Source organism: Eoetvoesiella caeni (genome assembly GCF_003315175.1).
Taxonomy (GTDB): Bacteria; Pseudomonadota; Gammaproteobacteria; order Burkholderiales; family Burkholderiaceae_B; genus Eoetvoesia; species Eoetvoesia caeni.
In genome coordinates, this window is record NZ_QNRQ01000012.1 from 92,848 (window position 1) to 139,185 (window position 46,338).

Annotated in this window: 47 protein-coding genes and 2 pseudogenes (1 of these 49 only partly in view); 22 read left to right on the forward strand and 27 right to left on the reverse strand. The window is 57.5% G+C overall.

The annotated features are described in order from the left end of the window. Nucleotides 1–1,684, reverse strand: partial view of a conjugal transfer protein TraG gene (locus tag DFR37_RS17970; protein ID WP_113934563.1) — the 5' portion only. 332 nt of this gene lie to the left of the window's left edge; only the first 1,684 of its 2,016 coding nucleotides appear in the window; it begins with the start codon at nucleotides 1,682–1,684; its stop codon lies off the left edge, out of view. A 66-nt stretch (nucleotides 1,685–1,750) separates the two neighbouring features. Between DFR37_RS17970 and DFR37_RS23065 the strand changes: the two genes are divergently transcribed. Beyond that, nucleotides 1,751–1,903, forward strand: coding sequence for a hypothetical protein (locus DFR37_RS23065; protein ID WP_170139949.1), 153 nt, complete (start codon nucleotides 1,751–1,753; stop codon nucleotides 1,901–1,903). Between the two features lie 15 nt (nucleotides 1,904–1,918). On the opposite strand, the gene DFR37_RS17975 is transcribed toward DFR37_RS23065, so the two are convergent. Together DFR37_RS17975 and DFR37_RS17980 are read right to left on the reverse strand one after the other, a co-directional pair. Beyond that, nucleotides 1,919–2,188, reverse strand: a complete 270-nt coding sequence (locus DFR37_RS17975; protein WP_113934564.1) for an EexN family lipoprotein — start codon at nucleotides 2,186–2,188, stop codon at nucleotides 1,919–1,921. Beyond that, nucleotides 2,188–3,120 carry a LysR family transcriptional regulator gene (locus tag DFR37_RS17980; RefSeq protein WP_113934565.1) on the reverse strand — a complete coding sequence of 311 codons (933 nt, stop codon included), beginning with the start codon at nucleotides 3,118–3,120 and terminating at the stop codon, nucleotides 2,188–2,190. The genes DFR37_RS17975 and DFR37_RS17980 overlap by 1 nt, the downstream gene beginning before the upstream one ends. Before the next feature lie 363 nt (nucleotides 3,121–3,483). Here DFR37_RS17980 and DFR37_RS17985 point away from each other — a divergent pair, with 363 nt between their 5' ends. From DFR37_RS17985 to DFR37_RS17995, 3 genes are all read left to right on the forward strand, one after another. Continuing rightward, the gene (locus tag DFR37_RS17985) at nucleotides 3,484–5,829 is read left to right on the forward strand and encodes a heavy metal translocating P-type ATPase (protein ID WP_113934566.1); all 2,346 of its coding nucleotides are present in this window, start codon (nucleotides 3,484–3,486) and stop codon (nucleotides 5,827–5,829) included. Nucleotides 5,830–5,983: 154 nt separating this feature from the next. Next, on the forward strand, nucleotides 5,984–6,469 hold the full coding sequence (locus tag DFR37_RS17990; RefSeq protein WP_113934567.1) for a hypothetical protein: 486 nt from the start codon (nucleotides 5,984–5,986) through the stop codon (nucleotides 6,467–6,469). Between the two features lie 49 nt (nucleotides 6,470–6,518). Beyond that, a complete protein-coding gene (locus DFR37_RS17995; RefSeq protein WP_108621405.1) occupies nucleotides 6,519–8,744 on the forward strand; it encodes a DUF3141 domain-containing protein in 2,226 nt (741 codons plus the stop codon). Nucleotides 8,745–8,973: 229 nt separating this feature from the next. On the opposite strand, the gene DFR37_RS18000 is transcribed toward DFR37_RS17995, so the two are convergent. From DFR37_RS18000 to dsbD, 7 genes are all read right to left on the reverse strand, one after another. Continuing rightward, nucleotides 8,974–9,690 carry a M23 family metallopeptidase gene (locus DFR37_RS18000; RefSeq protein WP_113934568.1) on the reverse strand — a complete coding sequence of 239 codons (717 nt, stop codon included), beginning with the start codon at nucleotides 9,688–9,690 and terminating at the stop codon, nucleotides 8,974–8,976. Nucleotides 9,691–9,822: 132 nt separating this feature from the next. Further along, nucleotides 9,823–10,239, reverse strand: a complete 417-nt coding sequence (locus tag DFR37_RS18005; RefSeq protein WP_113934569.1) for a DUF411 domain-containing protein — start codon at nucleotides 10,237–10,239, stop codon at nucleotides 9,823–9,825. Nucleotides 10,240–10,290: 51 nt separating this feature from the next. Continuing rightward, nucleotides 10,291–10,764, reverse strand: coding sequence for a c-type cytochrome (locus tag DFR37_RS18010; RefSeq protein ID WP_113934570.1), 474 nt, complete (start codon nucleotides 10,762–10,764; stop codon nucleotides 10,291–10,293). A 12-nt stretch (nucleotides 10,765–10,776) separates the two neighbouring features. Next, nucleotides 10,777–11,286 carry a cupredoxin domain-containing protein gene (locus DFR37_RS18015; RefSeq protein WP_108621409.1) on the reverse strand — a complete coding sequence of 170 codons (510 nt, stop codon included), beginning with the start codon at nucleotides 11,284–11,286 and terminating at the stop codon, nucleotides 10,777–10,779. Between the two features lie 66 nt (nucleotides 11,287–11,352). Then, nucleotides 11,353–12,489: a copper resistance protein B gene (locus DFR37_RS18020; RefSeq protein ID WP_170139950.1), complete on the reverse strand. Its 1,137-nt coding sequence runs from the start codon at nucleotides 12,487–12,489 to the stop codon at nucleotides 11,353–11,355. Beyond that, nucleotides 12,486–14,330 (reverse strand): copper resistance system multicopper oxidase, encoded by a 1,845-nt coding sequence (locus DFR37_RS18025; protein ID WP_113934608.1) that lies wholly within the window; start codon nucleotides 14,328–14,330, stop codon nucleotides 12,486–12,488. The genes DFR37_RS18020 and DFR37_RS18025 overlap by 4 nt, the downstream gene beginning before the upstream one ends. Nucleotides 14,331–14,526: 196 nt before the next feature. Then, complete coding sequence (dsbD, locus tag DFR37_RS18030) at nucleotides 14,527–16,485, reverse strand: protein-disulfide reductase DsbD (RefSeq protein WP_242341905.1); 1,959 nt, start codon at nucleotides 16,483–16,485, stop codon at nucleotides 14,527–14,529. 743 nt (nucleotides 16,486–17,228) lie between these two features. Here dsbD and ccmA point away from each other — a divergent pair. Genes ccmA through ccmI form a run of 9 tightly spaced genes read left to right on the forward strand, consistent with a single transcriptional unit; the run spans nucleotide 17,229 to nucleotide 23,690 of the window. Further along, on the forward strand, nucleotides 17,229–17,843 hold the full coding sequence (ccmA, locus tag DFR37_RS18040; RefSeq protein WP_113934573.1) for a cytochrome c biogenesis heme-transporting ATPase CcmA: 615 nt from the start codon (nucleotides 17,229–17,231) through the stop codon (nucleotides 17,841–17,843). Then, nucleotides 17,840–18,526 (forward strand): heme exporter protein CcmB, encoded by a 687-nt coding sequence (gene ccmB / locus DFR37_RS18045; protein WP_211317277.1) that lies wholly within the window; start codon nucleotides 17,840–17,842, stop codon nucleotides 18,524–18,526. Before ccmA ends, ccmB begins: the two co-directional genes overlap by 4 nt. 8 nt (nucleotides 18,527–18,534) lie before the next feature. Further along, a complete protein-coding gene (ccmC, locus tag DFR37_RS18050) occupies nucleotides 18,535–19,272 on the forward strand; it encodes a heme ABC transporter permease CcmC (protein ID WP_113934574.1) in 738 nt (245 codons plus the stop codon). Between the two features lie 29 nt (nucleotides 19,273–19,301). Next, complete coding sequence (gene ccmD / locus DFR37_RS18055) at nucleotides 19,302–19,463, forward strand: heme exporter protein CcmD (protein WP_242341909.1); 162 nt, start codon at nucleotides 19,302–19,304, stop codon at nucleotides 19,461–19,463. After that, nucleotides 19,447–19,890: a cytochrome c maturation protein CcmE gene (ccmE, locus tag DFR37_RS18060; RefSeq protein WP_113934576.1), complete on the forward strand. Its 444-nt coding sequence runs from the start codon at nucleotides 19,447–19,449 to the stop codon at nucleotides 19,888–19,890. Before ccmD ends, ccmE begins: the two co-directional genes overlap by 17 nt. A gap of 5 nt (nucleotides 19,891–19,895) precedes the next feature. Further along, nucleotides 19,896–21,857, forward strand: coding sequence for a heme lyase CcmF/NrfE family subunit (locus DFR37_RS18065; protein WP_113934610.1), 1,962 nt, complete (start codon nucleotides 19,896–19,898; stop codon nucleotides 21,855–21,857). After that, nucleotides 21,854–22,372, forward strand: coding sequence for a DsbE family thiol:disulfide interchange protein (locus tag DFR37_RS18070; protein ID WP_113934577.1), 519 nt, complete (start codon nucleotides 21,854–21,856; stop codon nucleotides 22,370–22,372). Before DFR37_RS18065 ends, DFR37_RS18070 begins: the two co-directional genes overlap by 4 nt. Further along, nucleotides 22,369–22,815, forward strand: coding sequence for a cytochrome c-type biogenesis protein (locus DFR37_RS18075; RefSeq protein WP_108621420.1), 447 nt, complete (start codon nucleotides 22,369–22,371; stop codon nucleotides 22,813–22,815). Before DFR37_RS18070 ends, DFR37_RS18075 begins: the two co-directional genes overlap by 4 nt. 2 nt (nucleotides 22,816–22,817) lie before the next feature. Next, the gene (ccmI, locus tag DFR37_RS18080; RefSeq protein WP_113934578.1) at nucleotides 22,818–23,690 is read left to right on the forward strand and encodes a c-type cytochrome biogenesis protein CcmI; all 873 of its coding nucleotides are present in this window, start codon (nucleotides 22,818–22,820) and stop codon (nucleotides 23,688–23,690) included. Between the two features lie 22 nt (nucleotides 23,691–23,712). Here ccmI and DFR37_RS18085 read toward each other — a convergent pair whose 3' ends face one another. Together DFR37_RS18085 and DFR37_RS18090 are read right to left on the reverse strand one after the other, a co-directional pair. Further along, complete coding sequence (locus DFR37_RS18085) at nucleotides 23,713–24,768, reverse strand: YVTN family beta-propeller repeat protein (protein WP_113934579.1); 1,056 nt, start codon at nucleotides 24,766–24,768, stop codon at nucleotides 23,713–23,715. A gap of 96 nt (nucleotides 24,769–24,864) precedes the next feature. Next, nucleotides 24,865–25,125 (reverse strand): DUF2933 domain-containing protein, encoded by a 261-nt coding sequence (locus tag DFR37_RS18090; RefSeq protein WP_211317279.1) that lies wholly within the window; start codon nucleotides 25,123–25,125, stop codon nucleotides 24,865–24,867. Nucleotides 25,126–25,450: 325 nt separating this feature from the next. On the opposite strand from DFR37_RS18090, the gene DFR37_RS18095 reads away from it, so the two are divergent. Further along, entirely contained in the window at nucleotides 25,451–25,651 is a 201-nt protein-coding gene (locus DFR37_RS18095) for a heavy-metal-associated domain-containing protein (protein ID WP_113934612.1), read from the forward strand. A gap of 85 nt (nucleotides 25,652–25,736) precedes the next feature. Here the strand turns inward: DFR37_RS18095 and DFR37_RS18100 are convergent, their stop codons facing one another. After that, complete coding sequence (locus tag DFR37_RS18100) at nucleotides 25,737–26,072, reverse strand: four-helix bundle copper-binding protein (RefSeq protein WP_113934580.1); 336 nt, start codon at nucleotides 26,070–26,072, stop codon at nucleotides 25,737–25,739. Nucleotides 26,073–26,305: 233 nt separating this feature from the next. Between DFR37_RS18100 and DFR37_RS18105 the strand changes: the two genes are divergently transcribed. From DFR37_RS18105 to DFR37_RS18115, 3 genes are read left to right on the forward strand one after another with little or no spacing between them, the layout of a single operon-like run. Continuing rightward, a complete protein-coding gene (locus DFR37_RS18105) occupies nucleotides 26,306–27,121 on the forward strand; it encodes a class I SAM-dependent methyltransferase (RefSeq protein ID WP_113934581.1) in 816 nt (271 codons plus the stop codon). 54 nt (nucleotides 27,122–27,175) lie between these two features. Further along, the gene (locus tag DFR37_RS18110; protein ID WP_113934582.1) at nucleotides 27,176–27,859 is read left to right on the forward strand and encodes a heavy metal response regulator transcription factor; all 684 of its coding nucleotides are present in this window, start codon (nucleotides 27,176–27,178) and stop codon (nucleotides 27,857–27,859) included. 2 nt (nucleotides 27,860–27,861) lie between these two features. After that, a complete protein-coding gene (locus DFR37_RS18115; RefSeq protein ID WP_113934583.1) occupies nucleotides 27,862–29,268 on the forward strand; it encodes a heavy metal sensor histidine kinase in 1,407 nt (468 codons plus the stop codon). Between the two features lie 72 nt (nucleotides 29,269–29,340). Here the strand turns inward: DFR37_RS18115 and DFR37_RS18120 are convergent, their stop codons facing one another. Together DFR37_RS18120 and cadR are read right to left on the reverse strand one after the other, a co-directional pair. Beyond that, complete coding sequence (locus DFR37_RS18120) at nucleotides 29,341–30,831, reverse strand: multicopper oxidase family protein (protein WP_113934584.1); 1,491 nt, start codon at nucleotides 30,829–30,831, stop codon at nucleotides 29,341–29,343. Nucleotides 30,832–31,015: 184 nt separating this feature from the next. After that, complete coding sequence (cadR, locus tag DFR37_RS18125; RefSeq protein WP_004364961.1) at nucleotides 31,016–31,423, reverse strand: Cd(II)/Pb(II)-responsive transcriptional regulator; 408 nt, start codon at nucleotides 31,421–31,423, stop codon at nucleotides 31,016–31,018. A gap of 95 nt (nucleotides 31,424–31,518) precedes the next feature. On the opposite strand from cadR, the gene DFR37_RS18130 reads away from it, so the two are divergent. The 4 genes and pseudogenes from DFR37_RS18130 (at nucleotide 31,519) to gcvA (ending at nucleotide 35,228) form a co-directional block, all read left to right on the forward strand. Beyond that, a complete protein-coding gene (locus DFR37_RS18130; RefSeq protein WP_004574643.1) occupies nucleotides 31,519–32,415 on the forward strand; it encodes a cation efflux transmembrane domain-containing protein in 897 nt (298 codons plus the stop codon). A gap of 3 nt (nucleotides 32,416–32,418) precedes the next feature. Further along, nucleotides 32,419–32,931, forward strand: coding sequence for a signal peptidase II (lspA, locus tag DFR37_RS18135; protein WP_004863699.1), 513 nt, complete (start codon nucleotides 32,419–32,421; stop codon nucleotides 32,929–32,931). Between the two features lie 21 nt (nucleotides 32,932–32,952). Next, nucleotides 32,953–34,242 (forward strand): annotated as a pseudogene (locus DFR37_RS18140) (ISL3-like element ISPpu12 family transposase). A gap of 71 nt (nucleotides 34,243–34,313) precedes the next feature. Further along, nucleotides 34,314–35,228: a transcriptional regulator GcvA gene (gene gcvA, locus DFR37_RS18150; RefSeq protein ID WP_108621430.1), complete on the forward strand. Its 915-nt coding sequence runs from the start codon at nucleotides 34,314–34,316 to the stop codon at nucleotides 35,226–35,228. Between the two features lie 14 nt (nucleotides 35,229–35,242). On the opposite strand, the gene DFR37_RS18155 is transcribed toward gcvA, so the two are convergent. From DFR37_RS18155 to DFR37_RS18205, 9 genes are all read right to left on the reverse strand, one after another. Beyond that, on the reverse strand, nucleotides 35,243–37,246 hold the full coding sequence (locus DFR37_RS18155; protein WP_113934585.1) for a relaxase/mobilization nuclease domain-containing protein: 2,004 nt from the start codon (nucleotides 37,244–37,246) through the stop codon (nucleotides 35,243–35,245). Between the two features lie 484 nt (nucleotides 37,247–37,730). Then, on the reverse strand, nucleotides 37,731–38,330 hold the full coding sequence (locus tag DFR37_RS18165; RefSeq protein ID WP_113934587.1) for a S26 family signal peptidase: 600 nt from the start codon (nucleotides 38,328–38,330) through the stop codon (nucleotides 37,731–37,733). Further along, complete coding sequence (locus DFR37_RS18170; RefSeq protein ID WP_113934588.1) at nucleotides 38,327–38,869, reverse strand: DUF2840 domain-containing protein; 543 nt, start codon at nucleotides 38,867–38,869, stop codon at nucleotides 38,327–38,329. Before DFR37_RS18170 ends, DFR37_RS18165 begins: the two co-directional genes overlap by 4 nt. Further along, a complete protein-coding gene (locus DFR37_RS18175) occupies nucleotides 38,866–39,135 on the reverse strand; it encodes a chromosome partitioning protein ParB (protein ID WP_113934613.1) in 270 nt (89 codons plus the stop codon). Before DFR37_RS18175 ends, DFR37_RS18170 begins: the two co-directional genes overlap by 4 nt. Then, nucleotides 39,132–39,770, reverse strand: a complete 639-nt coding sequence (gene parA / locus DFR37_RS18180; protein ID WP_113934589.1) for a ParA family partition ATPase — start codon at nucleotides 39,768–39,770, stop codon at nucleotides 39,132–39,134. Before parA ends, DFR37_RS18175 begins: the two co-directional genes overlap by 4 nt. Nucleotides 39,771–40,083: 313 nt before the next feature. Next, nucleotides 40,084–40,932 carry a replication initiator protein A gene (locus DFR37_RS18190; protein ID WP_113934591.1) on the reverse strand — a complete coding sequence of 283 codons (849 nt, stop codon included), beginning with the start codon at nucleotides 40,930–40,932 and terminating at the stop codon, nucleotides 40,084–40,086. Nucleotides 40,933–40,958: 26 nt separating this feature from the next. After that, nucleotides 40,959–41,243 (reverse strand): helix-turn-helix transcriptional regulator, encoded by a 285-nt coding sequence (locus DFR37_RS18195; RefSeq protein ID WP_113934592.1) that lies wholly within the window; start codon nucleotides 41,241–41,243, stop codon nucleotides 40,959–40,961. 83 nt (nucleotides 41,244–41,326) lie between these two features. Continuing rightward, on the reverse strand, nucleotides 41,327–42,121 hold the full coding sequence (locus DFR37_RS18200) for a DUF7011 domain-containing protein (protein ID WP_113934593.1): 795 nt from the start codon (nucleotides 42,119–42,121) through the stop codon (nucleotides 41,327–41,329). Between the two features lie 359 nt (nucleotides 42,122–42,480). After that, complete coding sequence (locus DFR37_RS18205) at nucleotides 42,481–42,831, reverse strand: DUF2958 domain-containing protein (RefSeq protein ID WP_113934614.1); 351 nt, start codon at nucleotides 42,829–42,831, stop codon at nucleotides 42,481–42,483. A 263-nt stretch (nucleotides 42,832–43,094) separates the two neighbouring features. Between DFR37_RS18205 and DFR37_RS18210 the strand changes: the two genes are divergently transcribed. Continuing rightward, a complete protein-coding gene (locus tag DFR37_RS18210) occupies nucleotides 43,095–43,385 on the forward strand; it encodes a helix-turn-helix domain-containing protein (RefSeq protein WP_113934594.1) in 291 nt (96 codons plus the stop codon). 75 nt (nucleotides 43,386–43,460) lie between these two features. Here DFR37_RS18210 and DFR37_RS18215 read toward each other — a convergent pair whose 3' ends face one another. From DFR37_RS18215 to dmeF, 3 genes and pseudogenes are all read right to left on the reverse strand, one after another. Further along, nucleotides 43,461–43,775, reverse strand: coding sequence for a DUF736 domain-containing protein (locus tag DFR37_RS18215; RefSeq protein WP_113934595.1), 315 nt, complete (start codon nucleotides 43,773–43,775; stop codon nucleotides 43,461–43,463). Between the two features lie 636 nt (nucleotides 43,776–44,411). Beyond that, nucleotides 44,412–44,939 carry a JAB domain-containing protein gene (locus DFR37_RS18220; RefSeq protein WP_211317281.1) on the reverse strand — a complete coding sequence of 176 codons (528 nt, stop codon included), beginning with the start codon at nucleotides 44,937–44,939 and terminating at the stop codon, nucleotides 44,412–44,414. Between the two features lie 554 nt (nucleotides 44,940–45,493). Then, nucleotides 45,494–46,234, reverse strand: a pseudogene (gene dmeF, locus DFR37_RS18225) (CDF family Co(II)/Ni(II) efflux transporter DmeF); the annotation flags it as partial. Nucleotides 46,235–46,338: the final 104 nt, after the last annotated feature.

The window sequence follows — 46,338 nt, forward strand, 5'->3', positions numbered from 1 at the left end:
GCAACACCCGTTGCGAGAAATTGACATCGGCGTAATAGCGCAGTTTCTTCGCCTTGATCGGCGCCACGCTGGACACCATCACCACGGCTTCATCCGGTGGAAGCTGCATCACTTCGCCGGGGGTCAAGAGTGGCCGCGCCGTTTCCTGGCGCGACACCATGAGGTGTCCCAGCCAGGGCGCAAGGCGATGGCCGGCATAATTGCGCTGGGCGCGCAGCTCGGTAGCGGTTCCAAGGGTTTCGGAAATACGCTTGGCCGTGCGTTCGTCATTGGTGGCGAAGGTCACACGGACATGGCAGTTATCCAGAATCGAATGGTTCTGTCCGTAGGCTTTGTCGATCTGATTGAGCGACTGCGAGATCAGAAAGCTGCGAATACCGTAGCCCGCCATGAAGGCCAGCGCCGTCTCGAAGAAGTCCAGACGGCCCAGCGCCGGAAACTCATCAAGCATCAGCAGCAGCTTGTGGCGACGCTCAATGCCATCGGAACCGTCGAGCGATTCAGTGAGCCGCCGCCCGATCTGATTGAGAATCAGGCGAATCAGCGGTTTGGTTCGTGAAATATCCGAGGGCGGCACCACCAGATACAGCGATACTGGATGCTCTGACGCAATCAGGTCGGCGATACGCCAGTCGCAGCGCGAGGTGACTTCGGCCACCGTCGGGTCGCGGTATAGGCCCAGGAACGACATGGCGGTGGACAACACACCGGAACGTTCGTTATCCGATTTATTCAGCACTTCGCGAGCGGCAGACGCCACCACGGGATGCGGCCTGCCTTCTTCCCTATCCGCGCCAAGGTGGGCGGTCGTCATCATGCGATGCAGCGTCAATTCGAATGGGCAGGCGGGGTCTGACAGAAAATTCGCCACGCCGCGCAGCGTCTTGTCCTCGCCCGCATAAAGCACATGCAAGATGGCACCCACTAGCAGTGCGTGCGACGTCTTTTCCCAATGATTGCGCTTTTCCAACGCGCCTTCTGGATCAACCAGGATATCGGCGATATTCTGCACATCACGCACTTCGTGCTCGCCCCTGCGCACTTCCAGTAGCGGGTTGTAGCCGGCCGAGCGGCTATCCGTGGGATTGAACAGCAGGCAGTGCGAGAAACGCGAACGCCAGCCGGCAGTGATCTGCCAGTTCTCACCCTTAATGTCATGGATGACGGTCGAGGCCGGCCAGGATAGCAGCGTCGGCACCACCAGCCCCACGCCCTTGCCCGAGCGCGTGGGAGCGAAGGCCAAGACGTGTTCTGGCCCTTCGTGGCGCAGATACTGTTCGTCATGCAGACCAAGGAGGATACCGGTCGGCTGGGTCAATCCGGCCTTACGGATGTCGCCACTATCGGCCCAGCGGGCCGAACCATAAGTGGTGACCAGCTGCGCCTGACGCGAACGCCAGATCGACATGCCGATGGCGACCACCACGGCAACCAGGCCGCTGCCACCAGCGATCATGCCTCCGATGTTGAAGACCTCCGGCGCGTAGGCATCGAAAAAGAACCACCACTCAAAGAGACGCCAAGGGTAATAAACCGGCGTACCGTGGAAATCGAACCAGGGCGCACCCAGGCGCAGCTGATAACCCAAGGCGGCGGCTGTCCATTGTGTAGCGCCCCACACTCCGGCGATCACGATGCCGAATACGACGGCAATCTGCCCGAACAGTACGTTCGTCCCTTGCATGGCCTAGCCTCCGACTTCTTCTGCCTGATTTCCTCGTTCAATAGCGGCACACGGATGTGCCTGCCTATGAGCATCGGTGCCAGGTCAGTGCCGGTCAAAGACCGTTATCAGGACAATGCTGATGAAAAAAACATCAATTCATGGAGGGGCGCACACGAAGAAAACGCCGCAGGCGCGGGCGCGTTGCGGCGTGTCAATAAAGAAAAACAGGATTTGTAGGGAAATGCCGACGAATCAGAACTTGGGTGGCGTATCCGATGGGGTGTAAGGCACGGTGCCGTCACCGTAGAAGCGTTTGCGCGTGGCTTCAGCTACGCGGTCGCACAGCACATCGCCAAGATTGGCCCGATCCGTTTTACATTGCGCACGCAACTCTTTGAGCCGTTCGGGGGCAGCGGCCAGTTCCTCGACAGTAGGGATGTCTGGCTTGGGAGCAGGCGCTTCAGATGGACCGCAACCGGCCAACCCGGCTACCAAAACCAATAACAGCGATATTTTGCGCATCATACCTCCGAGGGATCGGGTTGACGGTAATCGGGTGAGTCTGTACCCGTCCACTTCAATGTTTCCACACGTCCGATGAATCGTTCCATAGCTTCGGACAGATTTTCATTGCGATGCACCAGATAAGTTGTAAGCGTGGCCGCTTTGCCAGCCAGGGGACGCGCCACGACGCCACGGTCACCGCATACAAGCATATGCGAAGCGCCAGCCAATCCCAGGGCATACCCTGCCGCCACCAGCGTCACCATCATGTCGAACGAGCTTACCCGCTCCAGTATTAGCGGCTCCTGATCGGTCTGGTGCAAAATACGATCTATCTGCCGCGTAAAACCCTCACATATCGTCGTGTGCCCTAGAACCAAGGGATAACGCAGTAACTCCCGCAAAGGCACCCGGCTATGGTTCAACAGAGGGTGGCGCTCAGGCAGGACAACCCGCAGCGGGTCATGCCAGACGGGGCGTGCCAACAGTACATCACCCACGTCGCCCACTTGATTAAGGCCCACGTCATACAGGTCATCGTGCAAACCCCGGAACTGTTCCGAGAACGGCATCTCAAACATGCGCACCTCAACCTCCGGTTCCTGCTCCCGGCAACGGGCCAGCAATGCCGGCAGGCACGGGGACGGCAAGGCGTCCGACAAGGCAATACGCAACTGACGATGATAGCCGTTTGCTACCGCCTGTGTACTGTCCCTGGCCTGCTGCACCATTGGCAGAATGCGTCGCACATGCAGCAGAAACTCATGGCCGGCACGGGTTAAGCGCGTACTGCGGGTTGTACGCACAAACAGTTTCGCCCCAAGATCTTCCTCTAGCTCCTTAATCGTCCGCGACAACGGCGACTGTTCAATATGTAGTCGCTCGGCGGCACGTGCGAAATGCAGTTCTTCTGCAACTGCAAGAAAACAACGAAGGTGGCGGAGTTCCATCGAGCCTCGCTTCAGAACTTAGGCGCCTAAGGACGGCATTTAGCGAAAACGCTAGTATTAGAAACAAAAAATGCTGCCGTGTACCATTAGCACATCCTCTAACAGGAAAAGTCACAGTCGCCCCCTCTCGCATTTATCGGCAAAACCGCTTCCGATATAGATGACGAGTACTACTGATTGATGTGATTTCCTTGCAAATTACCAGAAGATAATTCCTTTACATAAAGATTACACAAATGTAATGGACTAGTAATCAGAATGTCAGGGGAAAGAGACCCGACTATGGCATGATGAAATTGCATAAGCTTGATCCCTGGACGCTGCGTTCCATAATTTCATCTCGCAACAGAAGGCATTGGCATCATGAGCAATAAAAATCTGTCTCCCGAACACGAGCACAACGATGCGCATCCGCCCAGTCACAACGCTGCCCTTACAGATCCCGTGTGTGGTATGCAAGTGTCAAAAGACTCGCCCTATCACGTCGAATACAAGCGAAGGCACTTTCATTTTTGTAGTGCCAAATGCATGGGCACATTCAATAAAGCACCAGAACAGTTTCTGACGCCCGCATCGGGCCGAGACGATAAAGACCTTGAACAGAGCGTTGCACCGGGAACTATATATACATGTCCCATGCATCCTGAAATTCGCCAGAATCGTCCGGGCAGTTGCCCCAAATGCGGCATGGCGCTTGAGCCGTTACTGCCTAGTCTCGATGACGATAACCCGGAGCTCAGGGATTTCTCGCGTAGATTCTGGTGGACGTTGCCCTTCACCATTATCGTTACGGTTCTCGCCATGTTCGGACCACAACTCGGGTGGTTCAGCATGTCGGCACAAACATGGATCGAACTGGTGCTATCGACACCCGTTGTGCTCTGGGCCGGCCAACCTTTCTTCATTCGCGGTTGGCAGTCGGTTATCAACCGCAGCCCCAACATGTGGACGCTCATTGGCCTCGGAACGGCAGCTGCATACGTCTATAGCGTTGTGGCCACGGTGACACCCGACGTCTTCCCAGACACCTTCATGTCCATGGGACGGATTGCCGTCTACTTTGAAGCGGCGGTCGTCATCATCTCGTTGACGCTGTTTGGTCAGATTCTTGAGCTGCGGGCGCGCTCGCAAACGTCGGCGGCCATCAAGTCGCTGCTTGGCCTGGCACCCAAGACGGCACGGCGCATCAACGCCGATGGCTCCGAAGAAGATGTGCCGTTGACCCATGTCCACGAGGGTGATCGCCTTCGCGTGCGGCCCGGCGAGAAAGTACCGGTTGACGGCACTGTCGAAGAGGGCAGCAGCTCGCTGGACGAGTCGATGCTGACGGGTGAACCGCTGCCCGTAAGCAAACGCCCCGGTGACAAGGTGATCGGCGCGACAATGAACACTTCCGGCTCACTCGTGATCCGCGCCGAAAAAGTGGGCTCGGCGACGGTTCTTTCGCAAATCGTTCAACTTGTGGCACAAGCCCAGCGCTCGCGGGCGCCTATGCAACGGATGGCCGACGTCGTTGCCGGCTACTTCGTGGTAGCGGTGGTCATCATCGCAGTCGCCACATTGATCACTTGGGGCCTGATCGGGCCGCAACCAAGTTGGGTGTACGGCTTGATCAACGCGGTTGCCGTGCTGATCATCGCTTGCCCATGTGCACTGGGGTTGGCTACACCCATGTCCATCATGGTGGCGACAGGACGCGGTGCTACACAGGGTGTGCTGTTTCGTGATGCGGCAGCCATCGAGAATTTCCGCAAGGTCGATACCCTGATCGTCGACAAAACAGGCACTTTGACCGAAGGCCGCCCGACGTTCGAACAAGCAGTGCCAGCGAATGAAGCAACTGCAGATGAAGTGCTGCACTTGGCGGCCAGCCTGGATCAAGGCAGCGAACATCCGCTTGCTCACGCCATTGTCCAGGCTGCACATGAGCGCGGCTTAACACTCAGTGCGGTTGAAGATTTCGAATCGGGTAGCGGCATTGGCGTTCGCGGCCACGTTGATGGAAAGCGGCTCGTCCTGGGTAACACCGCCTTGATGCAACAAGAAGGTGTTGATGTCTCAGTCATGACGCAAACGGCGGAGCAATTGCGCGCAAAGGGCGCGAGCGTCATGTTCCTGGCCGCAGAGGGAAAATTGACAGGTCTGCTGGCGGTCTCCGACCCAATCAAGCAAAGCACGCCACAGGCAGTACGCGATCTTCAGCACGCCGGCATTCGGGTCATCATGGCAACTGGCGACGGCATCGCTACAGCCCACTCCGTTGCCAAGCAGCTGGGCATTGATGAAGTACACGGAGAAGTAAAGCCGGCCGACAAGCTGGACTTGGTGACCAGGCTTCAGGCCGAAGGACGCGTCGTCGCCATGGCGGGAGACGGCATTAACGATGCACCGGCATTGGCGAAAGCCGATGTGGGCATTGCAATGGGCACCGGCACCGATGTAGCGATGAACAGCGCCCAAGTGACTTTGGTCAAGGGCGACTTGCGCGGCATTTCAATCGCCCGTGATCTGTCCGAGAAAACGATTGCGAACATGAAGCAAAATCTAGGTTTCGCGTTCGTCTACAACGCGCTCGGCGTACCGTTGGCCGCCGGCGTGCTCTATCCCCTCACGGGGCTGCTACTTTCGCCAATGTTTGCGGCACTGGCAATGAGTTTGAGTTCAGCGTCGGTGGTCTTCAACGCACTAAGACTGCGCAAGTCCGTCTGACCACCAGTCGCGACGGTGCCAACACTTGAATAATGCTTGAGCGTCGCAGACATTGCTGTTTTGTAATGTCCGCGACATCGTTTCGACAGTTCCTCCTCAGTATAGTGAATGCAATGACCATGCTCGTGGTCACTTTCACATAAGGAGCGTCATCATGAGAAGGATCCGTTTAGTTGCGTCCACCATTATTCTGAGTTCGGCCAGCGCGCTGTCGTGGGCTCAAACGACGGACGGGCATAACGCACACCACCCAGCGGGAGCAGGCAACAATGAAACTTCGGTTTCTGAAAAATCGATAGTGGCAGATCCGGCGCTTCTGAAGCAGAAAATGGATACCCATATGAAGGCCATGCACGCCTTTCATGAAAATATTCAGAAAGCCACACCTGAAGAACGTAGTGCCCTCATGTCCGAGCACCTCGATTTGATGAAAGAAGGCATGCAGCTAATGGGTATGGCATCGGCTGGCATGCATGGTACGGGAATGATGGGAAACGCTCACTCTCAAGCTGAGAAAAGCCCGTCGGCAGCACCGTCCGGCGCAGATCACGAGATGATGCTGAAGCGGATGGACATGATGCAGGCCATGATGCAAATGATGATGGACAGAATGCCCGCAGCAACCACTACTTCCCCATAATCGCGGCTTTCTGTTAACAAACTGCGCTGGCGCACGGGAGGGAGCCAATATGAACGCGGAAACACGGAACAACTCGCAGGGTAAAGGCCGCGACACGGCCAAGCCAAAAACCGATACTGCCAAACTGCCACACCTTGCTACTCTGGCAGAGTATGCAGTTGACACCTGGCAACGCGGTATCCTTTACGCAGACGTCATACGCCAACGCGGCAACCAGTATCAAGCGCATCTGGCTGAGCGCGTTCCAAATGTTCTGAATTTCCTTTCCGAAGTGGTGATGTCCGGCAAAGACTTGCCCCGCCCAGTGAACTATTGGCTGGTACGGATAGTGCCGCCTCACGACAAGCCGGCAGATCATATGAAACGACCCTTCGTCGTGATTGATCCTCGCGCTGGCCACGGTCCGGGCATCGGAGGCTTCAAAGTCGATAGCGAGATCGGCGTGATAATAGACGCTGGTCACCCTTGCTATTTCATTGGCTTTCTGCCCGACCCCATAGAGGGGCAAACGATCGAAGACGTGATGCAGGCCGAAGCGGCCTTCCTTGAAAGAATAATTGAATTGCACCCGTGCCCAGAAGGCAAGCCAGCCGTCATTGGCAATTGCCAAGCCGGATGGCAAATTCTGATGACCGCGTCCATTCGACCAGAGCTGTTCGGACCGATCATTGTCGCCGGAGCACCGCTTTCCTACTGGGCGGGCTGGCGCGGCCGTGACCCCATGCGCTATACCGCCGGGCTGCTTGGTGGCAGCTGGCTAACTGCAATGTCTAGCGACATGGGCGCCGGCCGCTTCGACGGCGCGTGGTTGGTGCAAAACTTCGAGAATCTCAATCCAGCCAATACGCTCTGGAACAAGCAACACCATCTGTACGCAAACGTCGACACAGAGGCGCCTCGCTACCTGGACTTCGAGAAATACTGGGGTGGATACGTCTACCTCAATGATGTTGAAATGCAGTACATCGTTGACAATCTTTTCATCGGCAACCGTCTCGCCACCGCTGAGCTGCATACCTCGGATGGTGTACGCATCGATCTACGCAACATTCGCTCGCCGATCGTAGTCTTCTGCTCCTATGGTGACAACATCACACCGCCACCACAGGCTTTAGGTTGGATTACTGACTTATACGGTGACGATGAAGACGTATTAACCCACGACCAAACCATTATCTATGCCACGCATGAGAGCGTCGGCCATCTGGGCATATTCGTGTCCGGCGCGGTCAGCCGTAAAGAACATCACAAATTCACTACCAATATTGACTTGATCGACGTGTTACCCGCAGGCATATATCGCGCAACGATCACAGAGCCCGCACAGAGAAATGTTGTGGCACCTATCAATAACTTTGAGCTATCAATTGAGCCAACTAATGTGGCCAGTGTGCGTGAGATTGTTCAGCCGGATCCAGAGAGCGACCGGCGCTTCAACGCTGTGGCGCAACTCTCGAAGATAAATTTAGGGCTGTACCGCCAATTTTTGCAACCATGGGTACGTCACACATTTACGCCGCAGGCGGCGCAGTGGTTACAGGCCATGCATCCGTTGAGGGTCTCTTACGAATGGTGGTCGGACCACAATCCGTTGGCACCACAAATTGCTGAAGCAGCAATCAAAGTTCGCGAGCAGCGCGTAACGATTGATGAGGACAATCCTTTTCTCCAGATGCAGCGGATTGTGTCGAAAGCCATTACCCAGACGCTCGACCAGTGGCGAGATATGCGGGATTCGGGCTATGAGCGGGCTTTTGAATGGATTTACGACTCGCCCTGGATGCGCATTCTCGCTGGACAGACAGGTAGTGATGAGCCAGCCCGCGCGGTGCCTTGCACTTCAGTTGATCACGATACCTTGGTTCAGCAGAAGCTCGCAAAGCTACGTGCCGAGCTCGCCGAAGGCGGCGCGGTCGAGGCAGGCATCCGAGCCCTGATTTATATTCACCGCTTTTGTAGTTCGATCGATGAGCGGCGCGCGAACCTGATGCTCGAACTACATCAGCCAGACTGCCACCGTGGCTTTGACATGGCTTCTTTCCGTCATACGGTGCGCCGCCAAGCCAACATCATGCGGCTTGACGAGGTGGCCGCAATTGTGACCCTTCCCCAGTTGCTGGCCCGTGACAATCCAGCCCGCATCCGAGAGATCGCGTACGCTATCGAGCGTACACGCGACTTTGCGCCGCTGTCCGCAGCAGAAGAGTCAGGTCTGTCGCAGATGTTGAAAGTTTTCGAAGTTGCTGCCGATAGCCCCGCTTTGAGGCTACCTTAGAGCTGGTAAGAACTCACCGCGCCTGCCCGAGAAGCGTGGAATAAAACTCAGTAGTACCCTGTCACTCGGCTACAACGCGCTCGGCATACCGCTTGCAACAGGAGTGCTGTACCCGTTCACCGGGCTTTTGCTTTCGCCAATATTTTCGGCACTGGCAATGAGTTTGGGGTCAGCGGCAGTGGTCTTCAACACCCTCCGGCTACGAACATCGGTATGAATTGAACGAGTGTTAATCCTTGCCGACTAACACTCGTTCAATGGGTGGAAATTCCGCCTGCGTAAGCAACAACTGTCGCTGAACGTCTGTGCCGTAAATCGGATCATTGCCAGCGTACAGCTGGTTTGCACTTGACGGGTCGATCGGTTCATTGTTCAGCCAAACCTCGTAGTGTAAATGGTTGCCAGTGGCTGTTCCGGTCGCACCCACATAGCCGACCGTCTCTCCCTGAGGAACCACCGATCCCTTCTTCAGATTTCGGGCGAATCGACTCTGATGCGCGTAAAGCGTTGAGAAACCCGCCGAGTGTTCAATGATGACAACCTTTCCGTAACCGTTCTTGCGGCCAACAAACGCTACAGTACCGTCAGCGGCTGCTCGGATCGGTGTTCCTTTGGGGGCCGAATAATCGATGCCATCGTGATGCTTCTGTTTGCTTTGAGCGGGATGAAAGCGCAACCCAAAGGGAGAACTGACCTTGGCCTTCGCCGCACTAATTGGCTCAGAGAAAAACGCTTCACGCAACTTCTCTAGTCTGGGCGTTTTGGCAATCGTGCCTGATACAGCGGGAAGCTTAAACTGTTCAGCAATAATGGAGAAACTCGATGCCTCTGCCTTTACGTTGAAGACGGCAAGTGAAGCCATCGAAAAGACGATCATGCCGACAATTCGAAACGAGTTTTTCAGTTTATACCCAGGAATAAAGGATGAAACTTTACGCTGCGGCATAATTCAAATGTTTCTCTTAAAGATACTTTTTTGCCTGCGGCTCCTATACCGCAAGCTGGCGAAGGGAGAGAACGGTCAGCCTTTTTCTACTGAAAAAACGACATCCGCCACAGACCCCGTATCGGGCGACACCTAATCTCTGGAGAAAGGCTTGCCGGCGAAGTCAACCGTAACAAGGTTTCCATCAAGCTCGCCCATCCCTGGCGCATTCAAAGGCATGCCTGGTGCCGAAACACCTCTCACTGATGAGTCTGCCAACAGCTTGTTCACCGCGCTCACCGGCACATGACCCTCGATAATCTGACCTGTACCCTCGACTACGGCGGTGTGGCATGAACTTAGCGTCATGGGTACGCCCAGCTTCTGCTTGATTGAAACCATACTACCCGTCTTGATGGCGTTGACTTCAAAGCCGGCATCACGCATATGATCGACCCAGCCGGAGCAACACCCACAATTCGGATCCTGGTAAACGGTAATGGCATTCCCAGCGGCGTGGGAAAACGAAGTTGCGGTCATGAGGGCGACCGCAGCAAACAAAACTCGCATAAAAAACTCCATATAAAACTAGCGTCGGACGCAGGGCGACGGCCGCTAGCGCTATTGGCGCCGCTGCAACGTCACTTCTTTTTGTGCCTGCAGCACTTTAGGCGGCCAATCGCTTTTGATATAGGCCAGTACAGCAACGATCTCCTCATCGGTCAGGATTCCCGCATATGCAGGCATGTCGCTCTCATAGCCCGGAGGCGCCGTTTTACCTGGCACCAAGCCATTCTTGACCATATCAAAGAGCATCGCATCCGGGTGGTGCCACGTATGGCCGGTCTTGTCGTGAGGCGGCGCAGGCAGCCTTCCATTGGGAAGGCGCTGGCGCCAATTCGGCTGCCCTTGCAGCGCCTCCCCGTGGCATGCGGCGCAATTATTCGCGTAGATCGCCTTGCCCGTCACCACGAGCATATGATCAGCAGGATCGATAAATGCCGGCCCCGCATCGCGCCCCCCGTAATACAACAAGGCAGCAGCCCCTGCGACCAAGACGCCGACAGCCCCAAGGATGAACCGCTTTTTTGACATATCGGCGCTGTGTTAATCGACCTTTACCTTGCCAACCATCCCGGCCTCCATATGCCCTGGGATCAAGCAAGCAAAATCAACAGTGCCAGCCTGGTCGAACTGCCACACCAAGCCACCAATCTTACCCGGTGCAAGCGTAATCATGTTCGGTTCCGCATGCTTCATCCCTGGCATCTTTTGCATCTCGGCAGCGTGAGCCTTTAAATCGGCAAGCGACCCAATCACCATTTCGTGCGAAATTTTCCCAGTGTTTTTAATGAAGAAACGAACCGTCTCGCCTGCATTAACCTTGATATCACTGGGTGTAAATCGCATGGTATCGTCCATCGTCAGTTCGATCGTGCGAGTCACCTTGGCCGGGTCACCGGGTTGGCCAATAGGGGAAGGTGCATTCGACATTGTGGACATATCATGGCCTGGCATGCCGTGCGAGGGCATGCCATGACCACCGCCATGGTTGCCTGCCGCTAATGCGATGGTGGGTAGCACGCTCAAAGCCAAAATGGATAGGGATTTCTTCATCAAAAGGACTCATTTAAATTGTGTGTGGCAGCGGTTTCCGGCCACCTATGTGAGAAAAAGCCGGCTTCAAAACCGGAAACTCAACCCCGCGACAAAACGGGTTTCTTGCTTGGCTGCGCCTTCTGCACGCGCGTAATCCGCCGTCTTCCCGAATTTGCTGGACCACTCTACGCCAATGTAGGGTACAAACTGACGAGTGACTTCGTACTTTAGGCGCAAGCCCGCCGTGCCGTCCGACAGACCGCTGCCGATACCCCGGCGTTCGTCGTTCTTGCCATAGAAATTAACCTCTACGCTCGGCTGAAGGTAGAGCTTCTGGGTAAGCAAGATGTCGTACTCCGCCTTCAACCCCAAAGCAGTACGTCCACTGGGGCCCACATAAGCGGTGGCGTCTACATCAAACCAGTAAGGCGCAAGCCCTTTAACACCAAATGCCAACCATTCCCGGTTCGGCGCACCGTGGCCATGATCGAAACGCACGCCCAATTCCGTATCCCAAAAGGTTGACACCGCATGACGCCAAAGTAACTGCGTCTTGGATTCCTGCAGTTTGCCACTCGCGATTTCACCCTCTGCCTTGATCACCGCGCGGTTATAGGTGCTGCCATACCATGCTTCGCCCTCATAGGCCGCCCATTCCTCCCCCCGCGCCTTGACGTACTCCAGGCGGTCAAAGTAAACGGAACCAAAGTTATGCGCGTCCGACATAATCAGCGCCTCTGACGGCGGCAAGGCATACTTGCCCGCATTACGCACGTAGCCATCCGAGTAGGCATTCGGATCGCGGGCATCGGGTGGCGCCGATCCGCCTTGCATTTGCATGTCGCCATGGTCCATTTCACCACCGCCCATATCCATTGCTCCCATATCGTGAGCAGGAGCAGTTGGCGCTGTGTTAGCTTGGCCATGGTTCATACCGGGCATGCCATCTGCTGGCTTAGGCGCAGCGGTTGACTTCATTTTCATCGTGTCATGGCCCATGCCAGGCATATTCATTTTGCTGTGAGCCATGCCAGGCATGTTTGCTGCACCGGCAGGAGCCGAGCTGGCCGGCATGGCGGTATGGCTGCTATGAGCATCATGCGCTTGGGCGTTGGCAAAAAGCGGCGTTGCACCGAGCGTTGCGATGGCGACCCCAAGAATACGTTTTCTTATACGAGTATTCACGGCCAGAATTCCCTTTTTCTCGTTTATTGAGTTCATGCCACCACCACTTCGCGAAACATCCCCATATCCATGTGCAACATCAGATGGCAGTGCCAGGCCCATCGTCCGAGAGCGTCGGCTGTCACGAGAAAACTGATACGCTGGGCGGGCTGCACGGGAATCGTGTGGCGACGCGCTTGAAACTGTCCGTCAGGCGTTTCGAGTTCGCTCCACATCCCGTGTAAGTGCATGGGATGCGTCATCATGGTGTCGTTGTGCAAAATGACCCTGACCCGCTCTCCGTAACGAAAATGAACCGGTGTCGATTGACCGAACTCCACGCCATCGAATGACCACGTGTAACGTTCCATATTCCCTGTCAGATGAAGCTCGATTTCACGCTCTGCACCGCGTGGATCCATCGGCCCGCCCATCGTGTGCAAATCCGCCAGCGTGAGGACGCGCCGTCCGCTATTGCGTAAGCCGATACCGGGATCGTCCAGATTGGTGCGCGGCATATCGACCCGCATGTCGGTGCTGGCGCCGTACTCGGTTCGGGCATGACGCACTTGGGTGCTGGCACTGCCTGCGCCCATTGCGCCGTGCCCCGCGCCAGCCATGCTTGCGTGGTTCATCCCTTGCATGTCGCCATGGTTCATTCCGGTCATATTTCCATGGCTCATCCCGGGCATACTGCCATGGCCCATGCCGCTGCCGTGATTCATACCACCCATGGAGGCATGGCCCGCTGCGCCATGACTCATGCCCGCCATGCCGCCGCCCATTGCCCCCATCATGTCAGCCATGTCCAGCCATTGCACGGGGTCTAACGCCGGTACGGGCGCCTCCAGGCCGGCATGCGTGGCTAAGGTGCCGCGCGCATAGCCTGTACGATCCATCGCTTGCGCATAAACTGTGTAAGCATCGTCTTTGGGCTGCACCAATACGTCATAGGTTTCGCCGGGCCCGAAACGGAACTCATCGACGGTGACTGGCTCGATATTGACGCCGTCGGCTTGCACGACCGTTAAGCCAAGGCCTGGAATCCGCACGTCGTAGAAGGTGTTCGCCGCCCCATTGATGAACCGAAGGCGGACGCGCTCGCCAGGCCGAAACAGCCCCGTCCAGTTCCCGGCCGGCGTGGTGCCGTTCATCAGGTAAGTGAGGACATCGGCCGACAGGTCGGCAAGGTCCGTGGGACTCATGCGCATTTCATTCCACATCTTGCGCTTGTCCACGGCCGCTTTCAGTCCCATGTCAGAGACATCTCGGAAGAAATCCACTGCCGTGGGCTGGTTATAGTTGTAATAGTCGCCTTGCATCTTCAGTTTGGCGAGCACTCGCATAGGGTCTTCGTCGGTCCAATCGGACAGCTGAACAACATACTCGCGGTCGGCGCGTATGGGGTCCGTTTCCGCAGGGTCGATGATGATTGCCCCGTAAACGCCGGTGGCTTCCTGCATGCCCGAATGCGAGTGGTACCAATAGGTGCCGTTCTGCTGCACCTTGAAGCGGTAGGTGAAGGTTTCCCCAGGCGGTATGCCCGTAAAGCTGATTCCTGGCACACCGTCCATTTCAAAGGGCAGGATGATGCCGTGCCAATGGATGGAGGTAGCCTCTTTCAGGCGGTTCTTCACCCTGATGGTTACCGTGTCGCCCTCGCGCCACCGTAGGGTCGGTGCAGGAAGCGAGCCATTCACGGTGGTTGCCATGCGGGGACTACCCGTGAAGTTGACGGGGGACTCGCCGATTTCCAGATTAAATTCGGTTCCAGTCAGGAGCTGCGCGGAACCCGTGCTCGTTGGGTTTGACTGCATTCCCAGGGCTCGGGCATAAGGCGACAGGCCAAGAAGCACACCGCCAGCAGCCAACCCTTGAACAAAGCGGCGACGGGGCATAAGTGGTACGGGAATAGCGAGCGTAGTGCGGCGTTTCACGCGAGGCAATCCTTTTGAGGTCAAATTGTGATTTGGGCTTTTTTTAGCGATCCGATGCCTACGCGACGAACCACTTCTTAACTTTAATCAAGTACGGCTGTCTGGCGCGTGACGGCAGAATTACATTTTTGTAATCAAAGAACATTGCGCAGGGCTCTCACAGCGGAATTGCCGTATCCAATGAGCGCAGAAACTTCTTTGCTGACTGAAAGCCGACGACTTGAAAGTCGATTTCCTCGCCCTGCCTGTCGAAGAAGATAATCCCAGGCGGGCCGAAAAGCCCAAAACGCTTGAGCAGCGCTTGATCGGCCGCATTATTGGCCGTCACATCAGCCTTGAGCAAAATGACATCCTTCAGCCTGTCCCTAACTTTCGAATCGGTGAATGTAAATAGCTCCATTTCCTTGCACGACACGCACCAATCCGCCCAGAAGTCCAGCATCACATAGCGGCCATCGGCAGCTTGCAATTGCGCATCAAGCTCAGCAAGACTTGTGATTTTCTGAAACTGAAACGCGCCATCAGAGCCTTCCTGGTCGATTGACGCGCTCGAGCTCACGAAGGCGCTCAAGGGCTGCAGGATGTCGCGGCTCCCCGATAATGCGCCGACAAAAATTGCCAAACCCAGTGTCAAGGCGATTATTCCGACACCCTTTCCAAAGCGAACAGCCCCGGGCGAGGTTGCGGGCAGCGGATCCAGCGCCTTCAAGTACATGGCCGAAATGATGAGCAAAACGGCCCACAAAATCATATGAACGACGGCTGGGACTACCGGGGAAATGAGGTAAATGGCGACAGCGAGCATGGTGACACCAAAGAAATGCTGTACCGATCTCATCCATGGACCCGCTTTGGGCAGCAGTGCCCCTGCTGTCGTCCCAAAAATCAAGAGGGGTACGCCCATCCCTATGGCCATCGTGAATAGAGCTAAACCGCCCAGTACCACATCTTCGGTTTGTCCGATGTAAAGCAATGCCCCCGCAAGCGGCGCTGCAACGCACGGCCCCACGATGACAGCCGAGAGCACTCCCATCAAAAACACGCTTACGACCTTACCTCCGCCCCGGCGATTTGCCGCGCCAGCCAATCGAGTCTGTATGGAGGCAGGTATTTGCAACTGGTAAAATCCGAACATCGAAAGCGCGAGCAGCACAAAGACGGCTGCAAAGCTTCCCAGAACCCACGGGTTTTGCAGATACGCCGCCAACATGGTACCGGCCATGCCGGCCGCCACGCCGGCCAGGGCGTATGTCACTGCCATTGCTAAGACGTACACCAGTGACAGGCCGAATGCATGCCGACGGCTAAGCTTGTCACCCTGACCAATAATCATGCCGGACAGGATGGGAATCATGGGCAGCATGCAGGGGGTAAAAGCTAGAACCAGGCCAAAACCGAAGAATGCCGCGAGCAGCGCCCAAGTGTTGCCTTGCGCGAACAGGTCCCGCACCAAACTTGTGTCAGAAACCGACTTCCTGGCAGCTTGATTGGGCGCCGTACCACTTTCGTCAATCGACTGTTGCTCAACAGCAGGCTGAATCGAAACTACGGGCGCAGCCGAATTTGCCAGCGAAATCGTGAGGGTTTGCTCCATTGGCGGATAGCAAACCCCTGTTGGATCGTTACAACCCTGGAAAGATGCGCGCAAACGCACCAACTCCGGTTTATCACTTGCCTGGCGATTCAACGTGATCAGGGCCTCTATCGAATCGTAATAAACCTCGACCGGCCCGAACGTGGGATCATCCTTGAGCTTTCCTTTCGGCAGCGATACGTCCGCAATCGTCACATCTTGCGAATTCTCAATATGGAATGCAATACGATCACGGTATAGATAATAACCTTGGGCAGCTGTTAATGTGGCAACCAAGGTGTCCCGATTCTGAGCAGAAACGGCCACCTGAAACGCTTCTTCCGGCGGTAGCAACTCTTGCTCTTTAGGTGCGCCGCCGAACAATCCCCGAAGAGAACCCAATACACCGCCTGATGAAGCGGCGGCCAAGGCTGGAGCAACCGATGCTGCTGGAACGGAGCCAACGGCATATGCGTGGCTAAAACCAGTTAGCCCAGCCAGTAGCAACGTAAGCGCCGCTACGATTAAACGAACTGCTTTCACCAGCTACCAACCATACGGGTTAATGGAAACCAATCAATATAGACCGCACATGCTGTCAGTCGCATGACCTAGAGATTACACTTTTGTCATGCGAGGGAGCCTGCAGTGCTTGTAGGCCGCAGCTGTGGTAAGAAACTTCTGAGCATTTTGCGAGATGCAGGCGGGTTCGATACAATGCTGCTGCGATGAAAAAGTTCCTCCTCCTTATTCTGCTGGCCATACTGCCGCTCCAGGCGTCCTGGGGCGTAGTCGGGATTTATTGCCAGCAAGTGGAGCAGGTATGCGTTGGGATCGACTGTGATAACGACAAAGAAGAGTCGTCCATTCCGGCCATAGAGCGTCAAGAATCTGTTACTCAAGCGCCCAAGGTTATGGATCAGTCTGATCATTCTTGTAATGGCCAGACTACTACCACGCTTACTTCATCCGATCAACACCTGGTTCCGCCATCGACTTCCGATCTTGCGCTTCGCTCCCATGAGGCGCAGCTAAGCCTGCCTATCCTTGCCGAACGGCCTGAACGGCCTCAATGGCTTTCGCTCATTTGAGCTGACTCGCCGCTATTCGGTTTTCTCTTGCTCCATCCGGCTTAACTACGCCAGATCGCGTTACGTCCAGCGTGCTCGCAGTCAGTCTCTAAAGCAGCGCCTCATCCATCGGTCGAAGGAATTTGATCGATCAGCGCTATTCCAGGGTGCCCCGGCACCCGTGGCAATCAACATTAGAGCGAGCAACGGTATCCAGTGCTTGAAGCAATTAATCTCGTGGGCGTGCGCGGAGAGCGCCGTCTGTTTAACCGCTTGAGTTTTCAGGTTCGGGCAGGCGAGTGCCTGCTCGTGCGAGGTGAAAACGGCAGCGGCAAAACCACCCTCCTACGCATGCTGGCCGGATTGACTGCATCAGCTGAAGGCGCTATTCGCTGGAACGGCCGCCTCCTCGACGAGCAGCTGGGCGAGTATCAGCGCGATATGTTGTATTGCGGTCACGGCCTGGGCCTGAAAGAAGACCTGAATGCCATGGAAAACCTATTGATCATCGCTGCGTTGGCCGGTATATCCACAACCCCCGCTCTTGTGTCCGACGCTCTGAAAGAAGTCGGTTTAGCGGGGCGAGAAAGCCTTCCAGTACGAGGATTGTCCCAGGGTCAAAAACGCCGAGCTAGCCTGGCTCGGCTGCTGCTCCAACAAAGCAGCCTCTGGATCCTCGACGAACCGTTGACAGCACTGGATACGGCCGGCTGTCAATGGTTGGCTGATGTGATTGATCAACATTTGCTAGATGGCGGGATGGTTGTCCTGACGAGCCACCAGCATCTGTCGTTGGCGGGCACGAGCCACAGTATCAGGATGAGCGCATGAAGAGCCCATTTAATCGCCATCCCATGTATGTGGTAGTACATCGAGACTTGAAGCTCGCCCTACGACGCAAGTCTGACACCCTCACGCCTCTCTTCTTCTTTGTCATCGTGGTCAGCTTGATCCCATTGGGTGTGGGCGCTGAACGCGAAACACTGCGCCAGATTGCGCCCGGAATTCTGTGGGTTTCGGCGCTGCTGGCAAGCATGCTGTCGCTCAACAGGCTGTTTGAACAGGATCACGCCGATGGCACGCTCGAACAGATGGCTCTTTCACCGACCCCATTGAGCATGCTGGTCGTTGGAAAGGTGTTAGCGCATTGGCTGCTGTCTGGTTTGCCCCTGACTGTAATAGCCCCGGTATTGGCGTTGCAATTCGATCTTCCTATGCCGTCGCTGCTGATCCTGACGGTGTCGCTGGCCGTCGGCACTCCCGTTCTGAGCCTTATTGGCGCAATTGGTGCGGGATTGACGCTCGGTGTTCGCGGAGGTGGTGTTCTCGTAGCCGTACTCGTGCTTCCACTTTACGTGCCTGTCCTGATTTTTGGCGCAGGGTCAGTCGAGGCAATTGCCTCGGGTCTCGGCGCGTCGGCACACCTTTCCATACTGGCTGCTCTCCTGGTGCTAGCTGGCTTTTTTGCACCGTGGGCGGCGACGGCCGCGCTACGCGTTGCCTTGGAATATTGAGCGAACGAATGATTAACTGGTTCAAATTCTCATCACCCAAAACGTTTTACCCGCTTGCGGGAAAGCTCATTCCCTGGCTTGCCGCGATGGCAACCATGCTGGCGATTGCAGGGATGTATGTGGGCTTTTTCGTGGCGCCTACTGACGCGCAGCAAGGCGAGGGCTACCGCATTATCTTTTTGCATGTGCCCGTCTCGTGGATGTCCATGTTGATCTACCTGGCCATGGCTTTCTGGGCTGCAGTCGGCTTGGCGTTCAATAGCCGGCTTTCAGCCATGATGGCATCGGCGCTCGCACCTACAGGCGCAATATTCACCTTTCTGTCGCTCTGGACAGGCGCATTGTGGGGCAGGCCAATGTGGGGAACCTGGTGGGTATGGGATGCGCGTCTAACGTCCGAACTCATTCTTCTCTTTTTATATATTGGGTTTATGGCGCTCCAATCTGCCATCGACGAGCCGCGCCGCGCAGACAAGGCGGGGGCGGTGCTCGCACTCGTCGGCGTAGTCAATATTCCAATCATTTACTTCTCGGTGCAATGGTGGAACACGCTGCATCAAGGAGCTTCCGTCTCGCTGACCAAGGCACCTTCCATGGCGACGATCATGCTCGTGGGCATGCTGCTCATGGTCTTCGCTGCCTGGCTGTATTCAATGGCCATCACATTGGCGCGAGTCCGCTGCATCATCCTTGAGCGCGAGCAGCATGCCGACTGGCTGTATCAATTGAAAGAGGTGAAACGATGAACTGGACAAGTCCTGGAGAATTCTTTGCCATGGGAGGCTATAGCACATATGTCTGGGGATCGGTCCTGGTCAGCGCGGCCGCGCTTTGTGCCGAATGGTTTTTTCTTCGCGGGCGCCGCAAAGCAGCGCTATCGCACGTGAAGCGCGAATTAACTTTGCGAAAGGAGCATTCAGATGAAACCTCGACATAAGCGGATCGCCCTCATTACCGGCGGCTTGGCCGCAATTGGCATTGCTACCGCACTCGTACTTAACGCGTTTCAAAGCAATCTGGTTTTCTTTTTCACTCCAACGCAAGTCAGTGCGGGCGAAGCGCCCGAGGCGCGTACGTTCCGTGTCGGAGGCATGGTGCAGACCGGCAGCGTGCAGCGTCAAAGCGACGGACTCATCGTGCAGTTTGTCGTCACTGACACGGCCAAGACGATTCCCGTCAGCTACTCGGGTATCCTGCCCGACCTGTTCAGCGAAGGCAAAGGCGTGGTGGCACAAGGGAAGCTCGACAAAAACGGCCTGTTCCATGCCGACGAAGTTCTTGCTAAGCACGACGAGAACTATATGCCGTCTGAAGCGCAACATGCGCTGGACCAGGCTGGCAAGACCATGAATGAGAGGCCTTGACGAAGATGATTCCGGAAATTGGCCATTTTTCCCTGATCGCCACCCTATTCATCGCGCTCGCTCAAGGCGGCTTAGGCCTCATTGGAGCAGCGCAAGGTCATGCTGCCTGGATCGCCTTTGCACGGCCCGCGGCGCGTGCCCAGTTCCTGTTGGTGGTCGTAAGCTTCGCAAGCCTGACCTGGGCGTTTATTGCGAAGGACTTCTCTGTTGCTTACGTCGCAGAGAACTCCAATTCGCAGTTGCCTCTGATGTACAGGATATCGGCCGTCTGGGGCGGGCATGAAGGCTCGCTCTTGCTCTGGATGCTGATGCAAACAGGTTGGGCTTACGCGGTCAGTCGATTTTCAAGACTGCTGCCTGACGCTATGGTCGCCCGCGTACTCGGCGTCCTCGGATTGGTTACCGTCGGATTCTTGCTATTTGTGCTGCTGACTTCCAACCCGTTCGAACGACTCACGCCAGCCCCTATCGACGGTTTGGATTTGAACCCTCTTTTACAGGATGTCGGCCTGATCTTCCACCCGCCATTACTCTACATGGGATACGTCGGTTTCTCTGTAGCCTTCGCGTTTGCGATCGCGGCGTTGCTGGCGGGCCAGCTCGATTCAACCTGGGCGCGTTGGTCCCGCCCTTGGGCTACCGCTGCATGGCTGTTCTTAACACTGGGGATAGCGCTCGGAAGTTGGTGGGCCTATTACGAGCTAGGTTGGGGGGGATGGTGGTTCTGGGACCCTGTCGAAAACTCTTCGTTTATCCCCTGGCTGGTCGGCACAGCCCTGATTCATTCTTTGGCGGTGACTGAAAAGCGGGCAAGCTTCAAGAACTGGACGGTCTTGCTTGCCATCAGCACGTTTTCGTTCTCCCTGCTCGGTGCTTTCCTCGTGCGCTCGGGCGTACTGACATCGGTACACACATTTGCCACAGATCCCCGCCGAGGCGTATTCATACTAATGCTGTTTGCTGTGGTCGTTGGCTCATCCCTATTTCTATTCGCGCTACGCGCTCCGAAAGTCGGGATGGGGGGGCGGTTCGCGGCAATATCAAGGGAATCACTGCTACTGGTAAATAACGTAGTACTTGCAGTTGCCACCGGCGCTGTCCTTCTCGGGACCCTGTATCCGCTGTTCATTGACGCGCTGGGCCTGGGTAAGCTCTCTGTGGGGCCACCATACTTCAATGCAGTCTTCATCCCGTTGATGATACCCGCGCTTATCCTAATAGCCGTGGGGCCGGTCGCCAACTGGAAGACCGCAAAACTCGGCGCAATGGCCAAACACCTACGCCTTCCAGCAGTCGTTGCACTCGTGGTCGGCTTGGTCACCCCATTTCTACTGGGTCGCTGGTCGATCTTCATTGCACTTGGCATTACGCTGGCGGCCTGGATCGCTGCCTCAGTGCTTACGGGCGTTCTTGAGCGCATGCGTGCCACGCGTAGCGGTTTGCTGGCGCAGCCGCGTAGTTGGCTGGGCATGCACATGGCACATCTGGGCATCGCTGTATTCGTCGTTGGCGTCACGCTTGTGACAGGTTACGAGACCGAACAGGACATCCGCATGATGCCGGGAGACTCCGTGAGCGCAGGTGGCTATGACCTTACCTTTTTGGGGGTCCGAAATGCCCAAGGTCCCAACTACATGGCAGAAGTGGGCGACATCGAGCTTTCACGAAACGGCCAGGTGCTGCGCACCTTGCATCCTGAGAAGCGCACGTACACATCCTCGCCGATGCCGATGACCGAAGCGGCCATTGATGCAAACGGGTTGCGCCACGTCTACGCAGCACTCGGAGAACCGCTTGGCGACGGCGCCTGGAGTGTGCGCGTTTACTACAAGCCTTTCGTGGATTGGATTTGGGCTGGGTGCATCCTCATGGCTCTTGGCGGACTGTTGGCCATTAGTGATCGCCGTTATCGGCTCAAGCGGCGTAATCGACGGACGGCCGCGCCATCACAGAGGACATCGCCATGAATCGTTTCTTATGGCCTCTCCTTGGGTTCCTTGTCTTAATCGGTTTTCTGGCTTTGGGCCTGACCCTTAAACCCAGCGAAGTACCATCACCCTTTATCGATAAGCCCGCACCCGGGTTTACTCTGCCTCAGCTCGCAGCACCTGAGAAGACGTTCTCCCCGGAACAAATGAAAGGCCAAGTTTGGCTGTTGAACATCTGGGCCTCGTGGTGTTATGCCTGTCTTCAAGAGCACCCAGTCATTACAGATCTGGCACGAAGCGTCCCTATTGTAGGCCTCAATTACAAGGATAAACGCGACGAAGCGATTGCTTGGCTCGAACGCTATGGCAACGGATATATCGTCTCTGCATCGGATACAGACGGACGCGTAGGCATCAACTACGGCGTGTACGGGGTTCCGGAAACCTTCGTCATCGATAAGGCCGGATTCATTCGCTACAAGCATATTGGCGCTGTGGATGAAAAGACTGCACGCGATACGCTTTTACCGCTGATACGGGAGCTCAACCGATGAAACGATGGTGGCTTATCCTGTTGTGCGCTGTGATCTCCGCACCAGTCTGGGCAGCGGACCGCGCGGCGGAAGAGCGAATGCTTAACATTGCCTCAGAGTTGCGGTGCCTGGTATGCCAGAACGAGTCTATCGCCGCCTCCCGCGCCGATCTTGCCGTGGACTTACGCCAACAAATACGCGAACAAATCCACGCGGGTCAAACTGATCAGGAAATCAGGGCATATATGGTTGATCGTTACGGTGATTTCATCCTCTATCGACCGCCATTGCAGGCCACAACAATACTGCTTTGGTTCGGGCCCTTGCTGCTTCTTGTATTCGGCTTACTTGTGCTCACACTGACACTACGACACCGCATGCGCAGCATGACTGACAGATTACTAAGCGACGAAGAACGCAAACGGGCCGAGGCGCTGCTGAAGCTCAACAATATCCCGGATTGACTATGAATTTTCCCTTTATCATCATCGCAGCCTTGCTAATCGGCGGTGCCACTCTGTGGCTCTGTGCGGTCCTTTGGCGAGGTCCTAAGCAGGTGAACCGCGTAGAGCACGGCGGCGTGAATACCGCCGTGCTGCGCGACCAATGGGCCGAGCTTGAGCGGGACCACGCCCATGGCACTATTTCGGCCAATGATTTGGCTGAGGCCAGAGCCGACTTGCAACGACGCGCTTTGGACGAAGCGGAATCATCGAAAGCGGGTTCAGCTACCAACGCCGGAAGCAGGCACGCCGCCATAGCGCTTGCCATTGTGCTGCCTATCGCGGCGACGCTGACCTATCTGTACTTAGGAAATCCTGCCGCGATAAGCCCGTCGTCGGCTCCAGGCACCAGTGTGATCACGCAAGCGGATGTGCAGGCCATGGTAGCTTCTCTGGAGCAGCGACTCAAACAGAATCCCGACGATTCGACAGGCTGGCTCATGTTGGCTCGCTCTTACCGCCATTTTGGACGATACGAAGAAGCTGCCAACGCATTCTCAAATGCCAACAATCTCGTCCAGACCGATCCATTGGCATTGGCAGAATATGCGGAGACACTTGCACGAACACGAAGCTCGGGCTTTGAGGGAGAACCGACCCGGTTGCTTGAGCGCGCCTTGTCGCTCAGCCCTGAGGCACCGATGCCCCTAACACTTGCTGGTGCGGCGGCCATGCAACGTGAAGACTATCCTGCGGCCATTAATTACTGGGGTCGACTACTGGAAGTGCTTCCACCTGATTCGGATGCAGCAAGAGTGGTTTCGGAGAGTATCGAACACGCACGAAAAAAACAGCAGGCTGACCAGGCCCGCGGGTCAGCTACCGACGTCCCGTAGTAGCTGACCGGTAGATTACGCCTTATGGGAGGGCGCGATAAGTGATGCCGTTTGGAGCAGGGCCGACCTTATAGGTCCCGACAACTGCCTGCGTGCTCGTGTCGATGGCGCTCACGGTATCGGCCTTGTTGTTCGTAATGAACACCAACTTGCCATCATCGCTCGCCACCACCCCGTGCGCGCCCATATCCGTCGTTACCGTATCGACAACGCGCTGTGTCCCGATATCGATTACCGACACCGTATTATCGGGATTGCTGTCACTGCCTTGATTGGCCACGTACATTTTGCTGCCGTCGGGCGTGGAAAAAATCTGGATCGGGTTGCGCCCCACTTGGATATTACCGGCGACTTTCCGAGTGCTCGTATCGATGACCGCGACACTATTCTCATCACGCAGAGACACATAGACCTGTGCCCCATCGGGTGTAAAAGCCACCTGAACCGGCGCTTTACCCACAGGGATACGTGCAGATTCTTTCAGATTCTCCGCGTCGATTACTGACACGCTATTGTCAGTAACGTTCGCTACGTATAGCTCACGCCCATCCGGGCTGAGACGCAAACCATGAGGATAACTGCCGGTAGGAATTTCGGCGACAACCGCTTTCCGGCTGATATCGACTACCGTTACCCGATTCGTATCAGCATTGGTTATATAGGCAAGGTCGCCGCTCTTGCTGGTGACGACATGGGCAGGATGGTCGCCGGAGGGCAGCGTCGCGATTAGTTCCCCTGGCTGGTTTGCATCCAAAAGCACCAGGCCCGCCTGACTGCCGTGGCCGTGCGTGGCGGCTGAAGCCGTTGGCTCGCTCTTTTCGCCACCATGGCCTCCATGGCCACTGGAAGGCGTGCCAACGGCTAGGAGAAGTTTTCCATTGGGCGATATTTGGACGTTATGGGGCACCACGGGTATATCCACCGTACGGACTTCGCCCGAACTTAGTGTGATCACGCTGATGGAGCCATCGCCCTCATTAGCGCTATAAACGACTCCATTGGCTAGCGAAGCTGCATTCGCCACTCCTATGGTCGCGGCAAGAACAACTGTAATCAAGCTAACGCGGAACTTCTGCATTTTCATCTCCAGAATGGAAGCAGGTGGTTTTGGGCGCAGGAACGGCCCAAAAGGCATGTTGGACTCTGTTAAACAACCGTCGACGAACCGGCCTCTTCAATGCCGTTCATCAAGAATGTTTTTCGTATCGGGTTGCGGCGCCCGTCGTGCTTCGGGGTTCCTGACGTCTTGTTCTTTGTGGCAAGACTGCATGCCTTTCATCATGAAGAACATCATCACGGGACAAATCAGGAAGAACAATGCTGGCGCCAAGGCAGTGATCAACTCACGGGCGGCGGGAAAAGTGGCATAGGCAACAGCGACCACAGCGGCCAAGCCAACCCCCGCTTTCAGCATCATCTTGATATCGCATTTCATAGTGTTCTCCTTGTGCGAGTTACGCTGAACTCTCAGCATGGCCAACGTGGTGCGACCATTAGAAGAACTGTAGTCGGGTGACCCTGTCGGACGCGTTGCGGGCCGATTACATATTTGTCATCTATCGCAGGCGCGGACGAATGAAATAGTTTGTGTCCGTGTGCTCGGCAAGGTTGTCAATGCTTGCGGTGGATGCGTCCCAATCGGAGACGAGTCGGAATTTTTACAAAGGCCGGAAAATACGAGTACGTCTTGTGTTGACCTTGCCATGATGGGAAGGTTTATCGTACGGGTATTCAACCACGAACAAAGAGAAGGCACGTCAATGGTCAATTTTCAGGTAAATGACATGACTTGCGGTCACTGCGCGGGCACTATACGAGCCGCAATAATCGCCGCCACTCCGCAGGCGGACATTGAGGTGGACCTCTCCGCACGTCGAGTAGCCGTGGAAGGCGTTACAGACATAGACGCGGTCGAGCGCGCCATTCGTGAGGCCGGTTACACCCCCGAGCGCCAGCCATAGCAGCGGCAGCGCATTAATGCGTTCTGATCTTACCGGCTGCGGTTGCGCTATCCTTGAAGAACAACCGCAGCGATTCGCGGATTCCTCAGGCCACCTGGGCCATCCGCCTGCATTCTTCGGCGCACCTACGGCAAGCTTCCGCGCAACGTTGGCAATGATCCATTGAATGTTTTGCACATTCTTCGCCGCATGCTTCGCAGATCTCTGCGCACACTCGACAAATCGCCTGGGCGAATTCACTGCCTCGTGCCATGTAGCTGGCTGCCACGCGACAAATCTGTGCACAATCCATGTCCAGCTTTATGCACCGAGTCATGCTTTTTACGTCTTGTTCCTGTAGGCACGAGACCGAGCAATGTTCGCACTCTGTCGCGCAGGCATAACATGCGTCGATGCATAATTGAAATTTTTCATGGGCCATATTTATCTCCATTGGAATGAAAATTGAAGGTGAATCGTGAGGCGGCATCACGCCGCCACACGAGAACCAGCAACCCCTAGGCCCCAGCGGCATCTTTAGCTGCGTCACCGCTATTCCAACAAGCTGCAACAATTTCATCATTACATATTTGTAATCTTCGCGTCATGTAGTTGTCGGCAAGCGTACTCTAGACTGTGAGCTTCCTTCGTCCATCGATCCCCCGATTTATCCCTATGAGCCTTCAGCCCGCCCTTAGTCCAGCAGAAACTTATGAGAATTATCTTGGCCGCAACATTGCGGATCCGTGGACGCGCGTGCTGCTGGCGCATGTTGCGCCGCAACCCGGGGAACGCGTGTTGGATCTCGCCTGCGGCACAGGCAGCGTTGCTCGACAAGTTGCCCCGCTCGTTGGTGAAAGCGGGCACATCGTTGCATTGGATGTAAACGCCGAAATGCTAGCCGTCGGCATGGCGCAACCTGTGCCCCAAGGCGCCACCATAGATTGGCGCGAGGGCGATGCAACAAATCTCGAACTTCGTGAGCAGGAGTTCGATCTCGTGCTCTGCCAGCAAGGACTCCAGTTTTTTTCCGATCGTGCTGAGGCGCTACACGGAATGCGCCGTGTCCTGCGCGAATCTGGAAGGGTTGGCATCAGCGTTTGGCAGTCGCTTCATCGTCATCCTTTGTACGAGGCTCTGTTCATCGCAACTGCGCGCCATCTCAATATCGCCGTCACGGATGTCGACATCGCTTTCTCGCTATCCGACTCCGACGCGCTGTACCGATTACTTGAGTCCGCAGGGTTTCAGGATGTCGAAGTACGTACATCAGCGCTGGACATCCGCTTGCCAGACGCCAAGCGGTTCGTCGACATGTCAATAGCCGGAGCAGCCACGTCCGTGCCGGCCTTCACGCGAATGGCGCCGATCGAACGCGCCGTCCTCATGAACGCCATAAAAGACGAGACGCAGGGAGCTGTGCAAACCTTCCAGCACGGTGATTCTCTCGTCTTTCCGATGGAGACGAATATTGCGACTGCAAAGCGATGACGTCCACGGCGATTTTTTCCACGAACCACGACCAAGAACCTGAAGAAGACAGCCATGAAACTGCTTCTCGTTGAAGACGAAGTCAAGACCGGCGATTACGTTAAACAAGGCCTCACCGAGTCCGGATTTATCGTCGACCTTGCGCGGAATGGATTAGACGGCCATCACTTGGCTTTGACCGGATCCTACGACTTGATCATTCTAGATGTCATGCTGCCCGATGTTGAAGGCTGGCGTATTGTTCAGGCATTGCGAGAGGCAAAGTCTGCGACGCCTGTCCTCTTTCTTACAGCGCGCGACAGCGTAGAGGATCGCGTCAAAGGCCTGGAGCTGGGCGCTGACGACTATCTGGTAAAGCCATTTGCCTTTTCTGAACTCTTGGCTCGGGTGCGGACTCTATTGCGGCGCAGTGCAGCCCCGGTATTTAACGACCAGCTTCAGGTGGCCAATCTAACGCTCGACATTCCTCGCCGACGGGCGCAGCGTGATGGTGTGCGCATCGACCTGACCAATAAGGAGTTTGCGCTATTGGAGTTGCTGGTCCGTCGCCAGAGCGAAGTGCTGCCGCGCTCTTTGATTGCATCGCAGGTGTGGGATATGAACTTTGATAGCGACACCAACGTCATTGACGTTGCCATCCGCCGACTTAGGGCCAAGATTGATGACGATTACGAGCCCAAGCTGATTCATACCGTCCGAGGCATGGGTTATATGCTGGACGTCACGCCTTCTGCTTGACGATGAAGCGACGACCCGCGTCTCTCGCTTTACGGCTGACGGTCTCTATTGGGGCAGTGATCACGATCGTTCTGCTCTGCTTCGGCTGGATGATCGAGCGGTCTATCAATAACCATTTCATTCAGCAGGATGTAGACGAGTTGAACGCAGTGGTTCAAGCGTTGAAGCACACGCTCGCCACCGCCCCGGCCAACGAAAGCCCTGAAGCATTTCGAGATCGTTTGGCGAATGCCGTCTCGGGCCACCACAACGCACAGTACCGGATTTCAACGTCCACCGGCTCGGTCATTTATTCGACACCCGGCTCAGACCTGGCAAGATTTGCAGGCATTGCGCGCCCCGTCGAGCGAATTTCCATTGACACCGTCGGCACATGGCAGGATCAGGGCGAAACATTCAGGGGTGCTCTGTTAAGAATGGAGTCCGAAAGCCTGCCCAAGATCGGGCCACTGACCATTGCCGTGGCAACCGGCATCAATTTCCATTTGCACTACCTCGAAAGCTTTCGCGGCTATCTTCGACTGATCATAATCGGCGCCTGCTTGATTGCCATTTTGGCTACCTGGATAGCGGTGTATCAAGGCCACGCACCAATACGGCGGATCAGCCGCGAGATGGGAAGAATCAAGTCAGATCAGTTGCACATACGCCTGGACCCCGACGGCGTTCCCGCCGAATTGGTTGAATTGACACTGTCTTTCAATGAAATGCTCCACCGCCTTGAAGAGGTCTTCAAGCGCTTATCGGAATTTTCGGGAGACATTGCGCACGAGTTGCGCACGCCAATCACCAATATAAAGACACAGACCGAAGTAGCGCTTTCGCAAGCGCGCAGTGTCGATCAATACCGGGAAATCTTGTATTCCAACCTGGAAGAGTATGAGCGCATGGCCAAGATGGTAGGCGACATGCTCTTCCTGGCGCAAGCCGACAATCATTTACTTAAACCCGAACTTGTCACAATCGATCTCGACGCAGAGATACGCACGCTTTTCGATTACTTCGGCGCGTGGGCCGAAGAACGTGGGGTCTCTCTGGAATTGATCAGCGAGCGAGTATGCACGCTAGGTGACACGCTTATGATCCGGCGCGCTTTGAGCAACTTGCTGTCTAACGCCATCCGCTATACACCGCAGGGAAGGACCATCTCGGTTCACCTTGAAGGCAATGGGAAATCTGTGAAGGTTCGGATAGTGAACCCCGGCCCCCGGATCCCGCCGGAGCACTTGCCTCACATATTCGAGCGCTTCTATCGCCCCGACGCCTCACGTCAGCGTTCTTCGGAAGGAGCCGGCCTGGGATTGGCGATTGCCAAATCCATATTCGAGGCACATGCAGGCCGAATTACAGCGTCTTCAACCCAGCAAGAGACTGCCTTCGAGGTGCGACTGTCCGCGCAAACGTGTTGAAGCCTAACGAAACTTCTCTTCTGGGCTTGTTTGCCGGGCGGGGAGCTTAGGACAAGCGCATGACCATGGGCATCAACTTACAGAAAATTGCCCCATCATCCCGTTGTCTTCGTGTTCAAGGATATGGCAGTGGTACATGAAGGGAGATGCCATCGCCGTCTGCGTGAACTTCACCAGAAGTTCGACCGGCCCCTGGGCGACGACGGTGTCCCTCAGTCCCTGATCACGAATCCCGGGGGCCGAACCATTACGGCTTAACACCTCGAAGTGAACGCCATGGATGTGGAACGGATGTGCCATCATGTCGCCAGAAACCTCCCAAACCTCGATGTCGCCAAGGCGGACCTGTTCGTCAACCCGACCCATGTCGAAAGTACGGCCATTGATGCCGAGCATTCCCATTCCCCCCCGCATCATGCCTCCCATGGAAGGCCCGCCGCGCATCATCCCTCCCATGCCCATGTTCATGACAAAACGTCGCCGCCGAACCGCCTTGACCTCATCCAGCCGCTCATAAGCATGCAATCTGTCAGGCACTTTGGATTCAAGCGCCGGCTTGCCCTGAGGTTCGAATCGAACAACCGTCTCCCGTCCAATTCTCCCCAGGTTTGCGGCAGCGGTCATCATGCCCATCATCATTGGAAGGTTGCCGTCCGGACCGGTTTCAAGTGTCGCTGGCCGGCCATCCGAAAAGTCAGCCAGAATTTCCGCACGCTCTCCCGGCGCAAGTCGTAGGGTGCGAAGCTCGACCGGCTTGTCAAGCAAGCCGCCTTCGGAAGCAATCCAGTGAAAGGGCCGATCATCCGCGAATGCGAGATCGTATTCCCTGGCATTGGAGCCGTTCACCAAGCGTAAGCGAACCAGGCCACGAGGCACGCGGGCTGTCGGGTTGACGGTTCCATTGACCATCAGCGTGTCGCCTCGACGTCCATGCATGACCGACATCATGCCCTGAGGCAGTACGAGAGTACCGTTCTCGAATTGTCGATCCTGCAGTATCAAGGGCAGGTCATCCACACCATATTCCGATGGCAAGCCGAGCGCCCGTTCATCGTCATCGCTCACAATCAGCAGGCCCGCAAGCCCTGCATAGACTTGTTCTCCTGTCCGGCCATGGATATGCGAGTGGTACCAGAGCGTCGCCGCCGGTTGACGAATGGGAAGCACCGGTCGCCACGTCGAGCCCGAACGGATGGTCTGATGAGGACCGCCGTCAAGCTCTCCCGGAATGAGCAGGCCATGCCAGTGGACCGTCGTATCCTCGCCCAAAGCATTCGTGACCACCATCTCGACGTCGTCGCCACGATGGACACGCAGCGTCGGGCCAAGATAGCTGCCGTTGTAGCCTAGCGTCACGCTCTCTCGTCCAGGGAAAAAGGATGTTTTGCCAATCTGCGCTTTAAGGACTACCGACTGACTTTTGTCGCGAGCATCAATCAGTTCGGGAATTTTCAATTGCCTTGACTCTGCGGCAGCAGATGGCCTCCATAAAGATGAAGCCGCCCACAGCGAACCGCCTGCCAGCAAAGTCCCGGCCAAAAAAGAACGACGTGTGAGCGTCATGAATGCACTTCCCAGTAAACCTTAGAGCCATATTGTTGGCATATTCCGCATAGAGGGCGAATGAGATAAAGTATCACTCATTGAAAGAAAAACTTTAGGGTAAGCGGATTAAATGGTTGATCTTACCTTAGCATGAGAGTGAGACAGACCGGCATCTCATCGGATTATCTGGTTGATGCTTCACCTACTGCTGGTGCATGTTTCCTTCGCTAATTCCAGCAAGAACCCCGCACGCCTCAACTTCCCGGTCATCGTTGCAACTCGCTCTCAGTGAAACGAGTTGTTTCTCAAGCGCTTGCAGAGCGGTTATCTGCGACCGCACATGAGAGATGTGATCATCGAGCAAGGCGTTGACGGCGGTACAAGGCTGATGAGGGTCGTCCTGATAGCTCTGTAGTTCGTGAATCTCAGCCAGTGACAGGCCCAGGATTCTGCAGCGACGGATGAAGGCCAGCCCCTCACCATGCTTCTCGGTATAGACACGGTAACCGTTGTCCTGCCGATCAGGCGGCGGCAACAAGCCCTGCTGTTCATAGAAGCGGATCGTCTGTGTTTCGACCCCTACCAACTGCGCCAACTGACCAATGCGCATCAGCCTCCTCCCCAACGGATTCTTTACTCTATTGACCTTATAGTAGCTTTATAGTTCTAAATGGTACCACAACATTGTTCAAGTGGAGTCGTATCATGAGCAAATCCTGTGGTGGCGCCTGTGGCGGTGATGCAACGTCCGCAGCGGATACCGATATACAGGCCTCCTCCGAGGCGCCAGGGAGATGGGTCAGTGTTTATGCCGTGCCGAAGATGGACTGTCCATCAGAAGAACGAATGATTCGCCTAGCCCTGAACGGCTTTGAGGAGATTCGGGCGCTGTCCTTCGACTTGTCGAACCGCCGGCTGAAGGTCGTGCATGACGGCGAGGTCGAGCCCGTCACCTCGAAACTGAAGACCTTGGGGCTAGGCGCCTCGCTTCAGGAAACCGTCGCTGCAAATCCGGAGACCATCAAGGCCGCCGAGTTTTCGGCAGCTTCTGCTAAGCAAGAATCCGGGACCCTGCGCTGGTTGCTCGGCATCAATGCACTTCTGTTCGTGGTGGAAATGACTGCCGGTCTGATCGCCCAGTCCACCGGCCTGATTGGAGAATCCCTGGACAATTTTGCCGATGCGGCGGTGTATGGGCTTGCCCTTTATGCGGTTGGACATAGCGTGAAAATGCAGGTACGTGCCGCGCATCTTGCTGGTGTACTGCAACTGATCTTGGCTGTGGGCGTGCTCGTAGAGGTGGTGAGACGCTTTGTATTCGGTAGTGAGCCTGAATCGCTGGTGATGATGGCTATCGCATTCGTCGCATTGATTGCCAATACCAGTTGTCTGCTGCTCATATCCAAACATCGGGAAGGCGGGGCGCACATGAAGGCAAGCTGGATATTCTCGGCCAACGACGTGGTGATCAACCTGGGGGTCATCACCGCCGGCGCCCTGGTCGCGTGGACCGGTTCCAATTATCCGGATCTGATTATCGGCACCATCGCGGGGGGCATTGTACTTAACGGTGCCAGACGCATTTTGGCGTTGAAGGGTTAAATAATGCTCATTATTGGCAAAAAGCTCTCGCCGTATGCCCTATTGTCCATATCGGGCCTGCTGGCAGCGTCTGATCAGGCTGTAAAGTGGCTGGTGCAGCAATCAATGGCCTATGGCGAGTATGTTTCGGTGACCCCGTTCTTTAACTGGGTGCACCTATGGAACACCGGTGCCGCATTCAGTCTTTTTGCGAATGGTGGAGGCTGGCAGCGCTACTTTTTTATCGGAATCGCGGTAGTGGTCTCGATTTTTCTGATCAAGCTGATCCTTGAAAATCGTCATAAAGGAGAAGCCATCGCTTACAGTCTTATCCTCGGTGGCGCCATGGGCAATCTGATTGACCGGGTCTTTCGCGGCTATGTTGTGGATTCCTTTGATTTCTATTGGCGAGACTGGCATTGGCCGGCCTTCAACCTGGCTGATATTGCAATTGTCCTCGGTGCCTTACTTTTCGTTTCCAGCAGCTTGTTGGGTAAAAAAGCAAACACCAATGCCGAGCCGGATGGATCTGACTGACACCTACGCCTATACAACACCATGACCGAACTTCCCGGCAACATCCTTCACCTGCCGCAATACCAAGTACTGGGCTGCAAATCAACCGACGACGAAATGCACTTCCAGGTGGACGTGCCCGATCCCATCGCCTGCGAGGAATGCGGCGTGCAGGGTGAGTTCGTACGGTTCGGCAAGCGTGACGTTCCCTATCGTGATCTGCCCATCCACGGCAAGCGGGTCACTCTCTGGGTGGTCCGCCGCCGATACACCTGCCGGGCCTGCAAGACAACATTCAGGCCCCAGCTACCGGAGATGGTGGACGGATTCCGTATGACACTGCGGCTGCATGAGTACGTGGAGAAGGAATCCTTCAACCACCCCTACACCTTTGTGGCGGCACAGACCGGCCTGGACTAGAAGACGGTGCGCGACATCTTCAACGCCCGCGCCGAGTTCCTGGGGCGCTGGCACCGCTTCGAGACGCCCCGCATCCTGGGCATTGACGAGCTATACCTGAACAAGCGCTACCGCTGCATTCTGACCAACATTGAGGAGCGAACCCTGCTCGACCTGCTGGCCACCCGCCGCCAGGACGTGGTGACCAACTACCTGATGAAGCTGAAAGACCGGCAGAAGGTCGAGATCGTCAGCATGGACATGTGGAACCCCTACCGGGCAGCGGTCAAGGCTGTGCTGCCCCAGGCCCGTATCGTGGTCGATAAGTTCCATGTGGTGCGCATGGCCAACGATGCCCTAGAGAAAGTGCGCAAGGGCCTCAGAAAGGAGCTGAAACCGTCCCAGAGCCGGACTCTCAAGGGAGACCGGAAAATCCTGCTGAAACGCGCTCACGAAGTCTCAGACCGGGAGCGCCTCATCATGGAGACCTGGACAGGCGCGTTCCCGCAACTGCTGGCCGCCTACGAGCACAAGGAGCGCTTCTACGGCATCTGGGACGCCACCACACGGCTCCAGGCAGAAGCCGCCCTGGACGAGTGGATAGCCACCATCCCGAAGGGCCAAAAGGAAGTCTGGAGCGATCTGGTCAGGGCAGTGGGAAACTGGCGCGAAGAGACCATGACCTACTTCGAGAAGGACATGCCCGTCACCAACGCTTACACGGAGTCCATCAACCGACTGGCCAAGGACAAGAACCGTGAAGGGCGCGGTTACTCCTTCGAGGTGATGCGGGCACGAATGCTCTACACCACGAAGCACAAGAAGAAGGCACCGACTGCGAAGGTCTCTCCTTTCTACAAGAAAACCATCGGTTACGGACTGCCGGACTTCGCAGAGGAACTCAACTACGGAGTCGATCTATCAACCATCTGAGGGTGGTATCAGATTGATGGGGTGAAGGTGCCCCATCAACCATTAAATCCGTATACCCAAACTTTATCGCTATGAAGTCGCCTGTCCACCTGAACGCCTTGCGGGCATTTGAAGCCAGCGCCCGCCACCAAAGCTTTTCCGCAGCAGCGGCTGAACTGAACGTCACGCCGGCAGCCGTGGGCCAACTCGTGCGCACGCTGGAAGACTGGCTGGGTACGCCGCTGTTCGTGCGGGTCAACAGCGGGAGGGCTCGGCTGAGCCCGACCGAGATGGCTGAACGTGCGTTGCCAGACATCCGGGCCGGTTTCGACCGGCTGGCGCTAGGCATGGAACGGCTACAAGAGGGATCAACCAGCGAGGTGCTCACCGTGACGGTCAGCCCGGCATTCGCCGCTAAGTGGCTGCTGCCGCGGATAGATCGATTCCAGACAGCTTGTCCGGACATCGACGTGCGCTTGGACACCAATCACAAATCGGTGGACTTCATAGCCCAGCGCATCGATATCGGCGTGCGCTACGGCATGGGGGACTGGCCGGGCCTGAAGGCCGACAAGCTCATGGATGAAGAGGCTTTTCCCGTATGCTCCCCTGAGCTGCTGCGTCAGCGCAGGCAACTACGAAAGCCAGGTGATCTAATTCGCGAAACACTTATCCATGACTTGACGATGGCCGGCCATTCGGGCTTCCCGACCTGGGAGGAGTGGATGAAGAAAGCCGGAGTTAGTGACACAGCAACGATCCGTCGCGGCATGCAGATCAATAATTCTGCAGCCGTGCTGCAGGCAGCTATTGAGGGGCATGGCATCGCGCTCGCACGCAGTATCATGGCCCGCGACGATCTGTCGAGCGGGCGCCTGGTGAGGCTATTCCCTGACATCAGCTTTGCGTTGAATGTGTCTTATTACATCGTTTACAGGCCCGAATGCGCCAATCTGCCCAGATTAGCGGCATTCAGGGAATGGTTAATCACTGAGGCGGATGACTAATCACAAAGTAAACTTCAAACGGAAGGGCTTCGCTGTCGCCCAATCTCCCATGACACCCTACCGCCATTCACTGTTGCAGCGACCTGCTGGCCCAGCCGCTGCTCGATCACCGGTCGCCACGGCACCAGCGAGAAGCCCATGCCGTCGTCCAGCATCGCGTAGCGCCCGCTGGCAAGCATGATATTGCGCCTGTAGATACCGGCCACGCGCTGCCCGTCCTTCGCTGGGCGATGCTCCAGGCCTGTTTCTGTGGCAATGTCCCTAGCCGCCTGAGTCAGTTCCCGGTTACGTAGCGTGCCCAGCAGATTTCGGGCAAGAAGCACGCGCTGTCCACGCCGCTGAGCCAGCCCCTGTTCTTCAAGGAAATCGGCGCGCTGCTGCATGGCCTGTTTAACCTCGCCCCCGAAGCCCCCATCCTCCAACCCCTTGCCACCCCCGATCAGTTGCTGATCGAGCCAGGTAGCCCCGATCACGCGGGCTTGCCGTTCAATCTGCAGGTGCGATTTCAGTTCCACCGCCACACCACCCAGGCGTTGCGCATCGTATTGGCGACCTTGTTCGGGCAGATCGCCCGGCACTTTCCATAGTCCTTCGGCAACGCGTTCCACGATGCCAGCTCGGCGCAAGGCTTCCAGCCGACGGACGTGCGACGCGACCACTTCCTGCGGGTCGCGTCCAGCCTTGACCCGACCTTGCTCAATGGCAAGATGATGATCGGTCCGATACAGACCGTCGCTGGCCAGTTCCACGATGTTGCGGTCAGCCCCCCGGATGTCGGCGAAACCCTTCACTTCCACCACCGCGCCGGTTGGATAGTTGGCCGGTTCGTCGCGGGCGTTCAGCGCAACATAATGGGCCTTGCCATCCACGCCGTCGATCACCAGATAGCCCCGGTCGCGCAGCTCATCATCCAGCCCCTTGGCCGCCACGCGCCCGACGATGGCGCAGCCACCTCCATCGCCACCTTGGCCCGGCTCGAATACGACAAGTTCGCGTTGTTTTCCGCTCATGGCTCGCTGCATGGTGCGGATGATGTCGCCGCGTTCGCCCAGGGTACGCAAGGTTTCTTCGGCATCGGTGTGCATGGCCCAGGAGCCGGGCTGTATTTCGTCGGCCAGCCCGAGGCGCTGCAAGCGTTGCAGGCGACCGATCAGCAGCAGACGCTGGCGTTGCAAGTTCGGCTCATTGAAGCGTTGGATATGCACCCTGCCATCCTCGCCGATCTCACGTTGCAGAGTGCGGTCCAGGCCCGTCCACCGTTCCTGTTCCACTTCGCGCTGCATGGTCTGCTGGATTTCCCGCTCGGTGCGTGGCCCCAGCCATTCGGTCGCCAGCTCAGAAGCGCGATGACGCAAGCCCTGAGCGATGTAGTCGCCCGCGATGATGAGGTCTTGGCCGGTATCGTCATGCCCGCGCACGATCAGGTGAGTGTGCGGATTATCGGTATTCCAGTGATCCACCGCCACCCAATCCAAACGCGTACCCAGGTCGGCTTCCATGCGGTTCACCAGATGCCGGGTGTAGGTGCACAAGTCATCCAGTTCAGCGCCGTCCTCCGGGGAAACGATGAAGCGGAAATGGTGCCGATCCTCGGCACAGCGTTCCTTGAAAGCCCCCAGATCGGCAACATCCGTCTGTGGCCCGTAGGCTTGGCCTGGTTCGCCACCGCGGCCCGCACCGTCACGCTCGATGTAGCGCAGGTGCTTGGCGAGCGATTGCGGGCTGGCGTTACGCTGGTTGACCAGCAGGGTCTTGATGGTCACCCGCCGCGAGAATGGCGTGAGATTGGCGCCAGAAAAACGCACTGCCGTATGGCCGCGCCCCAGGCGTGCGCCGGGACGCTGGCCAGCGCGTGCGCTGCGGCCACCGGCGGCGGAATGGCGCATTGAGGACTTGCCCCCGCTGGCCTTGCCGGTCTGCTTGAGCACCTTGGAAATAAAACCTTGGCCTTGGCCCTTGCCCCGGTTCTTCGGAGCGCTGGGGCGCACCCGGAAATCATCATCGTGGCGGTCGGTCATGCCTGCGCTCCCTGCAAGTTCTGGCTGAAGCTGCGGCGTAGCCGGTCGTGCGAAGCACGCGGCCAGCCCTGTCTTGGCGCGGGCCACGCGCCCCCAGCGGCACGACGGCAACGCCGTATCGTGCCGCGCCACCCCCATGTGCAGACTGGCTTTGCGGGCGGCTGGGTGCCGACCCCTTTTGTCTTGCCTTCCGCCTTTGTCTGTCGCTTTCGCTCCCGGCGTCGGCGGCCCGGTGGCACTGCTGCATGGGCAGCCCGCACACCGGCGAACGCGCCGATGGACGCGCCAGGGGTCGCAGGCCAGGCGCGTTCGAGGCAAGATGCCTGCACGTGGGACGGCTGCGCCGGAGGTTGCACGGCGCAAAGTGTCCAATGCTCAGAATTGGCACCCGCACAGCAGATACGGCGACATGACGGCAGCCCCAAGGAAGACACGCCTGATAGCACGATGACATGCAGCGCGACGTGCATTGAGTCGGCGGCCTTCATGGCTGCACCTCATGCCAGACCGGGTGCGCGATGCCGATCACGGCGGCTACGCTGACCGGGCCAAAATAGCGGCTGTCGAACGAGGCCGGATTCGTGGTGCTCAACAGGAACAGTTCGGCCGCCATCAATGGCCGGCACTGCGGCCAGAACGGCAACGGACGCCCCAGCCGGTCGGCAGACAGCACGGCGGCCACCGGCACGCCGTCGATGCGCACCTGACCGGCCACGATGCAGACGTGTTGCGGCGCGACCGCGCCCACACGTTTAAGCAACGGAATGTGTGCGGGCAGGTAGCCGCGCTGCGCGGCTAACGTCGCCGCGTCGGCAGGCAATCGGGTCAGAACGATGCTGCCCACGCGTAGCCGACGAGACAACGAGCCAGAATGATGTTGGAGCGGTTCGACGCGATACCAGCCTACCGCCACACTGTCGGACGGGTTGTAGATCAGGCGCGGCAACCGAGGCAAAAAAGCCGCCCAGGCCAGTGCAGCGAGGCCAACGGTAGCGAAGCCCGTCAGCACGATGCGAGCGCGCAGGCGCGAACGAGGATACGGCCCGGCTCCAGCGGCCTTATTGAGCGTGGCAACCGGCGTCATGACAAGGCCCGCCCGGCCAGCCAGGCGGCATGCCGCTCGGCGGTATAGTCAGGCAACGGCTGGCGCGCCGCCAGCCGATTGGCGAGCGTGCGCCAGTACGCTGGCGAGACGGCGGCGGGCGCGATGCCCAGTGACTCGATGGCATCCATGCGTTGCAGCACAGAACGGACGGAATGATGGCCTTCAACGTGCAGCAACAGGCGCGCACCCGGCTGCACGCCGGGGATGCGCTGCGCCGCGTCCAGCGGTGTGCAAGCCTGCATCACCATCAGCTGCCAGCGCACCGTGCCGTAGTCATTGGCTTGCCAGCGAATACGGCACAGCACCGCGCCCGGCAGAAACACCGCCCAGCGCCGCCAGCGGTCCAACCGCAGCGTGTGTGCCGGTTCACCAAAACGCAGGTAAAGATTGAAATGGGGTTCGATTGTGGCCAGCGCCACCCGCGTCAACGGTGCGCGGTTAGCGTGAAGGGCAAGCGCGGCGGAGGGCGGCAGTGATGCCGCCGTGGCCGCACCAGCAGGCGAAACAAAGCGATTCATGGCGTGTCCTTTTTGCGAGGATCTGGAAACTCCCTTTCCAGCAGACCGCGCAGCAGCTCGGCCACAGTCACGCCTTGCGTGAAGGCCGATACCTTGATGCGCGCCCGCAGGGCGGGGGTAATGTCCAGCGTCAGACGAGCGGTGTAGAGATCACCCTTGTTCAGCGCTTCAGCGTCGCCCTGACGAATCCACGCTTCAGCGTGCGGGTTCGCGGGCGGACGCGCACCAATGCCTACGCGCTTGGGCCGTGCGGGTTTCGTGCTCATGCCGGCCACCGCAGCAGTTCATCGACCAACGCGGTGATTTCACGCGCCGCCGCGCTGTCGGGTGCCGTTTCGCGTGCCAACCTCCCGGCGGCCACGCTGTCGGCAAAGACGATTCGCTGGCGAACCTCGGCGCGCAGCGCCGGCAGCGGCTGCTCGGCCAGCGCCCGACGGGCTTCGCGTCCGATCACCGTGGTGCTGACCCGCCGGTTGATGACAAAGGCCGCTTGCAACGCAGGCCGGAACACCTGGGCCTCGCGGACCAGCGCCACCATCTCGGCGCTGGCCCACAAGTCATAGGGGCTGGGTTGCACAGGAATCAGCACGTAATCGGCTGCCAGCAGCGCGGAGCGCGCCAAGGCGGCGATGCGGGGTGGGCCATCAATGACCACGTGATCGGCCCGCCTGGCGAGTTCCGGCGCTTCCTGATGCAGTGTTTCGCGCGCCAGGCCCACGGCACTGAACAGCCGTGGCAAGCCTTGCTGGCTTCTGCGCTGTGTCCAGTCCAGTGAAGACCCCTGCGGGTCGGCATCCAGCAGAATGACCTGCTGACCGCGCAGCGCGAGTTCTCCGGCGATGTGGGTGGCCAGCGTGGTCTTGCCCACGCCTCCTTTCTGATTGAGCAAGGCAACGATCATGGCGCAGCCCTCCCACCAGGAAAACCGGGCTGTTTTTGCCTTGCCAAACGGGTTTGGTTCTTCGGCTGATTACGTCCTTCAAACTGCCGGGTGTTTCCCTTTTCAGAATCTATCCATCGTGGTGGCGAGTCTTTATCAATCGTTAGAGTAGTTAAGTTAGATAAGTTAAGGGGCGCGCAAACCCAGTGTTGGCAAGGCTTTGCAGCCGATTGGCACGCCTGATAGCACGATAGTCCCACGCCCGATAGCACGATACCGGACACGCCTGATAGCACGACACTATTCACAGGATATTCACAGCTTTTCCACAGACTTATCCCCGTGCTGTGGGCGGCACCGGTCGGAAGGTCAGCCGTTCGCGGCCTTCGTTCGGCAGCAGCTCGATCCCCAACACGTAGCCGGGCAATGATTGCTTGGCGACCAGGGTGCGCAGATCGCAGGCAAAGTCGGCGGGCTTGGCGGTACTGCCGGACTTCTGGTGCAGGTAACGGAAATCGAATTGCCAGCCCTCCGGCTGCTTGCCGCCGTGCTTGCGCACTAGGCGGTACAGCCAGCGTTCGATACCGCCCGTGAGCCGGAAGTACGCCGGGTCGATGGTCAGCACCAGGGCTGCATCGAGCACGCCCGCATAGAACCAGTCCGGCAAGATCAGTTCGATGCCCAGCGGCTTGCCGCCGGCGTCGGCCAGTTCCTTCCACTCGTTGATCCACGAAAACCGATGCAGCCGCCGCCCCGTGGTTTCGCGGATGGACGTTGCCACGCTGGTCGATTGCAGCCGGTCGAGCGCCGCTTTCAGACGCTGGTAGTCGCGCAAGGAGGTGCCGCGCCCGATAAAGCGCAGGATTTCGTAGGGTGTAGCGCGTATCCAGCGCGAAGGCGTGATGCCGGCATCGCGTGCCTGCACAATCTGCGACGCGGCCCAGATCAGGATGTCGGCATCCCAGATCGTGGCAATGCCATGTTCGGCGGTGCCTTCCACACGGATGGTGACGTTCCCATTGCGAAAGTCGATGGGCGCAACCCGCCTCGACTTTGCCAGCGAGAAGAAGGGATAGGCCATCAAGTCCTGCGCATCGCGTGGCGCCATGTCGCCGGGTAAGGCACGGAACAGCGCAAGCTGCTCCTGCTGCGGCGGTCGCTGCGCGGCGGACGGACGAGACATTTTGATGGCCGGCAGCGGGCGAACGATCAGCGGCCGTCACGATAATCACCCACATGGCGTTCGGCATACTCCGGGTCGGACGTGGCCCCATAGCTGCGCGCATCGGCCCAGGCATCCAGATCAGCCACGGCGTACATGACGCGCCGTCCGAACTTGCGAAACTTCGGGCCACCGCCGATCACGCGCTGCTTTTCCAGCGTGCGCGGCGACAACCGCAGGTAATCGGCGGCTTCGTCGTTGGTGAGGTAGCGTTGGGGCTGCGCGGGCGCAGTGGCGGGAACGGCGGCAGGCCGTAAGGGTGCGGGTCGCATAGGGTGAGCCTCCATCGGTTGAGAGCGCCCGGCCCCATAGCGGGGCCGGATGCAGACAGTCTCAACAAAGTCGGGCGACCTGCTCAGGGACGTTTTGCAGGGGGTGAAGAACGTCCCTGTACCGGCGCGGGAAGCTGTGCCAGGCGGCGGTAGCCGCCACGCATCAGCGTGTCGCCCCGGCGCACCAGGCGACGCATGCGGGCGCGTAAAGCGCCGTCGGCATGCCAATCGCGGACCACTGTTTTGGGGCCAAACAGCCCTTCGGCGATGTCGCGCAAAGATGCCCCCGCCAGGGTGGCATCGAGCGCCTGCAAGGTGTGCAGCTCCTGCAAGGCCGACAAGGCGGGCCGGGGCCGCACGACGGCAATGGGAATGGCGTTGCTGGCCAGGGCCAGCTTGCTCATTTCCAGCGTGAGCGCTTGCGCGTGCGCCAGAAGGTCGGCGCCGGCGCGCATGGCATAGACGTAAGCCATGCCATCGGCCAGGCCAGGGGCGAGCGCAAGCCGCAGGCAGCCGCCCGGCCAGCGCACCCGCAGCACCAGGCGCACGCCATCGTGCATTAAAGATTTGTCGCCCGGGATGCGCCAGAGCGTGAACAGCGTGGCCTCCGGCATGGGGTCGGCATCCGGGTAAAGATGAACGCCCTGAGCATCGGGGAACCAGATAGGATGCGCATCGCGCGCATCCAAGGCGGGGTCTTCCAGCAAGCGCAGCCCCCAGTGCTGCGCAGCGTCTGGCCGTTGGGGACGGCATACCCAGTCTTGCCGGTAATCAGGATGGCGGCGCAGGTATTCCCAAGCGAGTGCCGGGCCGTCCAGATGCAGAACATACAAATACGCGGCGGTCGGATGCCAGTGTCTGGTGTGCGAATCAGCCATGACGCAAACCCCCTTTTTATTCAGCAGGGCCGCCTCATCGCAAAATGCACACAGCGCAGTTTCAATGCGTTAATATTCAACTACCAATCGCATCAAATGAAACTGAAAATATCAAGTCCGATTGGGTCTTAACCCTTGCGCTGGCAATCAGAATGCGATGTCGACGCCACTGAAAAATCAGTAAGTAGCATCCCTCACCCTGGCGCATATCGTGCAAAAGATCATGACTGTTTAAGTCTGAACCATCGTATATTTATGCAAGGCCCAAGATTCGGACCGTACCGATCTTGAATATGACTGAAATAGTCTCGATGCGCCCTGATTAGATGGACTGCGCGTTTTGATCGCAGCCACTGATTTCAATCCGTGATCGAACCGTTTTCTTGCGCTAGGCGAGTATATTCCGATAACGGACGCACAGCCTGGAAATAGCGGTCACGCATCACGGGCTGCTTACGCGGGCCGACGATGGACGTCAAGGCGGAAAGTTGCACCGTTCCCAGCTCCGGCATGCCTATCCCCAAGTCGATCAGGCCATAGGCCGTATCGCCATCTTGCGGGTCAAGGCTAACCAGTAGCCAGGTCGCATGGGCGTCTGGCGTGAAGATCCGCACCACGGGCAGCGGGTCGATGTGCTGGCCTGCGGCGCGTGCCTGGCCGTGGGCGAGCAATTGTGCGTGCTCTTCGTCGGTGATGAGTGGATGGTTCACGTGTGTTCTACCAAAGCGTAAAGCCGCCGATTTATCTTTGCGCGTTCGTACAAAGTCCCGAAAGCGGTTTTTCTCGAATCCGTAAAAGCGGGCAATCGTAATGCCGTTTATGCGCAAGCCATGAAAAGCACGATTGTGATTCTCCGCTTTTAAGGGAATCCACACTTACGGATTTCATTAATTACACAAGAAAAGACGAAATTCCAATCAATGAGTTAAATATAACGTGGTTTTAATTGCTCCGCTAAACGACGCTTCTGTCTATGCAGAAGCGACCCGTACAGCGCGGCCGGCCATCCGGCGCCACCACCTTTGATGCCGAACTGGCCCAGGCCTTCGGCAGTGCGGTGCGTGCGCTGCGCACGGAACGCGGTATCGCCCAGGAAATGCTGGCGAACCTCGCGGGCATCGAACGCTCCCACCTGGGCAAAATCGAGCGTGGCGAGCACATGCCTACGCTGGCGATTATCTTCAAGATCGCCGACGCGCTGGAATGCAGCACGGCAGTGCTCATGACCCAGACAGAAACCCAGCTTACCGAAGGTAAGGTCTAACCATAAGGCCTGTGGGGCTGTGCCGTCATCGGCCTTTGAGTGGATACGCCCCGCCAAAAGGCGGGGCGCGATGGCTTAAGCCGCTTGCGGCTTGCTGCGCGTCCACAGTAGGTCATGCGTGCCGTCCTCGCCTTCGATCAGGCGGGCATAGACGGTGGCCGGAAACGAGGGGTCGTCCAGCGTCACCGACAGGTATTCCCGCCCGGCCTCGCTGGTTTTCTTCCACGCCGCGCCGATGTCATTGCCGGCGGCCTGCAGGCGGAAGTCGGGGGCTTTGTCGTTTTCGCCCTTGTCGTTGGGAACCAGCTTGACTTTGACGTTCAGCGTCAGGGTGCGCAAGGTGCCGGTGTAGCCGTTGGTATCTGCAGTGAAGGCGCCGATAGTAGCCATGGTGATACTCCTTTCAGGAATTCAAGGTCGCGCCAGTGCGTCCTTGTTGTGATCCGGTCGGCGGGGGTGGGCGGGCTGCACCGCACCAGCGGCCGTAACAGCGTGGAGGGCCGGAAAGCACACAGAATTTGCCTCGCGAGGAATGCGCGCAGCGCAGGGGAAATTGTTTGTGCTGGACGGTTGCGGCCCATAGCCCAAGGCGCAGCCGTCCCCCGCCAGGATTCACGACAAGACAAGGACGTACAGGCCGACCGTCCTGCAAGGAGAGATGGCGAACTCGGTTTCACCGCATATACGCTCGACCGGCCAGCGCCCTGATGCGGGCAAGAACCAGGCTGCCGATGTGGGGCGAAAACCTCCCCGCCGCACGCTGCGGCGCTGCCTTTGAAAATGTGGTGTGGAAGCTTCATAAGCCAGGCTGGGCGGCATGTTGGTGAACCGCCCCTCGTGATGTCCAGACAAACAACCGCCAGCATCGAGGACTGCACGCTTGCGTGCAACCTGCGCCAGCAAGCCAAGGAGTAGCTTTGCCTGCACCGCCTGTGGCGGGGCGCCATATAGAAGAAGCCGCAAGCACTTGAGCCTGCTTATCTGACAACCGCACAGGACATTGCGCCCTGTGCGGTTGTCGGGGCTTTACATCTGCCCCTGCTCTGCCAGTGAAACCGTGCTGGCCGCCGTCACGATGACATGATCAAGCAGCCGTACGTCTATCAGCGCCAGCGCGTTTTTCAGATGCTTAGTCAGGTTCAGGTCCGCCATGCTTGGCTCGGTTGAACCCGATGGATGGTTATGCGCCATGATGAGCGCGGCAGCGTTCAGGCGTAGCGCCGTCTTGACGATCTCGCGGGGATAGACGCTGGCCTGGCTCAACGTACCCGGCCCCTGTTCGATATAACGAATCGGCTTGAAACGTGAGTCCAGATACAGGAAGGCAGCACATTCGTGGCCCAGCCCGGCCAGTTTGGCCTGAAAAAACTGCTTCACCTTGGTCGGCTGATCGACCGGCGAAGATTGGGAAACCAGACTTTCCGCAGCGGTACGGCCCGCCGCCAGAATCTGCTCGTCGCTGGCCAGCTTGTAGCGGCCACTGGGACTGCGTACATACAGGGTGCATGCCTCGTCCATGTTGTCATAGCTCAGTGCGGCGATGGTGTTGTTCATGATGCGCTCCAGTGTTCAGGGCGGGATTGCCCGGAACCCGAAGGCATGGCGCAGCGCAGGTTTCAAGGGTCGAAGACGGCCAGCGGCCGCAAGCGGCGCCCACGGCGACGCGCCGCCCTTGAAAATAAGAACGGCATGACACAATGACCGGAAGCAAGACAGCCCCCACCGTGTCACTCGGTGTTGCGTTGGCACCCTCTGCGTGAAACGCAGCCAGACGTTAATCGTTGCGGATCGCGCACGTGCAAGCGAAGCGCGCAGCGCCCCGGCGCGAAGGCGTGAGGGATTGAAGCCGAATGGCCGTGATGGCGAAGCCGGCACGGGGCGCAGCCCGAAAGCCCGGCGGCGCGCGCGCCGACACGCACGGATTTATCCACAGATTCTGTGAGCAAGCCTGTGCATAAGAGATGAAGACTTTATGACAGCCCTTGTCATTCCGTGCCTTGCGCCTGGATGGGCTGCTATTTGTCGATTGATGTCAAAGCCGCCTGCAACTTGGTCGAGCACGCAGCGATGCTTTTGCCGACACGTTCCAGTCTCGACCGCTCAAAGAGTTACGCGGAAGAATTTGCTACGCGCTGCACTTCGACCGTGACATGCGACAGCTCGTGGATCGGTGCCAGCAGTGCCTTGTAGTCCTCGGATTCCTGAGGTTTGCGGGCGATCAACGAGATGATGGCCGCAAAATGGCCGGGGCCAACCTGCCAGACATGCAGATCCGTTATCTGGTCGCCTGCTGGCTCCAGCACTTCCCGGATTTCCTGCTGCACTTGTCCACTTTCAGTTGTGGCGTCAAGCAACACACTGCCGGAGTCGCGAATCAGCCCCCATGACCAACGGACGATCACCAGCGCGCCGACAACCCCCATGGCCGGATCGGCCCATGTCCAACCGTAGCCGCTCCCCACGAGCAGCGCGGCAATAGCCAACACTGAAGTCAGCGCATCGGCCAGCACATGCAAGTAGGCAGCACGCAGGTTGTTGTCGCGGCCTTTGCCCGGCGTGTGATGGTCATCGTGACTATGATGATGAACATGGCTGTGACCATGATGGTGGCCGTGGTGCTGATGTCCATGATGCGCGTGATCATCTTTCAGCAGCCAGGCGCACACCAGATTGACAACCAGCCCCACGACGGCCACCGCAATCGCCTGATTGAAATCGATATGAATCGGTTGGGTGAGCCGTATAAGGCTTTCCCAGCCAATCAGCAAAGCGATCAGGGCCAGCAGCACTGCACTGGCAAAACCAGCCAAATCACCCAGCTTGCCGGTGCCGAAGGAGAAACGCGGATTGCCCGCATGCTGTCATTTTCAGAAGACGACTGCACCAATTGACGGGGCGTAACGCCAGGTGTGCAGTCGGCTCCTGACCACGCAATATCAGAAGTCATCTGCAC

Coding starts and splice junctions, on each gene's coding strand:
- DFR37_RS23065 (WP_170139949.1), top strand. CDS start 1,751: ATGAGCATCGGTGCCAGGTCAGTGCCGGTCAAAGACCGTTATCAGGAC.
- DFR37_RS17975 (WP_113934564.1), bottom strand. CDS start 2,188: ATGCGCAAAATATCGCTGTTATTGGTTTTGGTAGCCGGGTTGGCCGGT.
- DFR37_RS17980 (WP_113934565.1), bottom strand. CDS start 3,120: ATGGAACTCCGCCACCTTCGTTGTTTTCTTGCAGTTGCAGAAGAACTG.
- DFR37_RS17985 (WP_113934566.1), top strand. CDS start 3,484: ATGAGCAATAAAAATCTGTCTCCCGAACACGAGCACAACGATGCGCAT.
- DFR37_RS17990 (WP_113934567.1), top strand. CDS start 5,984: ATGAGAAGGATCCGTTTAGTTGCGTCCACCATTATTCTGAGTTCGGCC.
- DFR37_RS17995 (WP_108621405.1), top strand. CDS start 6,519: ATGAACGCGGAAACACGGAACAACTCGCAGGGTAAAGGCCGCGACACG.
- DFR37_RS18000 (WP_113934568.1), bottom strand. CDS start 9,690: ATGCCGCAGCGTAAAGTTTCATCCTTTATTCCTGGGTATAAACTGAAA.
- DFR37_RS18005 (WP_113934569.1), bottom strand. CDS start 10,239: ATGCGAGTTTTGTTTGCTGCGGTCGCCCTCATGACCGCAACTTCGTTT.
- DFR37_RS18010 (WP_113934570.1), bottom strand. CDS start 10,764: ATGTCAAAAAAGCGGTTCATCCTTGGGGCTGTCGGCGTCTTGGTCGCA.
- DFR37_RS18015 (WP_108621409.1), bottom strand. CDS start 11,286: ATGAAGAAATCCCTATCCATTTTGGCTTTGAGCGTGCTACCCACCATC.
- DFR37_RS18020 (WP_170139950.1), bottom strand. CDS start 12,489: ATGAACTCAATAAACGAGAAAAAGGGAATTCTGGCCGTGAATACTCGT.
- DFR37_RS18025 (WP_113934608.1), bottom strand. CDS start 14,330: ATGCCCCGTCGCCGCTTTGTTCAAGGGTTGGCTGCTGGCGGTGTGCTT.
- ccmB (WP_211317277.1), top strand. CDS start 17,840: ATGAAGAGCCCATTTAATCGCCATCCCATGTATGTGGTAGTACATCGA.
- ccmC (WP_113934574.1), top strand. CDS start 18,535: ATGATTAACTGGTTCAAATTCTCATCACCCAAAACGTTTTACCCGCTT.
- ccmD (WP_242341909.1), top strand. CDS start 19,302: ATGGGAGGCTATAGCACATATGTCTGGGGATCGGTCCTGGTCAGCGCG.
- ccmE (WP_113934576.1), top strand. CDS start 19,447: ATGAAACCTCGACATAAGCGGATCGCCCTCATTACCGGCGGCTTGGCC.
- DFR37_RS18065 (WP_113934610.1), top strand. CDS start 19,896: ATGATTCCGGAAATTGGCCATTTTTCCCTGATCGCCACCCTATTCATC.
- DFR37_RS18070 (WP_113934577.1), top strand. CDS start 21,854: ATGAATCGTTTCTTATGGCCTCTCCTTGGGTTCCTTGTCTTAATCGGT.
- DFR37_RS18075 (WP_108621420.1), top strand. CDS start 22,369: ATGAAACGATGGTGGCTTATCCTGTTGTGCGCTGTGATCTCCGCACCA.
- ccmI (WP_113934578.1), top strand. CDS start 22,818: ATGAATTTTCCCTTTATCATCATCGCAGCCTTGCTAATCGGCGGTGCC.
- DFR37_RS18085 (WP_113934579.1), bottom strand. CDS start 24,768: ATGCAGAAGTTCCGCGTTAGCTTGATTACAGTTGTTCTTGCCGCGACC.
- DFR37_RS18090 (WP_211317279.1), bottom strand. CDS start 25,125: ATGAAATGCGATATCAAGATGATGCTGAAAGCGGGGGTTGGCTTGGCC.
- DFR37_RS18095 (WP_113934612.1), top strand. CDS start 25,451: ATGGTCAATTTTCAGGTAAATGACATGACTTGCGGTCACTGCGCGGGC.
- DFR37_RS18100 (WP_113934580.1), bottom strand. CDS start 26,072: ATGGCCCATGAAAAATTTCAATTATGCATCGACGCATGTTATGCCTGC.
- DFR37_RS18105 (WP_113934581.1), top strand. CDS start 26,306: ATGAGCCTTCAGCCCGCCCTTAGTCCAGCAGAAACTTATGAGAATTAT.
- DFR37_RS18110 (WP_113934582.1), top strand. CDS start 27,176: ATGAAACTGCTTCTCGTTGAAGACGAAGTCAAGACCGGCGATTACGTT.
- DFR37_RS18115 (WP_113934583.1), top strand. CDS start 27,862: ATGAAGCGACGACCCGCGTCTCTCGCTTTACGGCTGACGGTCTCTATT.
- DFR37_RS18120 (WP_113934584.1), bottom strand. CDS start 30,831: ATGACGCTCACACGTCGTTCTTTTTTGGCCGGGACTTTGCTGGCAGGC.
- cadR (WP_004364961.1), bottom strand. CDS start 31,423: ATGCGCATTGGTCAGTTGGCGCAGTTGGTAGGGGTCGAAACACAGACG.
- DFR37_RS18130 (WP_004574643.1), top strand. CDS start 31,519: ATGAGCAAATCCTGTGGTGGCGCCTGTGGCGGTGATGCAACGTCCGCA.
- lspA (WP_004863699.1), top strand. CDS start 32,419: ATGCTCATTATTGGCAAAAAGCTCTCGCCGTATGCCCTATTGTCCATA.
- gcvA (WP_108621430.1), top strand. CDS start 34,314: ATGAAGTCGCCTGTCCACCTGAACGCCTTGCGGGCATTTGAAGCCAGC.
- DFR37_RS18155 (WP_113934585.1), bottom strand. CDS start 37,246: ATGACCGACCGCCACGATGATGATTTCCGGGTGCGCCCCAGCGCTCCG.
- DFR37_RS18165 (WP_113934587.1), bottom strand. CDS start 38,330: ATGACGCCGGTTGCCACGCTCAATAAGGCCGCTGGAGCCGGGCCGTAT.
- DFR37_RS18170 (WP_113934588.1), bottom strand. CDS start 38,869: ATGAATCGCTTTGTTTCGCCTGCTGGTGCGGCCACGGCGGCATCACTG.
- DFR37_RS18175 (WP_113934613.1), bottom strand. CDS start 39,135: ATGAGCACGAAACCCGCACGGCCCAAGCGCGTAGGCATTGGTGCGCGT.
- parA (WP_113934589.1), bottom strand. CDS start 39,770: ATGATCGTTGCCTTGCTCAATCAGAAAGGAGGCGTGGGCAAGACCACG.
- DFR37_RS18190 (WP_113934591.1), bottom strand. CDS start 40,932: ATGTCTCGTCCGTCCGCCGCGCAGCGACCGCCGCAGCAGGAGCAGCTT.
- DFR37_RS18195 (WP_113934592.1), bottom strand. CDS start 41,243: ATGCGACCCGCACCCTTACGGCCTGCCGCCGTTCCCGCCACTGCGCCC.
- DFR37_RS18200 (WP_113934593.1), bottom strand. CDS start 42,121: ATGGCTGATTCGCACACCAGACACTGGCATCCGACCGCCGCGTATTTG.
- DFR37_RS18210 (WP_113934594.1), top strand. CDS start 43,095: ATGCAGAAGCGACCCGTACAGCGCGGCCGGCCATCCGGCGCCACCACC.
- DFR37_RS18215 (WP_113934595.1), bottom strand. CDS start 43,775: ATGGCTACTATCGGCGCCTTCACTGCAGATACCAACGGCTACACCGGC.
- DFR37_RS18220 (WP_211317281.1), bottom strand. CDS start 44,939: ATGAACAACACCATCGCCGCACTGAGCTATGACAACATGGACGAGGCA.